The organism is Ensifer sesbaniae, from assembly GCF_013283665.1.
In the GTDB taxonomy this organism is placed as follows: Bacteria; Pseudomonadota; Alphaproteobacteria; order Rhizobiales; family Rhizobiaceae; genus Ensifer; species Ensifer sesbaniae.
Genome location: NZ_JABEKU010000003.1, coordinates 6029 through 62281, shown reverse-complemented (window position 1 = coordinate 62281; position 56253 = coordinate 6029). Strand labels below are relative to the sequence as shown.

At 63.2% G+C, this 56253-nt stretch carries 50 protein-coding genes (1 of these 50 running past the window's edge); 24 read left to right on the top strand and 26 right to left on the bottom strand.

Annotation, left to right across the window (positions count from 1 at the left end; translation table 11 throughout):
- The 4 genes in view from BHMPCIPO_RS28915 to mnhG are tightly spaced (at most 6 nt apart) and all read left to right on the top strand, a layout consistent with a single transcriptional unit that may run on beyond the window.
- Window positions 1–870, top strand: partial view of a monovalent cation/H+ antiporter subunit D gene (locus BHMPCIPO_RS28915; protein ID WP_173520277.1) — the 3' portion only. It extends 744 nt beyond the left edge of the window; 870 of the gene's 1614 nt are visible here — the last part of the coding sequence; the start codon falls outside the window, past its left edge; it ends in the stop codon at window positions 868–870.
- A 6-nt stretch (window positions 871–876) separates the two neighbouring features.
- Window positions 877–1362 (top strand): Na+/H+ antiporter subunit E, encoded by a 486-nt coding sequence (locus tag BHMPCIPO_RS28910; RefSeq protein ID WP_173520276.1) that lies wholly within the window; start codon window positions 877–879, stop codon window positions 1360–1362.
- Window positions 1359–1640 (top strand): K+/H+ antiporter subunit F, encoded by a 282-nt coding sequence (locus BHMPCIPO_RS28905; protein WP_173520275.1) that lies wholly within the window; start codon window positions 1359–1361, stop codon window positions 1638–1640. The genes BHMPCIPO_RS28910 and BHMPCIPO_RS28905 overlap by 4 nt, the downstream gene beginning before the upstream one ends.
- Window positions 1637–2008 carry a monovalent cation/H(+) antiporter subunit G gene (mnhG, locus tag BHMPCIPO_RS28900; protein WP_173520274.1) on the top strand — a complete coding sequence of 124 codons (372 nt, stop codon included), beginning with the start codon at window positions 1637–1639 and terminating at the stop codon, window positions 2006–2008. The genes BHMPCIPO_RS28905 and mnhG overlap by 4 nt, the downstream gene beginning before the upstream one ends.
- A 45-nt stretch (window positions 2009–2053) precedes the next feature.
- Here mnhG and cobM read toward each other — a convergent pair whose 3' ends face one another.
- Window positions 2054–2815 carry a precorrin-4 C(11)-methyltransferase gene (gene cobM, locus BHMPCIPO_RS28895; protein WP_173520273.1) on the bottom strand — a complete coding sequence of 254 codons (762 nt, stop codon included), beginning with the start codon at window positions 2813–2815 and terminating at the stop codon, window positions 2054–2056.
- 125 nt (window positions 2816–2940) lie between these two features.
- Complete coding sequence (gene cbiE, locus BHMPCIPO_RS28890) at window positions 2941–4182, bottom strand: precorrin-6y C5,15-methyltransferase (decarboxylating) subunit CbiE (RefSeq protein ID WP_246304725.1); 1242 nt, start codon at window positions 4180–4182, stop codon at window positions 2941–2943.
- Here cbiE and BHMPCIPO_RS28885 point away from each other — a divergent pair.
- Window positions 4181–4936 (top strand): cobalt-precorrin-6A reductase, encoded by a 756-nt coding sequence (locus BHMPCIPO_RS28885; RefSeq protein ID WP_173520271.1) that lies wholly within the window; start codon window positions 4181–4183, stop codon window positions 4934–4936. The genes cbiE and BHMPCIPO_RS28885 overlap by 2 nt on opposite strands.
- Here the strand turns inward: BHMPCIPO_RS28885 and BHMPCIPO_RS28880 are convergent.
- The 6 genes from BHMPCIPO_RS28880 to ung form a co-directional block, all read right to left on the bottom strand.
- Window positions 4915–5679 carry a precorrin-3B C(17)-methyltransferase gene (locus BHMPCIPO_RS28880; protein ID WP_173520270.1) on the bottom strand — a complete coding sequence of 255 codons (765 nt, stop codon included), beginning with the start codon at window positions 5677–5679 and terminating at the stop codon, window positions 4915–4917. The genes BHMPCIPO_RS28885 and BHMPCIPO_RS28880 overlap by 22 nt on opposite strands.
- Entirely contained in the window at window positions 5676–6413 is a 738-nt protein-coding gene (locus BHMPCIPO_RS28875) for a precorrin-2 C(20)-methyltransferase (RefSeq protein WP_173520269.1), read from the bottom strand. The genes BHMPCIPO_RS28880 and BHMPCIPO_RS28875 overlap by 4 nt, the downstream gene beginning before the upstream one ends.
- Window positions 6410–7042: a precorrin-8X methylmutase gene (locus BHMPCIPO_RS28870; RefSeq protein ID WP_173520268.1), complete on the bottom strand. Its 633-nt coding sequence runs from the start codon at window positions 7040–7042 to the stop codon at window positions 6410–6412. The genes BHMPCIPO_RS28875 and BHMPCIPO_RS28870 overlap by 4 nt, the downstream gene beginning before the upstream one ends.
- Before the next feature lie 2 nt (window positions 7043–7044).
- Entirely contained in the window at window positions 7045–8412 is a 1368-nt protein-coding gene (gene cobG / locus BHMPCIPO_RS28865) for a precorrin-3B synthase (RefSeq protein WP_173520656.1), read from the bottom strand.
- A gap of 110 nt (window positions 8413–8522) precedes the next feature.
- Window positions 8523–9293: a precorrin-6A synthase (deacetylating) gene (gene cobF, locus BHMPCIPO_RS28860; protein ID WP_173520267.1), complete on the bottom strand. Its 771-nt coding sequence runs from the start codon at window positions 9291–9293 to the stop codon at window positions 8523–8525.
- A gap of 107 nt (window positions 9294–9400) precedes the next feature.
- Window positions 9401–10108 carry a uracil-DNA glycosylase gene (gene ung / locus BHMPCIPO_RS28855; protein ID WP_173520266.1) on the bottom strand — a complete coding sequence of 236 codons (708 nt, stop codon included), beginning with the start codon at window positions 10106–10108 and terminating at the stop codon, window positions 9401–9403.
- Between the two features lie 239 nt (window positions 10109–10347).
- On the opposite strand from ung, the gene modA reads away from it, so the two are divergent.
- The 3 genes from modA to modC all read left to right on the top strand — a co-directional run bounded on the left by modA (window position 10348) and on the right by modC (window position 13075).
- Window positions 10348–11139, top strand: a complete 792-nt coding sequence (modA, locus tag BHMPCIPO_RS28850) for a molybdate ABC transporter substrate-binding protein (RefSeq protein WP_173520265.1) — start codon at window positions 10348–10350, stop codon at window positions 11137–11139.
- A gap of 209 nt (window positions 11140–11348) precedes the next feature.
- The gene (gene modB, locus BHMPCIPO_RS28845; RefSeq protein ID WP_376741737.1) at window positions 11349–12008 is read left to right on the top strand and encodes a molybdate ABC transporter permease subunit; all 660 of its coding nucleotides are present in this window, start codon (window positions 11349–11351) and stop codon (window positions 12006–12008) included.
- Window positions 12005–13075, top strand: coding sequence for a molybdenum ABC transporter ATP-binding protein (modC, locus tag BHMPCIPO_RS28840; RefSeq protein ID WP_173520263.1), 1071 nt, complete (start codon window positions 12005–12007; stop codon window positions 13073–13075). The genes modB and modC overlap by 4 nt, the downstream gene beginning before the upstream one ends.
- Before the next feature lie 2 nt (window positions 13076–13077).
- On the opposite strand, the gene BHMPCIPO_RS28835 is transcribed toward modC, so the two are convergent.
- Window positions 13078–13470, bottom strand: coding sequence for a winged helix-turn-helix domain-containing protein (locus BHMPCIPO_RS28835; RefSeq protein WP_173520262.1), 393 nt, complete (start codon window positions 13468–13470; stop codon window positions 13078–13080).
- Window positions 13471–13657: 187 nt separating this feature from the next.
- Between BHMPCIPO_RS28835 and BHMPCIPO_RS28830 the strand changes: the two genes are divergently transcribed.
- From BHMPCIPO_RS28830 to BHMPCIPO_RS28805, 6 genes are all read left to right on the top strand, one after another.
- Window positions 13658–14989, top strand: a complete 1332-nt coding sequence (locus BHMPCIPO_RS28830) for an NAD(P)/FAD-dependent oxidoreductase (protein WP_173520261.1) — start codon at window positions 13658–13660, stop codon at window positions 14987–14989.
- A 421-nt stretch (window positions 14990–15410) separates the two neighbouring features.
- Window positions 15411–16643, top strand: coding sequence for a 3-methyl-2-oxobutanoate dehydrogenase (2-methylpropanoyl-transferring) subunit alpha (locus tag BHMPCIPO_RS28825; RefSeq protein WP_173520260.1), 1233 nt, complete (start codon window positions 15411–15413; stop codon window positions 16641–16643).
- Window position 16644: 1 nt separating this feature from the next.
- Window positions 16645–17658, top strand: a complete 1014-nt coding sequence (locus tag BHMPCIPO_RS28820; protein WP_173520259.1) for an alpha-ketoacid dehydrogenase subunit beta — start codon at window positions 16645–16647, stop codon at window positions 17656–17658.
- Window position 17659: 1 nt separating this feature from the next.
- Window positions 17660–18943, top strand: a complete 1284-nt coding sequence (locus BHMPCIPO_RS28815; protein WP_173520258.1) for a dihydrolipoamide acetyltransferase family protein — start codon at window positions 17660–17662, stop codon at window positions 18941–18943.
- A 7-nt stretch (window positions 18944–18950) separates the two neighbouring features.
- Window positions 18951–20345, top strand: coding sequence for a dihydrolipoyl dehydrogenase (lpdA, locus tag BHMPCIPO_RS28810; RefSeq protein WP_173520257.1), 1395 nt, complete (start codon window positions 18951–18953; stop codon window positions 20343–20345).
- 123 nt (window positions 20346–20468) lie between these two features.
- Window positions 20469–21650, top strand: coding sequence for an acetyl-CoA C-acyltransferase (locus BHMPCIPO_RS28805; protein WP_173520256.1), 1182 nt, complete (start codon window positions 20469–20471; stop codon window positions 21648–21650).
- Window positions 21651–21813: 163 nt separating this feature from the next.
- Here the strand turns inward: BHMPCIPO_RS28805 and purU are convergent, their stop codons facing one another.
- The 5 genes from purU to hmgA form a co-directional block, all read right to left on the bottom strand.
- Window positions 21814–22698 carry a formyltetrahydrofolate deformylase gene (purU, locus tag BHMPCIPO_RS28800; protein WP_173520255.1) on the bottom strand — a complete coding sequence of 295 codons (885 nt, stop codon included), beginning with the start codon at window positions 22696–22698 and terminating at the stop codon, window positions 21814–21816.
- Window positions 22699–22896: 198 nt separating this feature from the next.
- Complete coding sequence (gene maiA / locus BHMPCIPO_RS28795) at window positions 22897–23535, bottom strand: maleylacetoacetate isomerase (protein WP_173520254.1); 639 nt, start codon at window positions 23533–23535, stop codon at window positions 22897–22899.
- 29 nt (window positions 23536–23564) lie between these two features.
- Window positions 23565–24581, bottom strand: a complete 1017-nt coding sequence (locus BHMPCIPO_RS28790) for a fumarylacetoacetate hydrolase family protein (protein ID WP_173520253.1) — start codon at window positions 24579–24581, stop codon at window positions 23565–23567.
- A 58-nt stretch (window positions 24582–24639) separates the two neighbouring features.
- A complete protein-coding gene (locus BHMPCIPO_RS28785; RefSeq protein WP_173520252.1) occupies window positions 24640–25509 on the bottom strand; it encodes an MBL fold metallo-hydrolase in 870 nt (289 codons plus the stop codon).
- Window positions 25506–26873, bottom strand: a complete 1368-nt coding sequence (gene hmgA, locus BHMPCIPO_RS28780) for a homogentisate 1,2-dioxygenase (RefSeq protein ID WP_173520251.1) — start codon at window positions 26871–26873, stop codon at window positions 25506–25508. Before hmgA ends, BHMPCIPO_RS28785 begins: the two co-directional genes overlap by 4 nt.
- Window positions 26874–27048: 175 nt before the next feature.
- Here hmgA and BHMPCIPO_RS28775 point away from each other — a divergent pair, with 175 nt between their 5' ends.
- Window positions 27049–27519 (top strand): MarR family winged helix-turn-helix transcriptional regulator, encoded by a 471-nt coding sequence (locus tag BHMPCIPO_RS28775; RefSeq protein ID WP_173520250.1) that lies wholly within the window; start codon window positions 27049–27051, stop codon window positions 27517–27519.
- Between the two features lie 4 nt (window positions 27520–27523).
- Here the strand turns inward: BHMPCIPO_RS28775 and BHMPCIPO_RS28770 are convergent, their stop codons facing one another.
- Window positions 27524–28003, bottom strand: coding sequence for an Lrp/AsnC family transcriptional regulator (locus BHMPCIPO_RS28770; RefSeq protein WP_065375464.1), 480 nt, complete (start codon window positions 28001–28003; stop codon window positions 27524–27526).
- A 131-nt stretch (window positions 28004–28134) separates the two neighbouring features.
- On the opposite strand from BHMPCIPO_RS28770, the gene hppD reads away from it, so the two are divergent.
- The gene (hppD, locus tag BHMPCIPO_RS28765) at window positions 28135–29247 is read left to right on the top strand and encodes a 4-hydroxyphenylpyruvate dioxygenase (RefSeq protein ID WP_173520249.1); all 1113 of its coding nucleotides are present in this window, start codon (window positions 28135–28137) and stop codon (window positions 29245–29247) included.
- A 156-nt stretch (window positions 29248–29403) separates the two neighbouring features.
- On the opposite strand, the gene BHMPCIPO_RS28760 is transcribed toward hppD, so the two are convergent.
- The 7 genes from BHMPCIPO_RS28760 to BHMPCIPO_RS28730 all read right to left on the bottom strand — a co-directional run bounded on the left by BHMPCIPO_RS28760 (window position 29404) and on the right by BHMPCIPO_RS28730 (window position 38305).
- Window positions 29404–30363: a glycoside hydrolase family 26 protein gene (locus tag BHMPCIPO_RS28760; RefSeq protein WP_173520248.1), complete on the bottom strand. Its 960-nt coding sequence runs from the start codon at window positions 30361–30363 to the stop codon at window positions 29404–29406.
- Between the two features lie 18 nt (window positions 30364–30381).
- Complete coding sequence (locus BHMPCIPO_RS28755) at window positions 30382–30897, bottom strand: DUF995 domain-containing protein (protein WP_173520247.1); 516 nt, start codon at window positions 30895–30897, stop codon at window positions 30382–30384.
- A 49-nt stretch (window positions 30898–30946) separates the two neighbouring features.
- The gene (locus BHMPCIPO_RS28750; RefSeq protein WP_246304724.1) at window positions 30947–32941 is read right to left on the bottom strand and encodes a glycosyltransferase; all 1995 of its coding nucleotides are present in this window, start codon (window positions 32939–32941) and stop codon (window positions 30947–30949) included.
- Complete coding sequence (galE, locus tag BHMPCIPO_RS28745) at window positions 32941–33921, bottom strand: UDP-glucose 4-epimerase GalE (protein WP_173520246.1); 981 nt, start codon at window positions 33919–33921, stop codon at window positions 32941–32943. The genes BHMPCIPO_RS28750 and galE overlap by 1 nt, the downstream gene beginning before the upstream one ends.
- Window position 33922: 1 nt before the next feature.
- On the bottom strand, window positions 33923–34963 hold the full coding sequence (locus BHMPCIPO_RS28740; RefSeq protein WP_173520245.1) for a UDP-glucuronic acid decarboxylase family protein: 1041 nt from the start codon (window positions 34961–34963) through the stop codon (window positions 33923–33925).
- Window positions 34964–35510: 547 nt separating this feature from the next.
- On the bottom strand, window positions 35511–36305 hold the full coding sequence (locus BHMPCIPO_RS28735) for a helix-turn-helix transcriptional regulator (protein ID WP_173520244.1): 795 nt from the start codon (window positions 36303–36305) through the stop codon (window positions 35511–35513).
- Between the two features lie 1070 nt (window positions 36306–37375).
- Window positions 37376–38305 carry a siderophore ABC transporter substrate-binding protein gene (locus tag BHMPCIPO_RS28730; RefSeq protein WP_173520243.1) on the bottom strand — a complete coding sequence of 310 codons (930 nt, stop codon included), beginning with the start codon at window positions 38303–38305 and terminating at the stop codon, window positions 37376–37378.
- Window positions 38306–38554: 249 nt separating this feature from the next.
- Here BHMPCIPO_RS28730 and BHMPCIPO_RS28725 point away from each other — a divergent pair, with 249 nt between their 5' ends.
- The 3 genes from BHMPCIPO_RS28725 to BHMPCIPO_RS28715 are packed head-to-tail and all read left to right on the top strand — an operon-like array spanning window position 38555 to window position 41212.
- On the top strand, window positions 38555–39499 hold the full coding sequence (locus BHMPCIPO_RS28725; RefSeq protein WP_173520242.1) for an ABC transporter permease: 945 nt from the start codon (window positions 38555–38557) through the stop codon (window positions 39497–39499).
- Window positions 39489–40457, top strand: a complete 969-nt coding sequence (locus BHMPCIPO_RS28720) for an iron chelate uptake ABC transporter family permease subunit (RefSeq protein WP_173520241.1) — start codon at window positions 39489–39491, stop codon at window positions 40455–40457. Before BHMPCIPO_RS28725 ends, BHMPCIPO_RS28720 begins: the two co-directional genes overlap by 11 nt.
- Window positions 40454–41212 (top strand): iron ABC transporter ATP-binding protein, encoded by a 759-nt coding sequence (locus BHMPCIPO_RS28715; protein WP_173520240.1) that lies wholly within the window; start codon window positions 40454–40456, stop codon window positions 41210–41212. Before BHMPCIPO_RS28720 ends, BHMPCIPO_RS28715 begins: the two co-directional genes overlap by 4 nt.
- 78 nt (window positions 41213–41290) lie before the next feature.
- Here BHMPCIPO_RS28715 and BHMPCIPO_RS28710 read toward each other — a convergent pair whose 3' ends face one another.
- Together BHMPCIPO_RS28710 and BHMPCIPO_RS28705 are read right to left on the bottom strand one after the other, a co-directional pair.
- Window positions 41291–44386, bottom strand: a complete 3096-nt coding sequence (locus BHMPCIPO_RS28710) for an efflux RND transporter permease subunit (RefSeq protein WP_173520239.1) — start codon at window positions 44384–44386, stop codon at window positions 41291–41293.
- On the bottom strand, window positions 44383–45546 hold the full coding sequence (locus BHMPCIPO_RS28705) for an efflux RND transporter periplasmic adaptor subunit (RefSeq protein ID WP_173520238.1): 1164 nt from the start codon (window positions 45544–45546) through the stop codon (window positions 44383–44385). Before BHMPCIPO_RS28705 ends, BHMPCIPO_RS28710 begins: the two co-directional genes overlap by 4 nt.
- Before the next feature lie 275 nt (window positions 45547–45821).
- Here BHMPCIPO_RS28705 and BHMPCIPO_RS28700 point away from each other — a divergent pair, with 275 nt between their 5' ends.
- Window positions 45822–46421 carry a TetR/AcrR family transcriptional regulator gene (locus tag BHMPCIPO_RS28700; protein ID WP_173520237.1) on the top strand — a complete coding sequence of 200 codons (600 nt, stop codon included), beginning with the start codon at window positions 45822–45824 and terminating at the stop codon, window positions 46419–46421.
- A gap of 101 nt (window positions 46422–46522) precedes the next feature.
- On the opposite strand, the gene BHMPCIPO_RS28695 is transcribed toward BHMPCIPO_RS28700, so the two are convergent.
- Window positions 46523–47566 carry a class I SAM-dependent methyltransferase gene (locus BHMPCIPO_RS28695; RefSeq protein WP_173520236.1) on the bottom strand — a complete coding sequence of 348 codons (1044 nt, stop codon included), beginning with the start codon at window positions 47564–47566 and terminating at the stop codon, window positions 46523–46525.
- Between the two features lie 312 nt (window positions 47567–47878).
- On the opposite strand from BHMPCIPO_RS28695, the gene BHMPCIPO_RS28690 reads away from it, so the two are divergent.
- Window positions 47879–49876, top strand: coding sequence for a putative bifunctional diguanylate cyclase/phosphodiesterase (locus BHMPCIPO_RS28690; RefSeq protein WP_173520235.1), 1998 nt, complete (start codon window positions 47879–47881; stop codon window positions 49874–49876).
- A gap of 164 nt (window positions 49877–50040) precedes the next feature.
- Entirely contained in the window at window positions 50041–51807 is a 1767-nt protein-coding gene (locus BHMPCIPO_RS28685) for a hypothetical protein (RefSeq protein WP_246304723.1), read from the top strand.
- Window positions 51808–51818: 11 nt separating this feature from the next.
- Here BHMPCIPO_RS28685 and BHMPCIPO_RS28680 read toward each other — a convergent pair whose 3' ends face one another.
- Window positions 51819–52952: an AI-2E family transporter gene (locus BHMPCIPO_RS28680; RefSeq protein ID WP_173520234.1), complete on the bottom strand. Its 1134-nt coding sequence runs from the start codon at window positions 52950–52952 to the stop codon at window positions 51819–51821.
- A gap of 371 nt (window positions 52953–53323) precedes the next feature.
- Between BHMPCIPO_RS28680 and BHMPCIPO_RS28675 the strand changes: the two genes are divergently transcribed.
- Together BHMPCIPO_RS28675 and BHMPCIPO_RS28670 are read left to right on the top strand one after the other, a co-directional pair.
- Window positions 53324–54691, top strand: a complete 1368-nt coding sequence (locus BHMPCIPO_RS28675) for a DUF3300 domain-containing protein (RefSeq protein WP_173520233.1) — start codon at window positions 53324–53326, stop codon at window positions 54689–54691.
- Between the two features lie 21 nt (window positions 54692–54712).
- Window positions 54713–55687, top strand: a complete 975-nt coding sequence (locus BHMPCIPO_RS28670; protein WP_173520232.1) for a DUF2950 domain-containing protein — start codon at window positions 54713–54715, stop codon at window positions 55685–55687.
- Window positions 55688–56253: the final 566 nt, after the last annotated feature.

Genomic DNA, 56253 nt, shown 5'->3' with positions numbered 1-56253 from the left:
GTCGCCGCCGTCTTTGCGATCCTGACCAAGGTCGGCATCTACGTCATTCTCAGGCTTTCGCTGCTGGTCTTCGGCGCGAGTGCCGGGGCTTCCGCGGGATTCGGCCAGCCGATCCTGCTTGCGGGCGGGCTGCTGACGATCGCCTTCGGCGCCATCGGCGTGCTCGCTTCGCAGGCCATGGGCCGGCTTGCCGCTTATTCGGTGCTCGTTTCCTCCGGCACCTTGCTCGCTGCGATCGGCCTCGGCCATCCCGGCATGATCGCAGGCGCACTCTTCTATCTCGTCAGTTCGACGCTCACCATCGCCGCCTTCTTCCTCTTGATCGAGCTGGTCGAGCGCGGCCGCGACGCCGGCGCCGACGTTCTCGCCGTGACGATGGAAGCCTATGGCGACGCCGACGAGGACGAGGAGGAAGAAGTGGTCGGCGCGGCGATCCCCGGAACCATGGCGATCCTCGGCCTCTGCTTCTGCCTCTGCGCCCTGTTGCTTTCCGGCCTGCCACCGCTCTCGGGCTTCGTTGCCAAATTCGCGATCCTCGGCGGTCTCTTCGGCCTCTCGGGGACCGAAGCCGCCCGGGCGATCTCCACGGCCGACTGGACCTATGTCACGCTGCTGATCATCTCCGGTCTAGCAGCGATGATCGCCATGAATCGCGTCGGCATCCGCACCTTCTGGGCGTCGATCGAAAACACCGTGCCGCGCGTCGTCGTCATCGAGATCACACCCGTCATCGTGTTGCTCGCCACCTGCATATTCCTCAGCGTACAGGCCGGTCCGGCGATGCGCTACATGCAGGCGACGGCGGATTCGCTGTTCGATCCGACGAGCTACACCGAGCGGGTGCTCATGGCACCCCGGGCGGGAGGCTAGTCAACGATGCGCACCTGGTTCCCCTATCCGCTGCTGTCGATTGCGCTGCTCCTCATCTGGTTGCTGCTCAATCAATCGGTGGCCCCCGGCACTTTCGTCATGGGCACGATCCTGGCGACCGGCCTCGGCTGGGTGACGCTGAAACTCAGCCCCGTCCGTTCCCATCCGCGCCGGATCCTCCTGACGCTACGCTTCGGCTTTGCCGTTGCACTCGACATCATCCGCTCCAACCTTGCCGTCATCGCCGTCATTTTGCGCGGCCGACGCCGACCGCCGAGTTCAGGATTCCTCACGGTCGATCTCGATATCGATGACGAAAACGCCCTGGCGCTGCTTGCCTGTATCTTGACCGCGACGCCCGGAACGGCCTGGCTCGAATACGACCGCCGCCGGAAATCGCTGCTCTTCCATGTGCTCGACATGGAGAACGAGCGCGTTTGGATCGATACGGTCAAACGCTACGAGGCTGCCTTGAAGGAGATATTCGGATGATGGAACTTTCGATCATCTGGTCGATCCTGATCGCCCAGATCATGCTCGGTCTGGCGATGGCCTTCGCCTTCTTCCGCATGGTGAGGGGCCCGCGCGCCCAGGACCGCATCCTTGGCCTCGACACGCTCTATATCAACGCCATGCTGATGCTGCTCACCTTCGGCATCCGCACCGCCAACACGCTCTATTTCGAATCGGCGCTGATCGTCGCACTGATCGGCTTCGTGTCGTCGATCGCCTTCGGCAAATTCCTGATGCGCGGAGAGATCATCGAATGAGCCACCTCACCGACCTTCCCGTCTGGGCCGCCATCCTCGTCTGCGGGCTGACGCTTCTGGGCGCCGCAATCACCCTGATCGGCTCGGTCGGCCTTCTACGGTTTACCAGCTTCTACGAGCGCCTGCATGCGCCGACGCTGGCAACGAGCGGCGGCGTGATCCTGATCTGCGCCGCCTCCATTATCTGCTTCGCGGTGCTGCAGAGCCGCTGGGTGTTCCACGAGATCCTGATCATCGTCTTCGTTCTCGTCACCACGCCGGTGACGCTGATGCTGCTCGGCCAGGCCGCGCTCTACCGCGATCGGGTCAAGGAAAAACGCGGCGTCCCGCTCAAGCAGCGGCCGCCGAGAGAAGAACCGACAGAGTAGTTTCAGCCGCGCGGAAAGCCGCTGACAGCGCTTGAATTATCTGGCCTATTCGCCACGCCCCCGAAAGCGCCGCTGGTAGGCTGGGTCGTAGAGCGAACTCTCGCGGAAATCGGAAGCTTCGAGCCCGGGGCCAACGAAGATCAGCGCCGTGCGCTCGATCGGCTCTTCCGCAACCTTGGCGGCTATATCGCGGAGCGTGCCGCGCACCACCCGCTCGTCCGGCCAGGAAGCCTTGACCACGATCGCGACGGGGCAATCGGCGCCATAAAGCGGCGTCAGTTCCTCGACCACCTGTTGAAGGGCATGGATGGCGAGATGGATCGCCAGCGTCGCGCCGGTAGCGCCGAAAGCGGAAAGCGTTTCGCTGTTCGGCATGGGCGAGGCACGGCCGGAGACGCGGGTCAGCACCAGGCTCTGGGCCACCGCAGGAATGGTCAACTCGCGCCCGAGCGCTGCTGCCGCAGCGGCGAAGGACGGAACGCCCGGCGTCATCGTATAGGCGATGCCATGCTTCTCCAGCCGGCGGATCTGTTCGGCGACCGCACTCCACACCGAAAGATCGCCGGAATGCAGCCGTGCCACATCCAGGCCGTCGGCTGCCGCCTTCACATACTCGGCCTCGATCTCGTCGAGCGACATCGGCGCCGTATCGACGATGCGGGCACCGGGCGGGCAATATTGCAGGAGTTCCGGCGAGACAATCGAACCGGCATAGAGGCAGACCGGGCAACGCCCGATCAGGTCGCGCCCACGCACCGTGATCAGATCCGCAGCCCCCGGGCCGGCGCCGATGAAATGTACCGTCATGTGTCGCTCTTTCTCTATTTCCCGCAATCCCGGACGCAAACCGCTTCGCACTTGTGCTGGTATTGCTCTCTTGTTCTTACGCAATCCCGGACGCAAAACCGCTTCGCACTTTTGCTGGTATTGCTCTAGCTCTTGATCCACGACCATTGGGTCACCGGCATGGCCGGGCGCCAGCCGGTCATCGCGCCGACGGGGCCGGCTCTGGCGATATCGATGCGGATCAGAGAGCCGCCAAGCCGCGCGTGATGATCGAGCAGAACCGCCTCCATATCCGTCGTCACCGCATTGGCAACCAGCCGTCCGCCGGGGCCAAGTGCTGCGATCGCCGCCGCCATCACGCCGCCGTCGCTGCCACCACCGCCGATGAAGATCGCATCCGGCTGCGGCAGGCCGGCAAGCGCGGCCGGCGCCTCGCCTTCGACCACCGTCAACCCGGGCACGCCGAACATCATGGCGTTGCGGCCGATGCGAGCGGCCCGCTCCGGCGACACTTCGATGGAGATCGCCTGCATGGTCGGGTCGGCCAGCATCCATTCGATGCCGATCGAGCCTGAGCCACCGCCGATGTCCCAGAGCAATTCGCCCTTGCGCGGCGCGAGAGCCGAGAGCGTCAGCGCCCTCACCTCCCGCTTGGTGATCTGCCCGTCATGTTCGAACAGTGCATCGTCGCGACCGGCCGCGAGCGGCAGGATGCGCGCGCCCTCGTCGGCGCTCACCTCGATGGCGCAGACATTGAGAGGATGGACGAGGCCGAGCATGAAACGCGAGGCGATCTGCGTCGTCACCCGTTCGCCAGCGCCGCCGAGCGCTTCCAGAACGGTCAGCCGCGACTGACCGAAGCCGCTGGCGACCAGAAGCTCGGCAAGGTCCCTGGGGCCTGCTCCGTCCGACGTCAGCGTCAGGACGCGTGCGCCCGGATGCAGGTGCGGCCGCACGAGATCGAGCGGGCGTCCGTGCACCGAGACGAGCGTCGCCTCCTGCAGCGCCCAGCCGAGGCGCGAGGCCGCAAGGCTGATCGACGAGGGTGCCGGCAGCGTACGGATTTCCGCCGAGGCAATCCGGCGCGCCAGCGTCACGCCGACACCGTAGAAGAACGGGTCGCCTGAGGCGAGCACGACGACGGGCGTGCCGCGGCGCTCAACGATCTCCACGACCGAGCGTTCGAGCGGGCTTTGCCAATTGTGCGCCTCGCCCTTGATCAACGGCGCGGCGAGCTCCAGATGGCGATTGCCGCCATAGACGACAGGGGCCTCGGCAATCAGCCGCTTGGCCTCGTCGCCGAGACCCGCTACACCATCTTCACCGATACCGATGACGGTCAGCCAGGGGGAGACGATGCCGGGATCGCCGTTCGACACGTCAGCCATGGAAAAACCTCGCATCCTGATTTTGGGTGGCACCACCGAGGCGCGCGAGCTCGCGCATCGGTTGGCCGAAGACGTCCGCTACGACACCGCAATCTCGCTGGCCGGTCGCACCGCCGACCCGAAGCCGCAGCCGGTGAAGACGCGCATAGGCGGCTTCGGCGGCGCCGACGGGCTGGCGCATTTCCTGCGTGACGAGAACATCGCGCTGCTCGTCGATGCGACGCACCCCTTTGCCGCGCGCATTTCGCACAATGCCGCTGAGGCGGCGCAAAGAACCGGAGTTCCGCTCCTGGCCCTCCGGCGACCGGAATGGCAGTCCTTGCCCGGCGACCGCTGGAATTCGGTCGGCAGCGTCGTCGAAGCGGTAAGCGCGCTGGGCCCTCGCCCGCGCCGTGTCTTCCTCGCCATCGGCCGGCAGGAGGCCTTCCACTTTGAAGCCGCGCCGCAGCACAGCTATGTCATCCGCAGCGTCGATCCGGTGACCCCGCCGTTGAACCTGCCGGACCAGGAGGCGATCCTGGCGACCGGCCCCTTCGCAGAGGGTGACGAGGCCACGCTGCTCAAAAGCCGGCAGATCGACGTGATCGTCGCCAAGAACAGTGGTGGCAGCGCCACCTATGGCAAGATCGCCGCGGCGCGCCGGCTCGGCATCGAGGTGATCATGGTCGAGCGGCGCAAGCCCGCGGACGTGCCGACGGCGGGCAGTTGCGACGAGGCGCTCGACCGCATCGCTCACTGGCTCGCTCCGGCATAGAAACGCGGCGTGTAGACGAGATCCGGCTGGCCTTCACGCTCGATGATACGTGTTTCCGGCGAACCGATGATGACGCAGGTCGCCATGTCGGCGCGGTTGGCATCGGCGTCGCCAAGCGGCATTACCGTCATGCGCTCGTCCGGCCGTCCCGCGGCGCGCCCGAAGATCACCGGAACGGTTGCGGGCAGAACGCCGCGCAGGATTTCGAAGGCTTCGCCGAGCTGCCACGGGCGCGCCTTGCTGATCGGATTGTAGAGCGCGATCACGAGCCCTGCCTCCGCCGCCAGCTTGAGCCGCCGGGTGATGACCTCCCAGGGCTTCAGGTTGTCGGAAAGCGAGATCGCGCAGAAATCGTGGCCGAGCGGCGCGCCGATGCGGGCGGCAACGGCGAGCATGGCGGTCACGCCGGGTGTGATCACCAGTTCGACCGACTTCCATTCCGCTGGCCCCTTGTCGATCGCCTCGCAGACGGCGGCCGCCATGGCAAAGACGCCCGGATCACCGCCGGAGACCATGCAGACCTTCACCCCGGCAGCGGCCCGCGTCAGCGCCACCTGCGCCCGATCGAGCTCCTCGCGATTGTCGGAGGCGACGCGCACCTGGTCGGGGCGCAGGTTCAGCCGGTCGAGATAGGGAAAGTAGCCGTAGAATTCTTCAGCCGCCGCAACCGCCTCGGCCGTTTCCGGCGTCATCTGCTTCGGGCTGCCCGGTCCGGTGCCGACCACATAGAGCGTACCGGTCATGGCCTGTCCTTCCAGCCGGGAACGAGCACCAGCGAGAAATAGGGCGCCTCGTCGTCGGCCTTTTCCGCAAGCGCCGTCATCGCCGCGTTCTTCATGGTGCCGCGCTCGACATAGACGGCCTGGTCGAGACGGCCGGAGACGGAAAGCGCCCGGCGGATCTTCGGCAGGTTGCGCCCGACCTTCATGATCACGGCGGCTTCGGTATCCTTGAGCCGCCGGCCAAGCTCGGCTTCGGCCATCGTGCCTGGAAGCACGGAGAGCACGTCGTCGCCCTGCACCAGCGGCAGCCCGGCAAGCGACCAGCAGCCGGACATGGCGGTAATGCCGGGGATCACCTCGACCGGAAAACGGTTGGCGAGCCGCACATGCAGATGCATGTAGGATCCGTAGAACAGCGGATCGCCTTCGCTGAGCACGGCGACCGTACGTCCGGCGGCAAGATGCGCCGCCACGGTTTCGGCGGAGGCGTTGTAGAAATCGGTGATCTGGCTCTTGTAGGCGCCGTCGTCCTTGTCGATCTCGGTCGTCACCGGATAGTAGAGCGGCAGCTCGACGAGATCGGGCTTCAGCAGGCCCTCGACGACCGCGCGGCCGTTGCCGCTACGCCCGGCCTTGGCAAAATAGGCGAGCACATCGGCTTCGCCGAGCGCCTTCACCGCCTTGACGGTCAAAAGCTCCGGATCGCCCGGGCCGGTTCCAACGCCGATCAGGCGCCCCACGCCGGCGCCGCTCACAGGCCCGGCCTCGCGAGCGAATTCAGCGCCGCCGCCGTCATCGCGCTGCCGCCGAGGCGGCCGCGGACGATCGCGAAGGGAACGCCATAGGAATTTTCGGCCAGCGCATCCTTCGATTCCGCCGCACCGACGAAACCGACGGGCATGCCGAGGATCGCCGCCGGCTTCGGCGCGCCGTCGCGCAGCATTTCGAGCAGGAAGAACAGGGCCGTCGGAGCGTTGCCGATCGCCACGACCGAACCGGCCAGGCGCTCGCTCCAGAGTTTCAGCGCCGCCGCGGACCGCGTGTTGCCGATCTCCGCAGCAATCTCAGGCGTACGCGGATCGCGCAGCGTGCAGATCACCTCGTTGCCGGCCGGCAGTCGCGCCCGGGTGACACCGTGAGCGACCATCTCGGCATCGCAGAGGATCGGCGCACCGGCCTTCAGAGCCGCGCGGGCCGAGGTCACGAAATCGGGAGAGAAGACGAACTGCTTGGTCGCTTCGACGGAGCCGCAGGCATGCACCATCCGTACCGCAAGATCCGCTTCCTCGTCGGAGAAGCCCGAGAGATCGGCCTCGGCGCGGATGATGGCGAAGGAACGCTCGTAGATGGCATTGCCATCGCGAATGTAATCATACTCAGGCATGTCTATCCCTGTTCGAACACTGCCGAGATGTGTGCAGCTCCGAGCCGTGTAAGACAGGACTGCGCCGATTCGCCAGCGTCTTTGTTTTGCCGCACCAGCCGGCCGAGCCGGGCAAGCGCGGATTTCACTCCATTCTCATCGGTGTAGGCGCTTGGCAAGCCGTTGGCAGCCCCATTTACGACAAGCCCGTATCCTGATGGCGCACCGACCAGCGTCAATTCCGATGGTTTCGGCCGGGCACACCCCTTGGCGCAGCCGGAAAGATGGACGGTGAGCGAGCCGTCGAGCAACGCGGGCGCCGCCTCGACGAGACCCTGCGCCATCGCCTTGGTTTCCATCCGCGCGGAGGCGCAGCCCTTGCTGCCGGCGCAGGTCGCGATCGCGTTGCGCGGGTCCGCGGCAGCGATGCGAAAGCCGAGTGCCGCTGCCAGGCCCAGGGCCGCAGCTGCCGCTTCGCGTGCCAGACCGAGCACGAAGAAGGCATGCCCCGGCGCCAGTCGGATCGCAGTGGCGCCGAGCGCCTTGACCTGGTGAAGGAAGGAGATGAGCACTGATGCCTCGACCTGCGCAAATGCGAGGCCGAGCCCAAGAACTGCTTCGGAGTGCCCCAACTCGTGAATGCCGGGTATCGCGACCGGGCCTTGGGCGGCCGGACGCTCGGAATGCACCTCGCAACGACAAAGGGCGCGAACTTCGGCGGGATCGAGGTCGCGCCCGCGCGCGCTCGTGCCAAGGCCCGAAAGCTTCTCCAGAATGGCGATCAGCGCCGGGACTACCGCGTCGCCTTTCAGCACGCCGACGATGCCTCCGCTCGCAGCGGTCCCGCCAAGCGACAGCAGCCAAACGACGCCATCCGGCGTCGAAAGCGCCTGAAGGCGAATATCGGCAACGACGGCATTGAGCCCGAAGCGGTCGCCACCGTCGATAACGACGGACAATTTGGGTGCGAGTTTCAAGGACGGCCGCTGTTTCTGCAGGGCCATGCGAAGGGCCGCCGCGATCGGACGGGGATCGGCAATCTCTGCCGGGTCGATACCGGCAAGCGGCGGAACCTCGATCGCCAGTCCCTCGGCGATCGCGATCTCCGCATCGCCGACCGCCTGTGCCAGCGCCGGCACCGTCGCATCGCTCAGGCCGCGCAGCTGCAGGTTTCCGCGCGCGGTGATCTCGATGATGCCGTTGCCGAAGGTTTCAGCCGCTGCTGCAAGCGCCAGGACCTTTGGAATGGTCAGACTGTCGTCATCGGGCCTGAGCCGCACGAGCAGGCCATCGCCGGTCTGCATCGGTGCTGCGAGCGACGGGCAGGCGCCGCGCCGCATCGAAGCGGCGGCACCGATTTCTCCGGTCGATGGAACGGCACAACTGATCATCAAATCCGTCATAGCTTGAGGCTCTCCTCCCTGAAGACGCCTCTACAGACGCTATAACACAGCCGCAAACCTTGAGTGAGATCAAACGCGACGCGGATCTGCCCGCCCCGTCATTCCTCGAAGTCGGCGCCCTTGCGAAGCAGGTAGATATCCATGATCCATCCCATCTTCTCACGCGCCGCCGCGCGGGTTTCGAGGATCCGGTCTTTCACCTCGGCAAGGCGACCTGAAATGACGATCTCATCCGGCGTGCCGAGATAGGCACCCCAATAGATCTCCGCATCCGGATCGTCGATCCGCTGGAACGCCTGCTCGCCGTCGAGCATGACGGCGGAGGTCTGGCTCCTCCCGGGAAAGCTCTCGTGCAGCCGGCGCCCGGTGGTGATTTCCACCGGCTTGCCGACGAGGTTCAGTGGAATCCTGTGGCTGGCGCAGAGCGCCTGCAGGCTGGTGATCCCCGGGATGACGTCATAATCGAAGGCAACCTGCCCGCGCGCCTTGACCCGCTCGACGATGCGGATGGTGCTGTCGTAGAGCATCGGATCGCCCCAGACGAGGAAGGCACCGGTTCCCTCCTCGCCCAACTCGTCGGCAAGCAGCCTTTCGTAGATCGCTGCGATCTGTTGATGCCAGTCGTCGACGCTGCCGTCGTAGCTCACACCCTCGGTGCGGCGTACCGGCACGGCGAATTCGACGGTGCGGCTGTCGTTGCGCGTCACGTATCGGGCGCAGATGTCGCGGCGCACTTCGGCAAGCTCGGTCTTCTTCGCCCCTTTGGTCGGGATGAAGAGCACGTCGGCTTGGTTGAGCGCATTGATCGCCTGCACCGTCATGTGCTCCGGATTGCCGGAACCGATGCCGATGATCAGAATTTTGCGCATGCCCGCCTCCACCATTCCTGTCCTGGCGTCTTAGGCGCATCGTCGCCGTCGGCGCAAGGCCTCAGCGCGACAGCGAGACCGCCATCCGCGTCGGGCCGAGACCGACCTCAATTGATCTCGGCTGCGACCGGATTGTCCGGCAGCCGCCAGTCGATCGGATCGTAACCCTTGGACACGAGGAACGCATTGGCCTGGGAGAAATGCCGGCAACCGAGAAATCCGGAGTGAGCCGACAATGGCGAGGGATGCGGCGCCCTGAGCACCAGATGGCGCGAGCGATCGACGAAAGCTGCCTTCTTTTGCGCATAGGAGCCCCAGAGCATGAAGACGACGGGATGGTCGGCCTCATTAACGGCGCGGATGATCGCGTCGGTGAACCGCTCCCAACCCCGTCCCCGATGCGAGGCCGCAAGCCCGCGCTCCACCGTCAGCACGCTATTCAGCAACAGTACGCCCTGCTTTGCCCAGCTTTCGAGAAAGCCGTGCCGCGCCGGCGGAATGCCGAGATCGCTGTTCAGTTCCTTGTAGATGTTGACGAGCGAGGGTGGCGTTCTGACGCCGGGGCGGACACTGAAGCACAGCCCGTGCGCCTGGCCGTCGCCATGGTAGGGGTCCTGCCCGAGGATGACGACGCGCACCTTGTAGAGCGGGGTCAGGTCGAGGGCGCGAAAATACTCGGCTCCCCGCGGAAAGATCTGCCGTCCCTCGTTCTTTTGAGCGAGCAGGAACTGCTTGAGGCCGGCCATGTAAGGGCTGGCGAATTCCTGCGCCAGCACCGCTTTCCAGCTCTCTTCGAGCTTCACCGCCGTCTCCATCACATCTCCGGTCCATCTCTTTGGTTCGAGGCCAGCAATTTAGGCCGCCCGACCGTCATCGCAAGGACTATCGCCCGCGTCCGTCGGATGTTGCACGGGTTTTGCCCGATTTATCGGCGCGCCTTCCGTGCGGATCACTAACCTCGCTCAAGAGCATTGTATTTCAAAGAATACAACGATAATCAGAAGGCGAAACCGTTGTATCCTGAAAGATATCACGCTTCGTTGGAGGGAATTTGATGATCAAGAGAAGAGACTGGCTGAGGAGCCTAGTGCTGACACTCGGCCTCGCCTGGGCCGGCAGCACCATGATGCCGGCAGCCGCGCAGGCTGAAGAGAAGGTGACGGTCTTTGCCGCCGCGAGCCTGAAGAATGCGCTCGATGCGATCAATGCCGAGTGGCAGAAGCAAAGCGGCAAGCAAACGACCGTCTCCTACGCTGCAAGCTCCGCGCTCGCCAAGCAGGTGGAACAGGGCGCCCCGGCCGATGTCTTCATTTCTGCCGATCTTGCCTGGATGGACTATCTCGCCGACAAGAAGCTGATCAAGGATGATACCCGCTCGAACCTGCTCGGCAACCGCATCGTGCTCGTCTCCGGCAAGCAGGACGCGGCGCCGGTCGAGATCAAGCAGGGCTTCGATCTCGCAGGTATCCTCGGCGACGGCCGCCTCGCCATGGGCGCTGTCGATTCCGTTCCTGCCGGTAAATACGGCAAGGCCGCGCTCGAAAAGCTCGACGCCTGGAAGGCTGTCGAACCCAAGGTCGCCGGCGCCGAAAGCGTTCGCGCCGCCCTGCTCCTCGTCTCCCGCGGCGAAGCGCCCTACGGCATCGTCTATCAGACCGACGCCGCGGCCGATCCAGGCGTGAAGGTCGTCGGTACCTTCCCCGAAGGCAGCCATCCGCCGATCGTCTATCCGATCGCGATCACCGCCGAAAGCAAGAGCCCGGATGCCGCCGCCTATGTCGACTTCGTCAAATCGGACAAGGCAGCCGCCCTCTTCGAAAAGCAGGGCTTCACGGTTCTCAGGTAATCGGCCTGAAACGACGTTGGATCTCGGCTGTCCAGAGGCAGGCGAAGCATCTATCGTCACGCGTCGCCCGCGCCCAAACGCGGGCGACGCAATCATGTGCCAGGGGCAACGGCGGACGCAGGCGGAAGCCACGTCCCACCGGCCGCGTATCGGGGGAGCGACATCCATTGGACTGGTTTGCAGTGAGCGATGCGGAATGGACGGCGATCATGCTGAGCCTGCGCGTCGCAACCGTCGCAATGATTTGTAGTCTCCCCTTCGCGCTTGCTGTCGCCATGCTGCTCGCCCGCGGCCGCTTCTGGGGCAAGACGCTGCTGAACGGTCTCGTTCACCTGCCGCTGATCCTGCCGCCCGTCGTCACCGGCTTCCTCCTTCTCTTGCTCTTCGGCCGCCGCGGACCGCTCGGCGCCTTCTTCGCCGACTATTTCGGCCTGGTCTTTTCCTTCCGTTGGACGGGCGCGGCACTCGCCTCCGCCGTCATGGCCTTTCCGCTGATGGTGCGCAGCATCCGCCTGTCGATCGAGGCGGTCGACCGCAAGCTGGAAGACGCGGCGACCACGCTTGGCGCCAGCCCGCCCTGGGTATTCGTCACGATTACACTGCCGCTGATCATCCCCGGCATCATCGCCGGTATGATCATCGCCTTCGCCAAGGCAATGGGCGAATTCGGCGCGACGATCACCTTCGTCTCCAATATTCCCGGCGAGACGCAGACCATATCCTCGGCGATCTACACCTTCACCCAGGTGCCGGGCGGCGATGCCGGCGCCATGCGGCTGACGATCATTTCGATCATCATCTCCATGGCCGCCCTGACCTTTTCGGAACTGCTGGCGGCCCTCGCCGCCAGACGGGTGACGGCCCCATGAGCCTCACCGTCGAAGCCCGCCACCAGCTCGGCAATTTCGCGCTCGATGCCGCCTTTACGTCCGACGGCGGTGTGACCGCACTGTTCGGCCGTTCCGGCTCCGGCAAGACCTCGCTCATCAACATCATCGCCGGGCTGCTGAAGCCGCAAAGCGGCCGCGTCGTGCTCGACGGCGATGTCATCGCCGACAGCGAGCGCCGGATCTTTACCCCGGTGCATCGCCGCCGCTTCGGCTACGTCTTCCAGGAGGCGCGGCTCTTTCCGCATCTCAGCGTAGGCCACAACCTTGCCTATGGCCGCTGGTTCGCCGGCAAGAGTGTCGGCAGCGATTTCACACGTATCGTCGACATGCTCGGCATTGGCCACCTGCTCGATCGCAACCCGTCAGCCCTGTCCGGCGGTGAACGGCAGCGCGTCGCGATCGGTCGCGCCCTGCTGGCGGCACCGCGCCTGCTGCTGATGGACGAACCGCTTGCCGCCCTCGACGAGGCACGCAAGGCGGAGATCCTGCCCTATCTCGAACGGCTGCGTGACGATGCCGGCATTCCGATCGTCTATGTGAGCCACTCCGTCAGCGAAGTCGCCCGGCTGGCGCGGCGCGTCGTGGTGCTCGAAAATGGTCGGGTCACGGCATCGGGCGCGGCCGCTGAGGTGTTGAGCGCCCCTGCCGCCACGCTCGCCACCGGCCGGCGCGAAGCCGGCGTGCTGCTGGAGGGCGAGGTAGAGGGAACCGACCCGTCCAACGAGTTGACGACCGTCCGGGTCGGGCGGGAACGGCTGCGCATTGCGGGCGTCAGTGCCACAGCCGGCAGCAGGCTTCGCCTGCACATTGCCGCGCGCGACGTCATGCTGGCGACATCAAGACCGGTGGAGATCAGTGCGCTGAACGTGCTCGAAGGGCGAATCCTTGCGATCGCGACCGAGGAAGACGGCAGCATCGATGTCAGGGTGAATTGCGGCGATGCGACGGTTGCCGCCCGCATTACCCGCTTTTCACGCGACGCACTGCGGCTCGTTCCTGGCAAGACGGTCTACGCCATCATCAAGTCCGTGGCGATTGATCACTAGGCCTACTTGGAAACAGCGTCGGCAGTATCGGACGATCCATCGCTGCGGCGGACGGACTCGAGCCAGGCGAGATCCTCGGCAATCGCGGCTTGCGCCCTTTCCTCCATCTGCCGGTAGCGTCGGATCAGCTCTTCGCCGAACGGCGTCACCAGTGCTCCGCCGCCCTGCTTGCCACCGCGCTGCGTATCGACCGATGGCTCGCCGAACATCCGGTTCAAGGCATCCACCAGCAGCCAGGCGCGGCGATAGGACATGTCCATCGCCCGCCCGGCAGCGGAGATGGAACCGGTCTCGCGGATCAGTTCGAGCAGCATGATCTTGCCGCGACCGAGCCGATCGGCGGGCGGAAAATCGATGCGCAGGACGGTGCGAAGATCGGGGCGTTTGTCACTCATGCGGGCGAGCATAGAAGCTCGCCGAACAAACCGGAAGTCCGCCCGGTGACGAGGCGGACCGGGTTTCCCAAGCAAAGTGAGCCGGCAAACCCAAGCTTTCGAGCAATGGCCAAATAGCGGGTCTTGATCTCGCGCCTTCGACATGCACCGATGCTACCGACAAGTCCTGCCCGAAAGTACCTTCTCCATGCCCGGTCCGACGCTCGATCCCATCGCAACCGATACCACCTTGCCCGCCAAGACCGACGTCGTCATCGTCGGCGGCGGCATTATTGGCGTCAGCACCGCTCTGTTCCTCGCCGAACGCGGCGTTGACGTCGTTCTCTGCGAGAAGGGCACGCCCGGAGCGGAGCAGTCGAGCCGCAACTGGGGTTGGGTAAGGGTCATGGGTCGCGACGAGCGCGAGATCCCGCTGGCGATCGAGGCGCTGAAGATCTGGGATACGCTCGACGCCCGCATTGGCGGCGAGACCGGCTTTCGCCGCAGCGGCATTCTCTACATTTCCGAGAACGAGCGCGACGTCGCCAACCGCGAGGCCTGGCTCGCCATGGCCAGACCCTATGGCGTCGATAGTGAACAACTCGGCCCCGACGCCACCGGGGTCGCGATGCCTGGTACCGCAATCCGTTATGAAGGCGCGCTCTTCACGCCGAGCGATGGTCGGGCCGAACCGCAGAAGGCAGTGCCGGCGCTGGTTGCCGGCGCCCGCCGCGCCGGTGCCCGCATCTTGACCGGCTGCGCCGTACGCGGCGTCGAGAAGGCCGCCGGGCGGATCTCCGCGGTTGTGACCGAGAAGGGTCGCATCGAAACGTCGACGGTGGTCGTCGCCGGCGGCGCCTGGTCTCGGCTGTTTCTCAAAGGCCTTGGCATCCGCCTGCCGCAACTGAAAGTTCGCAATACGGTGCTGAGAACCGGGGCCGTGTCCGGTGGCCCCGAGGGGGCCGGCGCAACGGCGACCTATGCCTATCGCAAGCGGCTCGACGGCGGCTACACGATTGCCGACGGTGCCGCCAACCTGCATGCGATCGTGCCCGACAGCTTCGCCTTCTTCCGCGATTTCCAGCCGGCGCGAAAGGCCGAGGGCGAGGCTGTCCAGGTGGGGATCAGCGCCCAGAGCTGGAACGAACTGTTCGAGATCGGTTCCGTGCCGCTCGACCGGCCCGGCGCGTTCGAGCGGCACCGCGTGCTCGATCCCAACCCGGATTCGCGCCGGGCGCTGAAGGCACTGGAGGCCGCCGGCAAAGCCTTCCCGTTCCTGCGCGAAACCAAGGTGCAGCAGATCTGGGCGGGCCTGATCGACGTGACGCCCGACGCCGTGCCCGTCATCTCGCCCGCCGACGCCGTTCCGGGCCTCATCATCGCGACGGGATTTTCGGGTCACGGTTTCGGCATCGGCCCCGGTGCCGGCCATCTCGTCGCCGATCTCGTCACCGGCAAGACACCGATCGTCGATCCGACGCCATTCCGGCTCTCGCGCTTCTTCGATGGAACGCCGATCACGCTTGCTCCTCCGGTTTGACCGTCGTCGCCGGAGTCCGGCCGCGAAAGAAAATTACAAGCAGTGACCGGCAGCAATATGCGCAACACAACGCGTGGGCGCGCTCCCGGCAGGATTCTATCTTTCTTCGCCTGCCCCTGCCCCACACGACGGAAAGACCTTCATAAGCCCCGGAACTCGTGGCAGTCTGTGAGTATTCCCGTCGGGAGAACGGGGGCTTTTAGGAGGAGTCTGTGCAGACCTCGGGCGGAGGAGCCTTGCGGGTCACATTGCACGTCCTCGTACACCTCAGGCCTACGGTTCTTCCGAAGCAAAAGCATTTCCGGCAAACGTGCTGAGCGGTTTTGCGTCCGGAAATGCGTGAGAACAGAGATGGAGAGCGGTTCGGCTGGAACCGCTCTTGAATTGGTGCGCTGCGCACTCCGGAGGAGGCCGGAACCGCATGAGCGATCTCGATCGACTTAGCCTGCATGTCCCCGAACCGGCGGTTCGGCCCGGTGGTGAACCGGATTTCTCCAACGTCAAGATTCCGAAGGCCGGCTCGGTGCCGCGCCCGGAGGTGGATGTCGCGCCCGAGGAGATCCGCGACCTCGCCTATTCGATCATCCGTGTGCTTAACCGCGATGGCGAGGCGGTCGGCCCCTGGGCCGGGCTGCTCTCGGACGACGAACTTCTCGCCGGTCTCCGCCACATGATGACTCTGCGCGCCTTCGATGCGCGCATGCTGATGGCCCAGCGCCAGGGCAAGACCTCCTTCTACATGCAGCATCTGGGTGAAGAAGCTGTCAGCTGCGCTTTCCGCAAGGCGCTGAACAAAGGCGACATGAACTTCCCGACCTATCGCCAGGCGGGTCTACTGATCGCCGACGGCTACCCGATGGTCGAGATGATGAACCAGATCTTCTCGAATGAAAGCGATCCGCTGCGCGGTCGGCAATTGCCGATCATGTATTCCTCCAAGGAGCACGGCTTCTTCACCATCTCCGGCAATCTCGCTACCCAGTATGTGCAGGCGGTCGGCTGGGCGATGGCCTCGGCCATCAAGCGCGACACCAAGATCGCCGCCGCCTGGATCGGCGATGGTTCGACGGCGGAATCGGACTTCCACTCGGCACTCGTCTTCGCCTCCACCTACAAGGCGCCGGTCATCCTCAACATCGTCAACAATCAGTGGGCGATCTCGACCTTCCAGGGCATTGCCCGCGGTGGTTCCGGCACCTTCGCCGCCCGCGGCCTCGGCTTCGGCATCCCGGCGCTCCGCGTCGACGGCAACGACTATCTCGCCGTCTACGCCGTCGCCAAATGGGCGGCCGAGCGCGCAAGACGCAACCTCGGCCCGACGCTGATCGAATACGTCACCTACCGCGTCGGCGCCCATTCGACCTCCGACGATCCGAGCGCCTATCGCCCCAAGACGGAATCGGAAGCCTGGCCGCTCGGCGACCCGGTCCTGCGGCTGAAGAAGCACCTGATCCTGCGCGGCGCCTGGTCGGAGGAACGCCACGCCCAGGCCGAGGCCGAGATCCTGGACGAGGTGATCCAGGCGCAGAAACAGGCCGAAGGCCACGGCACGCTGCATGCTGGCGGCAAACCCTCGGTGCGCGATATCTTCGAGGGCGTCTATGCCGAGATGCCGCCGCACATTCGCCGCCAGCGGCAGAAGGCAGGATACTGATATGGCCAGAATGACAATGATCGAAGCCGTGCGCAGCGCCATGGACGTCTCCATGGAGCGCGACGACAATGTGGTCGTCTTCGGTGAGGACGTCGGCTATTTCGGCGGCGTCTTCCGCTGCACGCAGGGGCTTCAGGCGAAATACGGCAAGACCCGCTGTTTCGACACGCCGATCAGCGAAAGCGGCATCGTCGGCACCGCAATCGGCATGGCGGCCTACGGATTGAAGCCCTGCGTCGAAATCCAGTTCGCCGACTACATGTATCCCGCCTACGACCAGATCACCCAGGAGGCGGCCCGCATCCGCTACCGCTCCAACGGCGATTTCACCTGCCCGATCGTGCTGCGCATGCCGACCGGCGGCGGCATCTTCGGCGGCCAGACGCACAGCCAGAGCCCCGAAGCGCTTTTCACCCATGTCTGCGGCCTCAAGGTCGTGGTACCCTCCAACCCCTATGACGCCAAGGGCTTGCTGATCGCCTCGATCGAAGATCCCGATCCGGTGATGTTCCTGGAGCCGAAGCGGCTCTATAACGGCCCCTTCGACGGCCATCACGACCGACCGGTCATCCCCTGGTCGAAGCACGATCTCGGCGAGGTGCCGGAAGGCCATTACACGATCCCGATCGGCAAGGCCGAAGTCCGCCGCCGGGGTTCCGCCGTCACCGTCGTCGCCTATGGCACCATGGTACATGTGGCGCTCGCTGCGGCCGAAGAAACCGGCATCGACGCCGAGGTGATCGACCTGCGCAGCCTCCTGCCGCTCGATCTCGACACGATCGTGAAATCCGTCGAGAAGACCGGCCGCTGTGTCGTCGTGCACGAGGCAACACTCACATCGGGCTTCGGCGGCGAAGTCGCCGCCCTCGTGCAGGAGCATTGCTTCTACCATCTCGAAGCGCCCGTCGTGCGCGTTGCCGGCTGGGACACGCCCTACCCGCACGCCCAGGAATGGGACTATTTCCCCGGCCCCGCGCGCGTCGGACGCGCGCTCGTCGAAGTGATGGAGGCCTGACATGGGCGAATTTGTAATCAAGATGCCCGATGTCGGCGAAGGCGTGGCCGAGGCGGAACTCGTCGAATGGCATGTGAAGCCCGGCGATCCCGTGCGCGAGGACATGGTGCTCGCCGCCGTCATGACCGACAAGGCGACCGTCGAAATCCCATCGCCCGTGACCGGCACCGTGCTCTGGCTCGGCGCCGAAGTGGGCGACACGGTCGCGGTGAAGTCGCCGCTGGTGCGCATCGAAATCGCCGGCGAAGGTGCGCCGGCCGCACCTCTCGACGAAAAGCCGGTCGCCAAGGCTGAAGAAAAGCCCGAAGTGAAAGTCGAGGCACCCGCGCCGGTAGCGAAAACCACTCAACCGGCAAAAGTCGAGGCGAAGGCACCGGCGGCCAACGGCATCCCGCCGGCGGCCGAACGGCAGGAAAAGGCGCTTGCCTCGCCGGCCGTGCGGCTGCGTGCCAAGGAAAGCGGCGTCGATCTCCGTCAGGTGACCGGCACCGGTCCAGCCGGCCGGATCACCCATGACGACCTCGACCAATTCATTGCCCGCGGCGCCCAGCCGGCGCTGGCGCCCGCCGGCCTCCAGCGCAAGACCGCCGTCGACGAAATCAAGGTGACGGGGCTGCGCCGCCGCATCGCCGAGAAGATGTCGCTTTCGACCTCGCGCATTCCCCACATCACCTATGTGGAGGAGGTCGACATGACGGCGCTCGAGGACCTGCGCGCCACGATGAACCGCGACCGCAAGGCGGACCAGCCGAAGCTGACGATCCTGCCCTATCTGATGCGGGCGCTCGTTCGCACCGTTGCCGAGCAGCCCGCCGTCAACGCGATCTTCGACGACGGCCCCGGCATCATCCATCGCCATCATGCCGTGCATATCGGCATCGCCACCCAGACGCCGGCGGGCCTCACCGTTCCGGTGGTGCGCCACGCCGAAGCGCGTGGCATCTGGGATTGCGCCAACGAGCTCAACCGTCTTGCCGAGGCAGCCCGCACCGGCACCGCCACCCGTGACGAGCTCACGGGATCGACGATCACCATCTCGTCCCTCGGCGCGCTCGGCGGCATCGTCTCCACCCCGGTCATCAACCACCCGGAAGTGGCGATCGTCGGCGTCAACAAGCTGGCGATCCGCCCCGTCTGGGACGGCACGCAGTTCGTGCCGCGCAAGATCATGAACCTGTCCTCGAGCTTCGATCACCGCGTCATCGACGGCTGGGATGCGGCCGTCTTCGTGCAGCGGCTGAAGACCCTGCTCGAAACGCCGGCGCTTATTTTCGTGGAGGCCTGAGGCGATTATGAAGGAAATTTCCTGCAAGCTGCTCGTCATCGGCGCCGGCCCCGGCGGCTACATCGCAGCCATCCGCGCTGGTCAACTGGGCATCGACACCGTGATCGTCGAAAAGGCCAAGGCCGGCGGCACCTGTCTCAATGTCGGCTGCATTCCCTCCAAGGCTTTAATCCATGCGGCCGAAGAGTTCCACAAGCTGCGCGCGGCGGCGTCCGGCCGCAGCCCGCTCGGCCTTTCACTTGCCAACCCCTCAATCGATCTTGCCCACACCGTCGCCTGGAAGGACGGCATCGTCGGCCGGCTGAACGGCGGGGTGATCGGGCTCTTGAAGAAGGCCGGCGTCAAGGCGGTGATCGGGTCGGCTCGCTTCGTCGATGGCAAGACCGTCGACGTCGAAACCGAAACCGGGCTGCAGCGCATCCGCGCCGAGGCGGTCGTGATCGCCACCGGCTCGGCACCGGTCGAGCTTCCGGACCTGCCCTTCGGCGGGCCGATCATTTCATCGACCGAAGCCCTGTCACTGAAGAGCGTGCCGAAGAGCCTCGCCGTCATCGGCGGCGGCTATATCGGCCTCGAACTCGGCACGGCCTTCGCCAAGCTCGGCAGCCATGTCACCGTCGTCGAGGCACTGACGCGCATCCTGCCGCAATATGATGCCGACCTGACGAAGCCGATCGGCAAGCGCCTCGGAGAACTCGGCATCGAGGTCTTCACCCAGACGGTCGCCAAGAGCTACTCCACTGAGACCAATAGCCTGCATGCCGAGCACAACGGCCGCGCCGTCGAGGTCGCCGCCGAAAAAGTGCTGGTCACCGTCGGCCGCCGACCGGTGACCGAAGGCTTCGGCCTGGAGGAGATCGACCTCGACCGCACCGGCCGCTTCATCCGTATCGACGACCAGTGCCGCACCTCGATGCGCGGCATCTACGCCATCGGCGACGTCACCGGCGAGCCGATGCTGGCACACCGCGCCATGGCGCAAGGGGAAATGGTGGCGGAGATCGTCGCCGGCCATAAGCGAAGCTGGGACAAGCGCTGCATCCCGGCCGTCTGCTTCACGGACCCCGAAATCGTCACCGCCGGGCTCTCGCCCGACGAGGCCCGCGCCAGCGGCATCGAGATCAAGATCGGCCAGTTCCCCTTCCAGGCGAATGGCCGCGCCATGACGACGCTGTCGGAAGACGGCTTCATCCGCGTCGTCGCCCGCGCCGACAACCACCTGGTGCTCGGCATCCAGGCGGTCGGTCACGGGGTCTCGGAACTCTCGGCAAGCTTCAGCCTTGCGATCGAAATGGGTGCACGTCTCGAAGACATCGCCGGGACGATCCATGCCCACCCAACGCAATCGGAAGCCTTCCAGGAATCCGCACTGAAGGCGCTGGGACACGCGCTGCATATCTGATCGACGCGTTGTAAAATGGCCCCTCATCCGGCCTGCCGGCCACCTTCTCCCCGCCACGCGGGCAGAAGGACACACGCGGCGCCCGCTCCAACCATTGTGCCTATTGTCGCACGGGAGAAAGACATGAGCAGAATTGATCCGATCGTCATCGTTTCGGCGGCACGCACTCCGATGGGCGCCTTTCAGGGTAGCCTCAAGGATCTGACCGCGCCGGAAATCGGCGCCATCGCGCTGAAGGCAGCGCTCGATCGCGCCGGCCTAGACGCTGTCGACGAGGTGCTGATGGGTAATGTGCTGCCGGCCGGCATCGGCCAGAACCCGGCACGCCAGGCAGTCCTTGGCGCCGGCCTCGGCAAGGAAACGCCGTCGACGACCGTCTCCAAGGTCTGCGGCTCCGGCATGAAGGCGCTGATGCTTGGCCACGATGCGTTGCTGTCCGGCAGCGCCACCGTGCTGGCCGTGGGCGGCATGGAATCGATGACCAACGCCCCCTATTTGCTGCCGAAGGCGCGCGGCGGCTTCCGCCTTGGTCATGGCGAGGTCAAGGACCACATGTTCCTCGACGGCCTCGAAGACGCCTACTCTGGCCGGCTGATGGGCACCTATGCCGAGGACACGGCCGAGTACTACCAGTTCTCGCGCACCGATCAGGACGCCTTCGCGCTTCGCTCGCTGGAACGTGCCAACCGGGCGGCTGAAGATGGTTCCTTTGCCGAGGAAACGGTAGTGGTCAGCGGCGCTGGAAAGCGGCAGACCGCCAACCTCGATCGCGACGAGCAGCCGACCAAATCGGATCCGGCAAAGATCCCGAAGCTCAAACCCGCCTTCCGCGACGGCGGCAGCGTGACCGCGGCCAATTCGTCGTCGATCTCCGACGGTGCAGCGGCGCTGATTTTGATGCGTGCAAGCGAGGCAGAAAAGCGGGGGCTGACGCCGCTTGCGATCGTCGCAGGCCACGCCGGCCACGCACAGGAACCGGCCTGGTTCACGACCGCGCCGATCGGCGCGATCGACAAGCTGATGGCCAAGCTCGCCTGGGAAAAGGGCAGCGTCGGCCTCTACGAAATCAACGAGGCCTTCGCCGTGGTGGCGATGGCGGCGATCCGTGATCTCGGGCTCTCAGACGAGATCGTCAACATCAACGGCGGCGCCTGCGCACTCGGCCATCCGATCGGCGCGTCCGGCGCCCGCATCATCGTGACGCTGCTTCACGCCATGCGCGCCAAGGGCGTCAAACGCGGAATTGCCTCTCTCTGCATCGGTGGCGGCGAGGCGACGGCGGTGGGGCTGGAGCTGTTGCAGTAGGTTACGAGCGGGATGAGGAAAAGTGCGCGCGGTTTTCCGCCCGCATCCCGCTCCAACTTATGAGAAGCGCCGCCGATCGAACGGGCGGCGCTTGTCGTTTTCAGCGGCGATTTGCCTTTCGCCCCTCTCCCATTGATGGCGAGAGGGTCAGATCGGCCGCTCTTTAGCCCATGCGCTCGGAAGCGTAGGAGCCCGGGCTCGGCGGGAAGACGACGACGCGGTTGCCGTTGATGAAGCAGCGGTGATGGATGTGCGCGTGCACCGCACGGGCCAGCACCTGGCTTTCGACGTCGCGACCGATCGAGACATAGTCTTCCGCGCTCTGGGCGTGGGTGATGCGAGCGATGTCCTGCTCGATGATCGGACCCTCGTCGAGGTCGGCGGTAACATAATGCGCCGTCGCGCCGATCAGCTTCACGCCACGCTCATAGGCCTGCTTGTAGGGGTTGGCCCCCTTGAACGACGGCAGGAAGGAGTGGTGGATGTTGATGATCCGGCCCGACATCTTCTTGCAGAGCGCATCCGACAGAACCTGCATGTAGCGGGCAAGCACGATCAGCTCGGCGCCGGTCTGCTCGACGATTTCCAGGAGCTGCGCTTCCGCCTTCGGCTTGTTCTCCTTCGTCACCTTGATGTGATGGAAGGGAATGTCGTGGTTGACGATCACCTTCTGATAATCGAAGTGGTTGGAGACGACGCCGACGATGTCGATCGGCAGCGCGCCGATCTTCCAGCGATAGAGCAGGTCGTTGAGGCAATGGCCGAAACGCGACACCATCAGGAGCACCTTCATGCGCTCTTCGCTGTCGCGGATTTCCGCCGTCATGTTGAAGCGCTTGACGACCGGCTCGAAGCCTTCCTTGAGCTCATCGAGCTTGACGCCTTCCTGGCTGATGAAGGTCAGCCGCATGAAGAACAGGCCGGTCTCGAGGTCGTCGAACTGCGAACTGTCTGAAATGTAACAGCCCTTTTCGGCGAGATAGCCGGTGATGGCGGCGACGATGCCGCGGGTGGTCTTGCAGCTGACGTTCAGCACATAGCTTTTCATCGGTAGGTCTCTCGCTCCAGAGGTTTTTCCGGCCCCCCCATATACGGCCAGTCACGCAAAAACTAGCGCGGCCTTTCCGCCGCCGTCGATCCATTCGCGACATTCGCTTGACGGAACCGGCCAGACGAGCCGGTCAGCACAATGGAGCTTCAGCCTGATGGTGCCTGGAGAGAGGATCGGGCAGAAAGTCGCACCGCCTCAGCGCGGCGTGCGATCCGGGTGCGCGCGAGCGAAAGCCTCGATCTCCGTACAATTCTGATCGATCGCGACAAGCCGCGGACAAGCGCCGAGATCCACCTCCCAGCGGCGGGCATTGTAGACCTGCGGCACGAGGCAGATATCCGCCATCGTCGGGGTGTCGCCATGGCAGAACCGGCCGGTTGCGGGATGGTCGAGCAGCCGTTCAAAGGCGGCGAGCCCTTCGCCGATGAACTTGCGCATCCAGTCGCGCCGCGCCGCTTCGCCATCCGCGGCATTGGCCATGACATGGGAGATCACGCCGAGATTGCACACCGGGTGGATGTCCATGGCGATCGCAAAGGACAGAGTACGCACCCGTTGGCGCCCGACGGCATCATCCGGCAGGAAGCCGCAATTGGCGCGTGTCTCGGCGAGATACTCGATGATGGCGAGCGATTGCGTGAAGCGCTCGCCATCGATGTCGAGCACAGGCACGAGCCCCTGCGGGTTGCGGGCCAGATGCTCAGGCTGCTTGTGGGCCTTGGCGAGCAGGTCGACCGGCACCGAACGATAGCTTTCGCCGAGGCTGTTGAGCGCAATCCGCACCCGGTAGCTCGCCGACGAACGCCAGTAATCGTAAAGGACGGTCTCGCTCATGCCTTTGCCCGTTCTGTCGCCCGGCCGTATCAGGCCTTGGTGTAGGCTTCGACGGTCTGCTCGATCGCGCCGAAGATCGAATGACCCGCCCTGTCCTTCATCTCGATGCGCACGACATCGCCGACCCTCAGGAAATGCGTCTTTGCTGCGCCGCCGACGATCGTCTCGATCATCCGCAGTTCTGCGATGCAGGAATAGCCGGCACCGCCCTCGGCGACCGGCTTGCCCGGGCCGCCGTCGAGCTTGTTGGAGACCGTGCCCGAACCGATGATCGTGCCTGCAGCGAGCGGCCGGGTCTTGGCGGCATGGGCAACCAGCTGGGCAAAGTCGAAGGTCATGTCGATGCCGGCGTTGGCGCGGCCGAAGGGCTTGCCGTTGAGGTCGACGCAGAGCGGCAGATGCAGCTTGCCGCCGTCCCAGGCGTCGCCTAATTCATCCGGAGAAACGGCGACCGGCGAGAAGGCGCAAGACGGCTTCGACTGGAAGAAGCCGAAGCCCTTCGCGAGCTCCGCCGGGATGAGGCCGCGCAGCGACACGTCGTTGACCAGCATGATAAGGCGGATGGCCGCCCGCGCCTCTTCGATCGTCGCCGCCATCGGCACGTCGTCGACGATGACGGCAACTTCGCCTTCCATGTCGACGCCCCAGCTTTCGTCGACAAGCGGGATCGGATCACGCGGCGCGATGAAACTGTCGGAGCCGCCTTGATACATCAGCGGATCGGTCCAGAAGCTCGACGGCATCTCGGCATTGCGGGCCTTGCGGACCAGTTCGACGTGATTGACGTAGGCGGAGCCATCGGCCCATTGGTAAGCGCGCGGCAACGGCGAAAGCGCGTCGTGTTCATGGAACCGGATCGTCGGCTGCGAGCCGGTCTCGATCCCGTCGGCCACACGTGCCAGCCGAGGGCCGGCATGCGCCCAATCATCGAGCGCGGCCTGCAGCGTGCGGGCGATGTGCCCGACCTCGGAGCAGCGCGTCAGATCGCGGGAGACGACCACGAGCTTTCCGTCGCGCGAACCGTCCTTGAGTGTCGCCAGTTTCATGCAGTCCTCCCTCTCGATCTTTTCTTTGTTTCTCGTATCACCAGGTCAGAAAACCGACCTAGTCGGACGAATCGTCCGTAAGCTTCACAACAAGGCCGTCGGCAGCGATCGTCAAGGCGCCCGCCCAGTTTTTGCGAGCGGCGGCAATCCACTGGTTTTCGGTTATCTCCGGATCATCGGCCGGGATCAGATGGTGCAGCACCAGCCGACCGACGCCGGCGACCATTGCGACCGCGGCCGCCTGCTCGGCGAATGTGTGGCTCGCCAGCAGATGCTCCTTCAGCCGCGCGCCATTGCCGGTGCGCGCTACCAGCCGGTCGACGCCTTCGGCGAGCATCGCCTCGTGCACGAGAATGTCGGCGCCTCTGGCGAAATCGGCAAGCGGCGGGAAATAGGCCGTGTCGGACGAGAATACGACCGAGCCCTCCGCATGGTCGAAGCGGAGCGCAAAACAGTCGGTGACCGGCGGATGGTCGACGCGCAGCGCCGACAACGTCAGGCCGTTCTCCGAGAAGATTTTGCCCTCGGAATATTCGATGACCTCGACCAGCGCACGCAGGTCCGGCCGCCCTTCGTCGACGATGCGGATGTCGATGTCGAAAGCCATCGCCTGAAGGAAGCCGTGCCAATAGGCGCGGGTCCCGACGGGACCGAAGACGCGCACGGGAGCAGCGAGCCCGGCAGTCCACGCGGTGTGGATCAGCGGCCCAAGTTCCAGCACGTGGTCCGAATGCAGGTGGGTGATGACGATGAGGTCGAGCGCCTTCAGCGGCACGTCGGCACTGGTCAGCCCGCGGGTGACGCCGAGGCCGCAATCGATGACGATCCTGCGACCGCCAATCTCGAGTAGCGACGAGGTCGGCCACGGGCCGCCCGGCCGGATCGCCGGACCGCCCTTGCTGCCGAGCAAAACGAGGCGTGAACTCAAGACCAATCGCCTTCCGGCGTCCCGTTGAACCGCTTCTTGAGATCGCTCCAGCAATCGATGTAGTTGTCCTGCAACGTCTCCAGTTCGGCGGCGAAGCGGGTCAGTTGCTGCGGGAAGCGGGTCTCGAACATGAAGGCCATCGTATTGTCGAGCTTCACCGGTTTCAACTCGCTGTTTGTCGCCTTGTCGTAGCCAGAGGCGTCAGGGCCGTGCGCCAGCATCATGTTGTGCAGGCTCATGCCGCCGGGCACGAAACCCTCTTCCTTCGCGTCATAACGGCCGTAGATCAGCCCCATGAACTCACTCATGATGTTGCGGTGGTACCAGGGCGGCCGGAAGGTGTGTTCGGCGACCATCCAGCGCGGCGGGAAGATGACGAAATCGACGTTCGCCGTCCCCTCTTCGCCGGAAGGTGCCGTCAGGACCGTGAAGATCGACGGATCCGGGTGATCGAAGAGAATCGCGCCAACGGGCGAGAAGGTCTTGAGGTCGTATTTATAGGGCGCGTAGTTGCCGTGCCAGGCAACCACGTCGAGCGGCGAATGGCCGATCTCGGTCACGTGGAAGCCGCCGCACCACTTCACATGCACGCGGCAGGGCGTCTCCTTCTCCTCGAAGGCGGCGACCGGCGTCTTGAAATCGCGCGGATTGGCGAGGCAGTTTGCGCCGATCGGGCCGCGATCCGGCAGCGTGAACTTGGCGCCGTAGTTTTCGCAGATGTAACCGCGCCAGACCTTCTCGTCGCCAAGCCGCGTGACCTTGAACATCGTGCCGCGCGGCACGAGGCAGATCTCGGAGGGTTCCACATCCATCTTGCCGAGTTCGGTGAAGACTTGGATCGCGCCGGTCTCCGGAACGATCAGGAGCTCGCCGTCGGCGTTGAAGAAATAGTCGTCCACCATGTCGGCGTTGAAGGCATAGGCATGCGCCGCCATCCCGGTCTGCGTCGGCGCATCGCCCGCCGTCGTCATCGTGCGGATGCCTTCAAGGAAATTGAGCTTTTCCGATGGCGTCGGCAGCGGGTTCCAGCGCAACTGGCCGAGTGCCAGCGAATGTTCGGCCATATGCGGCGCCGTCTTCCAGTGCGGATAGTCGATCCTGCTGAAGCGCCCGGTGTGGCGGACACTCGGGCGGATACGGTAGAGCCAGGAACGCTCGTTGGTGCCGCGCGGAGCGGTGAAGGGCGAGCCGGAAAGCTGCTCAGCATAAAGCCCGTAGGCGCATTTCTGCGGGCTGTTTTGCCCCTGCGGCAGAGCGCCGGGCAAGCTTTCGGTCTCGAAATCGTTGCCGAAGCCCGGCATGTAGCCGAGCGCCTCGGCTGCCTTGGCCTGTGCATCGGCCTGTTGTCCTGCCTTCTCGAGCATGGTTCGATCCTCCTCCTCCAAGCGCCTGGCTCCAGCAGAGGAGCGCCCCCTTTAAAAAGGGGCCGGCACACTTCTGGTGCCACGGCGACGGCTCATCCTCGTGGACGCGAGCGGCGCTTTCGGCATATTAGTTGCAATCGTAACTATCGATTTTGTAACTATCAAGGACACCGCGATGGCCACCGATGGCTTCGAACTCAACGCCTTTCTGCCCTATCGCTTGAACCGTGCAGCCGAATTCGTCGCCCTGCGCTTTGCCGCCCAATACAAGGCACGCTACCAGCTCACCCGCCCGGAATGGCGCACGCTCGCAGCCCTCGGCAGCACCGGCCGCCCGATGACGGCGACCGAGGTCGGCGCCCACTCGGCCATGCACAAGACCAAAGTCAGCCGCGCCGTCGCGGCCCTCGAAAAACGCCGCTGGCTGACGCGGCGCGAACATGAGGACGACCGCCGCGTCGAGCATCTGGCACTGACGAAGACAGGCATTCGGGCCTATGGCGAGTTGACCGAGCTTGCTGCCCGCTATCAGGCGGAATTGAATACGCTGATCGGCCCGACCGAGATGCAGGCGCTGGCTGCCGGCCTGGAAGCAGTGGAACGCGCCATCGTCAGGATCGAAAAACCCGACAACGCCCGCGGCTGAGAGCTCAGCCTTTCATCCGCTCCGGGATCGGCACGCCTTCGAAGCTTTTCAGCGTTTCGAGCACGATCGAGGTCTTCACATGCTGCACACTGTCATGGGGCAGCAGCACGTCGTTGACGAAGCGCGAAAGCCCGGCGAGATCCGGCGTCACCACCCTGAGGTGATAATCCATCTCGCCGGTCAGCGCATAGGCCTCCAGAACTTCGGGCAGGCTGGAGACGAGCTTGCCGAACCGCTTGGCATTGTCGCGATTGTGGGTGGCGAGCGTCACCGAGATCACCACCATCAGATCGAGGCCGAGCTTCTGCCGATCGATCTGTGCCTGATAGCCGGTGATATAGCCTTCCGCTTCGAGCCGGGTGCGCCGCCGAGAACATTGCGACGGCGAAAGCGCGATACGTTCGGACAGTTCGTTGTTGGTCAGATGCCCGTCGCGCTGCAATTCGCTGAGGATCTTGAGATCGAAGCCGTCAAGTTGCTCCATTCGTGCACCTTAATACAGTATTTCGCATGTTTCGTGCGCCATTCTGTCCAAACGGCGCAAGAATACAAGCATCATGCATGGGAATTGCGTCATACTCCAGCAAAGTTTGGAAGAATGAGAGGAGACTTCCGATGGGCCCCTTCCCGCATGACGCCCCGCCGGCAAAAATCACGGCCGAAAACCCCGCTGGCACGGATGGCTTCGAATTCGTCGAGTTCGCCCATCCGGAACCGGAGAAGCTTGCCGAACTCTTTACCCGCATGGGCTACAGCCCGGTCGCCAAGCACAAAACCAAGAACATCACCGTCTGGCGGCAGGGCGACATCAACTACATCCTGAATGCCGAGCCGGGTTCCCACGCCATGCGCTTCGTCGATCAGCATGGCCCCTGCGCGCCGTCCATGGCCTGGCGCGTCGTCGATGCCAAGCACGCCTTCGACCATGCGGTCTCGAAGGGCGCGATCCCCTACGAAGGCAACGACAAGTGTCTCGACGTTCCGGCCATCGTCGGCATCGGCGGTTCGCTGCTCTATTTCGTCGAGACCTACGGCGTCAAGGGATCGGCCTACGAGGCCGAGTTCGAATGGACCGGCGAGCGCAACCCGAAGCCAGAAGGCGTCGGCTTCTATTATCTCGACCACCTGACCCACAACGTCTATCGCGGCAACATGGACAAGTGGTGGGCCTTCTACCGTGAGCTTTTCAACTTCACGCAGATCCACTTCTTCGACATTGACGGCCGCATTACCGGCCTCGTCAGCCGCGCGATCACCTCGCCCTGCGGCAAGATCCGCATTCCCTTGAATGAATCCAAGGACGATACGAGCCAGATCGAGGAATATCTGCGCAAGTACAAGGGCGAAGGCATCCAGCACATCGCCGTCGGCACCGAAGCGATCTACGATGCCACCGACAAGCTCGCCGACAATGGCCTGAAGTTCATGCCCGGCCCGCCGGAAACCTATTACGAAATGTCACGCGAACGCGTGCACGGCCATGACGAGCCGATCGAGCGCATGAAGAAACACGGCATCCTGATCGACGGTGAAGGTGTGGTGAATGGCGGCATGACGAAGATCCTGCTGCAGATCTTCTCGAAGACCGTGATCGGCCCGATCTTCTTCGAGTTCATTCAGCGCAAGGGCGACGAAGGCTTTGGCGAGGGCAACTTCCGCGCCCTGTTCGAATCGATCGAAGCCGACCAGATCCGTCGCGGCGAACTTGGACCGCAGGCGGCCGAGTAACCGCAAACAGGCCTGGTCCCGAAAATCTTGGCCGGAAGCAAGCCGGCCTCCTGGAGCTCAAAAGCCTCTCGCCTCGAGCGAGGGGCTTTTCTATGGGAGCCTCACAACGCGATCGCGTCCGCGTGCCCAATCGAACAGGTAGCGCAGTCGTCGAACTCAGTTCGTGACATCATTGACGACGCGCCAGTTCGGGCGGCCGAGGTCATGCGGCCATTCGATCACGTCACGATCGTTGAAGTAGACGACTTCGGCCAGTTTCGGGAACTGCGGATCCGGCTGTGTCGCGGCGTTCATCCACGGCTGCATATAGGCCTGGCTGCCTTCCCATCCGAGTTCGGCCACCCAGATCGGCTTGTTGTACTTGGCCACCAGGTCGTAGCCGGGCTTCAGCGCCTCGGCGAATGTCTTCGGTCCGCCGTACTCGATCTTGTCGAAGGGCTCGAGCCCGAAGACGGACAGCCCGACGAGATCGACATAATCGTCACCCGGATAGTAGGCTTCGAGGTTCGGCAGCCCTTTCGGCGACCACATGATCTGCGCTTTCGGCGCCTTCTTGCGCACGATGTCCATGGCGTGCCTGTAGGCCTTGATCCAATCCTGAGGTTGCCACCCGGCCCAGGAGAAGCGGCCGGAGGTGTCTTCCATTTCCTGCCCCCAGCGCACGATGACCGGGCTTTTCAGCTCGGCAATCACGTCGGCGATCGCTTCCATGTTGGGGTCATATTCGCCCCTGAGCATCCGGTCGCGGAGCTGCGTCGGCGTCAGTTTCCAGTCGAGCGACCAGGACCAGGGCTCGATGGTGATCAGCAGATTGCGCTTGCGCTGAAGCGCATACTCGTCAGCGGTGCGCAAGGATGCGAGATCGACGTCTTCCCACGGCAGGAACAGGGCCTCGGTCGTCACGTCGCTCTGGGCGCCGAAGTCGCCATGCGGATCATAGGCGCCGAATTTCGTTCCGCCGGGGTGCATGATGGGACGTTTGTCGATCATCGTCTCGGTCTGTCCGGCATTGCCCGCAGGATTGGCTTGCTCCTGCGCCAGCGCGGACACCAGGCTGCCGAAGTCCAGCTGCAGGGCCAGGGCAGTGCTGAGCGCGAATGCCAATTTGCGTTTCATTTCATCCTCCTGCTGCCTCTATTTCTTGGCCAGGAACTGTTCCTTGAGATGCAATGCCTTTGCCGTGATGTCGTCCTGCGCGACGAGGCTGTAGTAAGCGTCATCGGGCTTGGGCTTTGCGTGCTTGAAGACATACCACTCGCCGTTTGGCACTTTCCGCTGATAGATCGTGTCGCCGATCTTGGCGTGGCCGAAACAGGTCCGAGCATCGCCCGCATCGACCGCAGTCGTCCATACGGCCTGCATGCACATCATGCCGAGGTCGCTGACATACCAGTTGCCTTCGGCGAAGGATCGGTCACCGTTGCCCTTGTCGACAAAGGCCACCAGCTTTCGGTCATGCGCGGTAAAGCGTGCGCCGCCGGTCGACCATTGCCAGGTCTTGTTGCGGTAGAGCAAATAGACTTCATAAGCGCTGAGCGGCGTCGGCTTGATCTCCATCTTCGCCTTGACCGGCTCGGCGCCCAAGTAGACCGCGGCAGCTGCAAACGGCAGCAACAGCGGCAGAATCATGACTTTTGTCGACCCTTTCATCGCCATTCTCCTCGTGTTGGAGATTTACACACTCGATTTCTCGCCGCTGTCATGACGGCACGAAGTATCGGCCGACCTTCCTTGTCGTCGTCGTTTCCCGGTATTCCGCTTCGCTGACACTCCGTCTTTCGACGCCCTTAGCGGTGGGCCGTGACCGGGCAGGTTCGAACCGTGCTCGGCTCTCAGCCGGCTGCGAAAAGCCTTTCCATTGCAGATGGAAGCGAACGATCCGGAGCTTCGTGCCGAGTCCGGCGCCGGCAACCGCGAATTTCGCCTCGGTGAACGTCACGAAGCCCAGGCCGTGCGACAGGGCCTCCGTGGCCTCGGCACCGTGACGCACGGCCGATTGGGCAGACAGGACCGAGACCAGCACCTGAGAGCTGGCCATCATCGCGGTCATCGTCGAACGCGGCACGAGAGGCAGCCCGTTCTCGCGCGCGTGCCGAACATGGATCACCACCACGAGCCCGGCATAGAGAAGAGCGTTGATCCCGGCGAAGACGTAGAAGCCGCGCGCCGTTCCCGCATCGGCGATCAACCAGACGGCGAGCGCCGACATCAGGGAAAGCAGGAGATAGGGCATCAGCACCCGAAGCGGCAGGGGACCTGCTGCGCCGCCGCCTTTTGGCGTGATGCGAAAATCGACGAACGAGCCGCTCAGATGATCGCGCACCGCCGCCAGGCAGCCGAGCAGCGACCAGGGCCACCGCGCGAACAGGAACAGGATCGTCTCCCAACTCAGCACCCGCGCGTCATGCGGGCGGAAGGTGCCGGTCGAACGCCAGAAATAGGCGAGCACGACCAGCACCAGCGACAAAGGCACGAAATGCAGCAGAAAATCGGGAAAGTCGACCGCGACGAAGATCCGCCCCATGAAAAGCGCCGCGATCGGCATCACGAACATCAGCGCCATGAAGCACGAGAACAGCGGGTACCAGAACTGCGAAAAGAGGAACTGGAACTGCAGCCGCGGCGACAGCTTCGGCACATATACAGGCGAATACTTCAACAGGATCGCCATGAGGCTGCGCGACCATTGGAATTCCTGAACCACGAGATCAGCAAAGTTCGCCGGCCCGTCGCCATGGGCAATGGCGTTCAGGGCATGCACGCCGCGCCAGCCATGGGCGTTCATCATCAGCGTCGTCGAATGATCTTCGGCGAGTTCCGGACCCAGCCCGCCGATCTGCTTCAGCGCCTTTGTCCGCACGGCGTAATGCGAACCGATGCATAACGGCGCCCAGCCGTTGTTGTAGCCGACCTGCAGGGAGCCATGCAGGCTTGCCTCCGCATAAAGCCGCCCGCGTGCCGCCCAGCTTGTGGTGGCATTCGCATCGCATATGCTCGGCGCCGAGACATAGCCGACCGACGGGTCGTTGAAGGGACGCATTACCTCGACGAGATAGGTGCTTTCGGGCACGTGATCGGCGTCGAACTGCGCCACGAAATCGTAGCGCTCATAGCCGTAGTGATCGTAGAAATAGGCAAGGTTTCCTTCCTTGCAGCGCGTGCGGCGTGGCCAGGCGGCGCGATGATATTCGGCGACACCCTTTCGCGTTGAGATGAAAACCCCGTGGGCCGCGCACCAGCAAAGCGTTTCCGGCGACGGGTCCTCATCCGCCAGCCAGACATCGAAATCGCAGCCGGTCTGGTCCAGCATCGCCTGCAGCGTCTTGCGCACGACGGCGAACGGCTCCGACGGCGCCTTGGTGACGACCATCGCGATACGTCCCCGGGGTACCGGACCGTTGCTCACGGTGGCCACCTTCGCGCCGGAAAAGATCATGATGAAGTAGACCGGCAGCAGAGTGATCCACCCGACGACGACGGTGATGAGGATGTAGGACGGCCAGTCCATGACATGGGCCGGATCAAGCCACCACCGCCAGAAATACACGAAGGCCGCGAACCACGCGGTAACGCCCAATATGTTCAGCATCTGCAGACGCCCGGAAAACAGTGCCGTCAGATGCGGATTGACATGCCCCGCATGCGCGAGATCGGCAGAGTGGCGAAAACCACCGAGTGCGGCCGCCCAGCTCATCACCGCACCTCCAGCCCGAAACCTGGCGCCGCCGTGCGGATGATGGTGTCGATGTCCGAGAGCGCCGGGCGGAAGCCCAGCCGCTGCCGCGCCCGGCTCGTGTCGGCATAGAGCACGGGCGGATCGCCGGGGCGACGCGGCAACATCTGCACGGGAACCTGTCGCCCTGTGACGCGATCGATGGCTTCGAGAACCTGCCGGATCGAGGTTCCGTGTCCGCAGCCGAGATTGGCGCGCAGCACCTCGCCGCCGTCACGCAGATAGTTGACGGCCGCGACATGCGCGTCGGCGAGGTCGGTCACGTGAATGTAGTCGCGAATGCAGGTTCCGTCCGGCGTGGGATAATCGTCGCCGAAGACGTCGAGCCTTTCGATCCCGCCGGCCGCCGCCATCAGGGCGCGCGGTATGAGATGCGTTTCCGGATCGTGCCGTTCCGTGAGCTGCCCTTCCGGATCGGCGCCCGCGGCGTTGAAGTAACGCAAGGCGACGGAACGAAAATCATAGGCGCGTGCGTAGTCGCCGAGCATCAGCTCGATCATCAGTTTCGTGCGCCCATAGGGGTTTATCGGAAGTTGCTCCGTGTCCTCGGTGATCGGAAGCCGCGGCGGCACGCCGTAGGTGGCGCAGGAGCTGGAAAATACGATGCGTGCAAGCCCGGTTGCACGGCAGGCTTCTAGCAGCGCGATGCTGCCTGCGACATTGTTGCGGTAGTATTTTCCCGGGTCTTCGACGGATTCCCCGACATAGGCGGAAGCCGCAAAATGGATCACGCATTCGGGCAGAAACGTCCGGATCACCGTCGCCAGCCGTTCCGTGTCCTCGAGCTCGCCTTCAACGAGGGGACCCCAGCCTACGTTGGTCCTGTGCCCCGTCGAAAGATTGTCATAGACGACGGGAACGAAATCCTGTTCGGCAAGGCGCTTGCAGGTGTGGCTTCCTATGAAACCGGCACCGCCGGTGACGAGTACGACGCGGGACATCTCATACCGCCTGTCCCGCCGTTGCGCGATCGCCTGCGCTGAGGCGGCCCTCGAAGTAAGCGATGGTGCGCTCGAGCCCGTCGCGCAGCATGACCTTCGGCTCCCAGGCGAGCTCCGTCAGCGCGTGCGATATATCCGGACGGCGCTGACGAGGATCGTCGACGACCGCTGCCTGGTGAACGATGCGCGAGCGTGAGCCGGTGAGCGACCGCACCATTTCCGCAAGCTCGAGGACCGTGAATTCGCCGGAATTGCCGAGGTTGATCGGGCCGATGCAATCACCAGCCGAGACTGAAAGCCGGAGAAAACCGTCGATCAGGTCGTCGACATAGCAGAAGGACCGGGTCTGCTGCCCGTCGCCATAGATCGTCAGGTCCTTGCCGAGCAGGGCCTGGACGACGAAATTGGAGATCACCCGGCCATCGTCCGCACGCATGCGCGGGCCGTAGGTATTGAAGATGCGCGCGACCTTGATCTTGACCCGATGGCATCGGTGGTAGTCGAAGAACAGGGTTTCGGCCGACCGTTTACCTTCATCGTAGCAGGCACGTGGGCCGATCGGATTGACGTTGCCGAAATAGACCTCGCGCTGCGGACTGAGGAGCGGATCACCATAGACTTCCGAGGTCGAGGACTGGATGACCGTGGCGCCGGTGGCGCGCGCGTTTTCGAGTGCATGCAGCGCGCCGAGGACGTTGGTCATGAGAGTGCCGACCGGATCGGCCTGATAGTCGGGCGGTGATGCCGGAGAAGCAAAATTGAAGATGACGTCAGCATCGATCAGATAGGGATTGCGAACGTCATGATCGATGATGTGGAAATGCGGGTTCTGCACCAAGTGAGAGAGATTTTCGCGCCGTCCCGTTGAAAAATTGTCGAGACAAATAACCGTATGACCTAGAGAAAGAAGTCTTTCGCAAATATGAGAACCAAGAAAACCACTTCCGCCTGTTACTAGAATTCTCCTTGGTATTCCTGCGATTTTCTTTAGAAACTCCCGTTGCCCGACGACTGACAACGGCCACGGAACGACCTTTCGCATGCGCACCTCCAATTATTGTAAACACCATTCTCATGGCGATTGGAGATCGGGCTGCCTATAGGAAATATAATAAGGAATTTGTTTCTTTATTAAAATTTCACGCACGACCCGACAGAACACGAATTCTACAACTCATCTCAATACCTACTTATCTTCAATTTCAATATTAGCTAGTTATCAAATAACTACTGACCAGTCAACTAAAACAATATCGATTGATATAATATAATCTGAAATAATAATAGAGTAATCCTAAAATACTTATGCGTAATTACGCTATAATCCAGAAAGAAATAGTCGCTTAATCCTTTGTTAACCATAATGTAATCACTACGGACTACCGGTCACTCTAGAAATCCTGCTTTTTCCGGGGGAGTAGCCGTCAAACGATATCGGGTCGCGTGTTCCGCCGTGGGACCATCCTTCGCCACAAGCGAGGTCACGGGAAGCTGGCATGAAGACCCTCACGGGCAGTCAAAACGCAATTAACTGCGCTCTCGATCGTGTCGAGGCACAGCAATGAAATGCTTGGCCGATGCTTCCGAGTTTAGTTCTTCCAGCGCGACGAAAGCGTGTCGCCACCGCGCTCGGCCGCTGCATCGTTGGTGAAGTAACGCGACGCCGCTTCCGTGCGGTTGCGAACGTTCATCTTCTTGTAGATGTTGCGGACATGAACCTTGACGGTATTCTCGGACAACCCAAGACGATCGGCGATGATCTTGTTTTGCGTTCCCTTGCAGATCAGATCGAGAATCTGAACTTCGCGGGTCGTCAATCCGTCGGGTCCGGCATCGCGCTTGCGCCGACCTGCGCCTGCACTCGCCCCGGACAGCTCTGACCGCCGGCCATAGAGGCTGCTCGCAGCGAAGGGCTCGGGCGAAAGCCGTCGCAACAAGGCGGCGGGGAAGTGCTCGCCCCCCTTCATCAGCAAATCGATGGCTGCAAGGCAGACGTCCAGGTTCAGGTTCAGCGGCAGAACGCCGTGGATCAACCGTTCCTCAACGAAGCCGGCGATCGACGGATCGAGTTCGTCGGCATTCTCCACCACCAGACCGATCGAGGTCTTGGGGTGAAACTCGTGAATGGTCCGTAAGATTGCTGGAAAGGACTTGGCCGGCATACGGTAGAGCATGATCAGCGTCACGTCGACGAGACTGCCGTCCAACAGATTGTCCGGATCGGAAAAGCAGACGATGTCGTGCCCCTGAAACCGCGAACCGACCGCCTGCATCAGGCACTCGGCAAACAGATCAATCTTGGCGAGCATGACAATCTTTTTCTTCTGCGACAATGCCTTGTTGTTTTCTTCAAAATCATCAACGCTGGAGCTTCCCGGATACATTACGCCCTCCTAGGATTTTTCCATTTGTTTTTATGGGTGCCGCGTTTTTCCCGCAGTGCACCACACTTTCAGAAAATTTATTCGGAACCACTATGCATCACGGCGACTTCCCGCCCCGGAGAAAATTCGCGATAGCTAATGTAACGTAAAGATCTTCATTACGAAACAACCCAAAAGGATTATTGGCGCCCCCTGAGTGTCCTTAAATCGTTATAAATCGAACCATCTTTGGGTTACACGGCGACTGGCTCACGCATTGGCGCGCGAAAAATGCCATCCCGATGGCAACGACCGCTCTTCCATCGGACACGGCGCCCCACCCATTTCCGCGAAAGGCAGCCCGTTCCGAGACGAAAAGATGGATTAGCTGCCCCAGGTATTCTCGGCGCTGCCGATCCATCCACTTCGGACGATATACCTAAAAATACTTCCTTCGAGCTAGTGAGTTGGCGGCGCAGGCGAAGCGGATCGAGCGATCGCGCGAAGATGCGTGAGAACTATCGCATGGTCGGCGTCGACGGCCACGTTGGCCTGCGCAAATTCAAACGCTATAACAACGGCTTGGAGGCTGCGGATTACGCCGAAAAGAGCCAATAATTACAACCCACTAACTAGAATGGGTATCTTCCGCGCGCCCGCATTTGGAGTCAGATTGGCATTTCGTTTTTGAGTATCCAGCTTGGGTTTCGGCGGAACGCTATTCCGCTCATTTCCATTCAACCCAGCGCGTGGCGTAAGCGTAGTCCCGAGTAAGCTTAGAGTATACATTAATCGATTGCGGATCTCGATCCGCTCCGTCATTTTAAAAAAGTATAAAGTCGAAATTTATTTCGATAAAGCAATACAAGTCGGATTAGAATACTGTTTCTTCCTCAAAACGGAGCCAACCCCGGCAAAAATACCGTAAGATTTAAGGGTATTTGGTGTTGGCTCCCATTTAATCGAAACACCGCCTCGGCGCCCTCGACCAGGGGGCCGGATCCCTGCTCCTCGAGCCAGCCTCGGTCTTTGCACTCGCTCCGGTCGAGCGCCTTCACGAAAGGCAAGGCGGATAATGGGTCTCGGTGAACCTACTTCTTCTCGAGCGCTTGTGTCAGCTGGTCGACGATATCCTGCTGCGACTTCAGGCCGGAGGCGGTCAGATAGAGCTTGGCGGAGTCGAGATAGACGACATGGCCATCCTTCCAGGCCTTCGTCTGGCGCACCAGTTCATTGTCGAGCAACGCCGCCGCCGGCTGCGCCTGCTGGCCGATGGCCGCATCGCGATCGACGACGAAGATCCAATCCGGATTGGTCTCGAGAATATACTCATAGGAAACCGCCTGGCCGTGGGTGGCCACCTGCAGATCCGGATCGGCCGGCTTGATGCCGAAGACGTCGTGCAACACACCGAAACGCGATCCCTTGCCGTAGGCGCTGATCTTGCCGCCTGTGGTGAGCAGGATGAGGCCGGTGCCCTTCTCCGCCGCGATGCCGCGGAGCTTTTCGATCGAGGCGTCGAGCTTGTCGACATTTGCCTTGATTTCCGCTTGCCTGCCGAAGATCTGGCCGAGGATCCCGGCGTTCTTCTTGACGCTGCCGATGAGGTCCTTGTCGTCGGAGGTGAGGTCGATCGTCGGCGCGATCTTGGCGACGTCGGCATATTTCGCCTGCGACCGGCCGCCAACGATCACCAGGTCCGCCTCCGCCGCATTGATGGCTTCGTAATCGGGCTCGAACAGCGTGCCGATCTTCGGATAGCTATCCGCCTTGTATTTTGCGAGCGCAGGCGGAATTGCCGAGCCGGGAACGCCGGCAACGGGAATGCCGAGCATGTTCAGCGTCTCCAGCATGCCGAAGTCATAAACCAGCACCGTCTTCGGGTTTTTCTCCACCTCGGTGACGCCGCTGCTGTGCTCGATCTTCAGCGTCTCGGCCATGACGGTCGGCGCGCCGACGACTGCCATTGTCGCCGCGACGGCGAGGCTGCGCAGACCATTAGAAAACGACGATATATTCATGACTATTTTCCTCATCTTTTCCGGTCGTCGTAGCGCGATTTTTCGATGAGGGCAATGCACAGCTTCCGATTGCCGAAGATGTCGCAGTAAACTTGACTGATTAGTTCATATATAAGACTAAGGCGAACCGTCCGGGGAGTGCCCCGACCCGACGGCAAACTTGAGCGCTCCGGAAGGAGCGTCGTTCACAACGGCAAGGGACATGCAGACGGTGGTCGAGACGAACAACAGGCGGGACGAGCCCGAACGATGAAGCCGGCCCTGATCGCCATCCCCGTCATCCTCCTGCTTGCCACCGTCAGCGTTTTCACGGGCGTCGGCAGCCTCGCCACAACTGACGACGGCCGCGGCTGGTTCCTGGTCGTCGAGAGCCGCCTGCCGCGCACGCTTGCGCTGATGCTCGCAGGCGCCGGTCTCGCGGTATCCGGCACCATCATGCAGATGCTGGCGCGCAACCGCTTCGTCGAACCGTCGACGGCGGGGACCGCCGAATCCGCCGCACTCGGAATGCTGCTCGCCATGCTCATCGCTCCCGATCTGCCGGTGGCCGGCAAGATGGTTTTCGCGGCGTTGACGGCGCTTGCCGGCACGGCCCTGTTCCTGCAGATCCTGCGGCGCATTCCCCTGCGCTCGGCGCTGATGGTGCCGCTCATCGGCCTCATGCTCGGCGGCGTCGTCAACGCCATCACCACCTTCATCGCCTATCGCTACGACCTGATGCAATCGTTGGGCGCCTGGATGTCCGGAGACTTCTCGGTGGTGCTGCGCGGCCGCTACGAGCTGTTGTGGATCGGCTTCGCGCTCACTCTCCTCGCCTATGCGACCGCCGCCCGCTTCACCGTGATCGGCATGGGTGAGGCGATCGCACGCAATGTCGGGCTCAACTACGATAAGGTCGTGACACTCGGGCTTGCCATCGTCTCGATGGTCACGGCGACGGTGGTCGCCACCGTCGGCATGATCCCGTTCCTCGGCCTCGTGGTCCCGAACATGGTCAGCCTGATCATGGGCGACAATCTCAGGCGCACGCTGCCCGTGGTCGCCGTCTCCGGCGCCGGCCTGGTGCTCGCCTGCGACATCGTCGGACGGCGGCTGATCGCTCCCTACGAAATTCCCGTGGGAACCGTCATGGGCGTCATCGGCAGCCTGGTCTTCCTGCATCTCCTGCTTTCGAGGCGATCCCATGCAGGCTGATGTCAAAAGGACCGCACTCTCCACCATCCTGCTTGCGTCCGCCGCGCTTGCATTCGTGTCGATGGTCGCCTTCATGACCATCGGTGCCAAGGGAAGCTGGTCCTTTCTCCTCTCCTTCCGCGGCACGAAACTGCTCGGCATGGTGCTCGTCGCCTATGCGATCGCCGTCTCCACCGTGCTGTTCCAGACGATTTCCGGCAACCGAATCCTGACGCCATCGATCATCGGCTTCGATGCCATGTATACTCTGCTGCAGACGATCATGGTGTTCTTCCTGGGTGCTGCGGGCGCCAGCAGCATCGATCCGCGGCTGCAGTTCCTCGTCGAAATGGCCGTCATGGTTGGCCTCTCGCTCCTGCTGTTTCGCGCCCTGTTTTCCGGCGCCAGCCGCAGCCTGCATCTTCTGATGCTCGTCGGCGTCATCCTGGGCGGCCTGTTCCGCAGCCTTTCGTCTTTCCTGCAGCGCATCCTCGATCCCAATGCGTTCGTCGTGCTCCAGGACCGGCTGTTTGCGAGCTTCAACAGCATCGATGCCAATCTGCTTGGCATTGCCGCTGTTGCCACATTTGCCGCGACCTTCGTTTTGTGGCGGCTTTCGCCGGCCTTCGACGTGCTCTCGCTCGGCCGAGAGACAGCGATCGGCCTCGGCGTCGATCACCAGCGCGTCGTCACCCTCCTCCTGGTGTTGATCGCGGTACTGGTGTCGGTTTCTACCGCGCTCGTCGGACCGGTCACCTTCTTCGGCCTGCTGGTCGCCGGTCTTGCCTGGCAACTGACACCCACCGCCAGCCACCGTTTCGTGCTGCCGGTCGCCGTCTCCATCGCGATCGCCACGCTCGTCGGTGGTCAGGTCATCCTCGAGCGGCTGTTTGCCTTCAACACGGCACTCAGCATCGTCATCGAATTCTTCGGTGGCCTTGTCTTCATCTTCCTGCTTGTCCGAGGTTCCGCCCGATGATCGAAATCCAGGGGGTGACGAAATCCTACGGCGGCAACACGGTCGTCGACCGGGTGTCGCTGACGCTGCCCGCCGGCGGCCTGACCTCGATCATCGGACCGAACGGCGCCGGCAAGTCGACGCTGCTGTCGATCGTCAGCCGGCTGATGCCGATGGATACGGGCAAGGTGCTGGTCGACGGTCTCGACGTCAGCCGCACGGCTGGCGACGTGCTGGCCCGGCGGCTCTCGATCATGCGCCAGGACAACCACGTCACCGCCCGCCTCAGCGTACTGGACCTCGTTGCTTTCGGCCGCTACCCCTATTCCAAGGGACGGCTGACGGCGGCCGACGCCGAGCATATCGACCGCTCGATTGCCTATCTCGGGCTCGAGCCCTATCGGAACCGTTTCCTCGACGAGCTCTCGGGCGGCCAGCGCCAACGCGCCTTCATCGCCATGGTGCTCTGCCAGGACACCGATTACATGCTGTTCGACGAGCCGCTCAACAATCTCGACATCAAGCATGCGGTCGAGACGATGAAGCTTTTGCGGCGACTGGCCGACGATTTCGCCAAGACCGTGGTCGTCGTCCTGCACGACATCAACTTCGCCTCCGCCTATTCCGACCGCATCGTCGCGATGCAGGGCGGTCGCCTCGCCTTCGAGGGACCGCCGGAGGAGATGATCGTGCCAGCCCGCCTGAGAGCGATCTTCGACGTCGATTGCCACGTTCACGCCGTCGGCGAAAAGCGGCTGGTCAACTACTTCGAATAGGCGGCTGCTCTAAGCGCGCCGCACGGAAATCCCGTGCAACGCGCCTTGATCGATAGGGCCGCGCTTGCGCGCTCTGCGCTACCCAGCGGCGCCCCGTGCGCCGTGGCCGATCCGGGCCGCATCCGTTGCCCTGTCCTCGTCCGTCACCGACGAGAACCGCTTCAGCCGGCGACCGAGCTTCGCATTGATGTCGTCCATCACGGTGAACATGACGGGAACGAAGACGAGGCTGAGCATCGTCGAGGTAATCAGGCCCCCGATCACGGCGATTGCCATCGGTGCCCGGAACGCGGCATCGGCGCCGATGCCGATCGCGGCGGGTACCATGCCCGCCACCATGGCGATGGTCGTCATGATGATCGGCCGCGCGCGGGTGACGCCCGCCGTCAGCAAGGCCGTCCGCCGATCGGCACCCCCGTTGCGGCACTCGATCGCATGGTCGACGAGCAGGATCGAGTTCTTGCAGACGATACCCATCAGCATGAGGATGCCGATCGTCGACGAGAGATCGAGCGAAGCGCCGAAGAGCAGCAAGGCGAGCGCCGCCCCGCCAATCGACAAAGGCAGGGCCACCAGGATGGTGATCGGCTGCAGGAAATCCTTGAACAACAGCACCAGAACCGCCGCGACCATCAGGATGCCGGCAAGCAACGCCAGCGCGAAGTTGCGGAACATCTCCGACATGTACTCCGCTTCGCCGTAGTTGGCCTGCGACACGCCCAAGGGCAGTTCGGTCATGGCCGGCAGCGCCGAGATCGCCTGGAACGCGGTCCCGAGCGTGATGCCGTTGAGGTTGGCCTCGACGGCGATCAGGCGCTTGCGATCCAGGCGTTCGACGCTGCTTTCCTCCGCGCCGAAAGAGATATCGGCGACCGATGTCAGCGGCACCACGGTGCCGGCATTCGTGCCGACCCTCAGATTGCGGAGCGTATCGACGTCACCCCTGGCCGACTGGTCGAGCATGACGCGGATGGGCACCTGGCGATTGCCGAGGTTGAAGCGTGCCGAATTGCTTTCGCTATCACCCATCGTGGCGATGCGGGCGACGGTACCGATCGAGGTCACCGAAACGCCGAGCCTTGCCGCCTCGTCGAAGCGCGGTTTGACCAGCAGCTCCGGCGAAAGCAGTGGCTCAGTGGACTGAACGTTGACCAGTCCGGGAAGTGCACGCATCTCCTTTTCGAGACGGCGCACCGAAGCCATCAGCGCCTCCGGATCGTCGCTCGTCAGATAGATCGACAGATCCTTGACCCCCTCGACGGACGAGAACGTTGCCTGGATATCAGGCGTTGCCGCCAACAGCGGGCGCAGCGACAACTCGAAGGACTTGCGATCGAGCCCGCGTTCCTCGCGCGGCTTGAGCTTGATGCGCAGAGACACCTCGTTGAGGTTTTCCGCCGTCGCCAGAACGCTGTCGACCTCAGGCTTTGCCTTGATCTGTGCGACCAGGTGGTCGGAGATGCGGGCCGTTTCCTCAAGCCGCGTGCCCGGCGGCAGGGTGATCTTGAGCTGCGACACGTTGCTGTCGCTCGTCGGCAGGAAGCCGGTCGGCAGCATCGTCAGCAGCCCGATCGAGCCGATGAAGATCAGGGCGACCAGCGACAAAGCCGTCTTGCGATGATCGAGCGTCCAGCCGAGCAAGCGGCGATAGCCGTCGGCAATGCGCGATGGCTTGCCGGAATGGCCATGGCCGCCCCTTGGCCGCAGCAGGTAGGCCGCCATCAGCGGTGTCAGCAGGCGAGCCACCGCCAGCGAAAACAGCACGGCGATCGCAACGGTCAGGCCGAACTGCTTGAAATACTGCCCGACTGCGCCGCCGATGAAGCTGACCGGTGCAAAGACCGCGACGATCGTCAGGGTCGTGGCGACGATGGCAAGACCGATCGCGTCGGCTGCGTCGATCGCTGCGATGAATGGGCGCTTGCCCATATCGACGTGGCGTTCGATGTTCTCGATCTCGACGATGGCGTCGTCGACGAGAATGCCGATGACGAGCGTCAGCGCCAGCAGGCTGATGCCGTTGAGGGTGAAGCCGAGCAGGTCCATCACCGCGAAGGTCGGCAGGATGGAGAGCGGCATGGCAAGCGCGGAGATCAGCGTCGCCCGCCAGTTGCGCAGGAAGGCGAAAACGACGACGACGGTCAGGATCGCGCCTTCGATCAGGGCCGTGACGGCCGCGTCGTAGCTTTCCTGCGTATATTCGACAAGCGAGATCAGCTCCGTGAATTCGACGCCCGGCATGCGCTGGCGGATTTCCTTCAGTCGCGCGGCAACGGCGTCGGCAACGACGGTATCGCTCGCCCCCTTGCTGCGCGAGACCGAGAAGCTGACGACCGGTTCGCCGTCGACTCGCGCGAAGTTGCGCGGTTCGGAGGACGTATCCTCGATCGTTGCGATATCGGAAAGCTGCACCCAGCGGCCCCCCGATAACGGGATCGACAGGCGCGACAATTCCTCGACCGAGGCGGCGCTGCCAACCGTGCGGATCGACTGCTCGCGGCCACCGATCTCACCGCGTCCGCTCGGGATGTTGGTGTTGATCTCACGCAGCGCCGTATTCACCTGGTCGGCCGTCACCCCGGCCGCCAGCAGACGCTCGGGATTGAGCGACACGCGGACCTCGCGATTGACGCCGCCGAGACGCTGTACCTTCTGCACGCCGGGCAGCGTCAGCAGTTCGCTGTTGATCGTATCGTCCACGAACCAGGAGAGTTCGACCGGCGACATGTCGGGGGCGCGCACCGCGTAATAGACGATGGCGCTGCCGTCGACATCGACGCGCGAGACGATCGGTTCCTGGATCGACTGCGGCAGGTCGGAGCGGATCTGCGCCACGGCCTCGCGCACGTCGTTGGCGGCGCGGTCGGGATCCGTGCCGATTTTGAACTCGACCGTGGTCGTCGACACGCCATTGGTGATGGTCGAGCGCATGTGGCTGACCCCGACAAGGCCTGCGGCCACGCCTTCGACGCGGCGCGTCACCTGCGTTTCCATTTCGGCCGGCTGGGCGCTCGGCTGCGTGATCACAACCGTCACGACCGGGAATGATACGCTCGGATTGGCATTGACCGGCAGCCGCAGGAACGAGGCGATGCCCATCAATGTGAAGACGACGAACAGAACGATCGTCGGAACGGGCTTTCGGATCGCCCAGGCAGAGATGTTGCTGGTCATTGCAGCTCGCCCGCCTGTGCCGGCTGGACATCTCTCGCCAGGACCGCCTCTCCCTCGCGCAGCGACACCCCGGCCTTGAGAACGACCCGGTCGCCGGGTGCGAGCCCGGAGACGATTTCGACCTTGCCACCCTGGCGCATTCCCGGCTGAACCGTCTTGCGGGTCACTTTGCCGGCATCGACGACAAAGACCGAAACCGTACCGTCGGGGGCCCCGTAAAGCAGCGCGGAATCGCCGACCATGATCGCCTTGCGCTCGGCCACGACGATCTCCGCCCGGCCGAAGGTGCCGGCAAAGGGCGGCGTGCCCGTTTTCAGCGTGACCTGAGCGGTGCCTAGCCGGGTTTCGCGATCGATCTTCGGATTGATCACCCGCACCGTCCCCTCGATCCAGTCACTGCGACCGGAGAGCCTGACCCTGACGATCTGGCCGACGGCGAGCAGCGGCAGTTCGGTTTCCGGGACCTCTGCGGCGAACTCGATCTCGCCGTCGCGGATCAGCTTGACGAGCGGATCCGAGCCCGCAAGCGCACCGGCGCGGGCAAGCCGCTCGGAGACGATTCCCGCGGCGGGAGCCAGGATGACGGCGCGTTCGAGCTTGCGGCGGGCCTCGGCCGCGAGCGCTTCCGCCTGCTCGTAGTCGGCCCGCGCCACCTTCACCGCCTGCTCGGCGATCGCGAGCGCCGAGACCCGTTCCTCGAGAATGGTTTCGGCTTGAAGGTGGCGCAATTGCCGGGCACGGGCGAGCTTCCTCTGCTCCTGCGTGACCGTTTCCGCCTCCCGCGCCATCGTAGCGCCGGCACGCGCCACCCGGCCCTCCGCCTCGCGCAGAAGGTTTTCCAGCATGTCGGTCTCCAATCGGGCAATCACCTGCCCGGCCGTAACCCGGTCGCCGATCTCTACCTCGACTTTGGCGATACGCTGATCGGTCAGGGTCGTGCCGACGGCAATCTCCTCGCGAGCGACGAAGATACCGGCAAAGGATCGTGTCCACTCTTGGGGACGGCTGTCGGCGACGAATGTCGACACGGTGCGGGCGATTGCGGCGCCGTCGACGGGAACGGAGGCTGCAGCCTCCCCGGAGGCGTGCGCCACACCATGTGTCATGGCGAGTGCGACGAGCGCAGCAAGGATGACGTTCAACTCAACTGTACGTCTCATTTCATTGGCTTTCCATTGGCAAGGCCGGTCGGATCGGAAATGGGCGGTCCGAGCTCTCGGCCTCGAGGTCGGGCAAAGTGCGCCGTATAATAATTAGATCAATCGATCTAATTATCTGATCCATCAAAAGCGACAATTGTAAGGCAGATCACACACCAGCATTGCGGGAAGATGGAGGAGTTCCTGTCAGCGGACGACCTTGACAGCGGCGCGCTACCCCACGAAATTAGAGTGTTCGGTCTAATAATGAGACCGGCCAGCAAGGAGAATTGGCGATGCGCAAGGTCGACCCCGAGAAACACGCCGCCAAACGCCGACTGATCCTCGATGCAGCAATCGCCTGTTTTGCGCGAAAGGGCTTTCACGGCACATCGACTGCCGAAATCTGTGCCGAGGCAGGCATGAGCCCGGGCAATCTTTTCCATTATTTTCCGACCAAGCACACCATTATCGCGGCGATCGTGGAGGAGGAGCGTCAAGAGACGGCGGAGATCTTCCGTAAATTGGGTGAAGCCGAAGACCTGTTCGCCGCGCTGCTCGGTTTCATGGATACTGTTCTCGAGCTCGCGGGCGACCCGACCTATTCGAGCCTGGCGCTTGAAATCGCCGCTGAAGCGATGCGCGACGAGCGGATCGGCACGCTCGCCGCCGCCAATGACGCCGAGCTTCAGGGAGCCCTTGCAGCGCTGCTTCGCGGCGCGGCCAGCAGAAATCAGATCGATCGGACTGTGGACGCCGCCGGTGCCGCCCGATGGATCGCCGCAATCATCGACGGCATCTTCAGCCGGGTCGCTGTCGACCCCGGCTTCAAGCCGAAGGATGAAGGCGCGATGCTGCGGCTCCTCCTGACCCGGTTTCTCCGCCCGCAAGGCTAATGCCTTGCGAACGGAATGGGCGAAGCAAGCATTCGCTTGCCGCGGTCATTGATTTCAGGCCCTCCGGCCTTCGCCGGAGGGCCCGTCAAGACGGAAGCAAATCAGGAATGCTTCTGGATGATGCCGTAGACGATGTTCCGGTTGGCGCCGAACTGGACGCGCGCGTCGACGGCGGCCTTGCCCGCACTCTTACGGATGATGTTCCACATGTCCGCCTCCGAACGCAGCAACAGCGCCCAGTTCATGAAGGTCTCCATGTAGCCGTCGACGCCGATATCCTGGGCGAAATTGGCAAACAGGAAAACACCGTTCGGCTTCAGCATCTGCAGGCAGCGATGGGTCAGCTTGATGGCCACCTTGTCGGCAAGATAGTCGTAGAGGCCGGCGGCATAGATGAAGTCGAACTTGCCGAGCTTCTGGTCGCGGCCAAGCAGGCTGCGGACGGAGCCATCCACGGCTTCGATGCAGGTGCCGCCGAAGTCGCGGCTGATCGAACCGACGCTGAGCGGATCCTGGTCGAGCGCCACCCAACGCTTGATGCGGCGCTCTTCGAGCGCCACCGAGCGGTTGGCTTCGCGCAGATGTCCGGCGGCTATCGTCAGAATTTCCGCCTGGGTACCGCGGCTGGCTGCGATCTCGTCGACGTGACGGGTCAGAAGGTCGCGACGCTCACGCACCGCGACCGAGGAAGACGCGTCCTTGGTGTAATCATAGAGCGCTCGTCCGATGGGTGATGCACGCTCGATCTCGTTGGCGACGCTCGCGTGGCCGTAGATGAAGTCGAGCAATTGTGCGTCGCCCGAGTAACCCCGGGGCTTTTCGAAGGACCACCGGGTGAACGGATCCTGAAGGAAGTACTCCGACACCGGGTGCGCCTGGGCAATCGGAATCAGTTCCTGCCAAACGTTCGGGTGGAACTTGGCCCGGGTTTCATGAAGAGCTGCGGCAAGCCGGTCGATAATCTTCGCCGGGTCCGTTCCCTGCAGGAACTGCTCCTGCGCAATCCTGAGAATCACTGCGAGCTCGGCCTTGCCGACCGTGAGCTGTTCGTCGTGTCGATCGCTCCTGGGCGAAATGAACTCATCGGCCATCGCCTTGGGAGTAATCAGGCTTTGACCGTCGAAAACCGTTTGAAATTGGCGCACGCGAGACCATCCGTTAATGCTTTGTTAACAATGGTCGCGAAGATGCGCGCATTACGGCTCGGTTTGCAAGTTTTTGTATATAATAAGGTAAATTCTCGTGCTTCCTCCCTTTGGGTTACACCTAATCCTGGGTGTTCCGGCCCTTTAATTTAACAAAACTTAATGGACACCTCCTATCATCCCACCCCGCACCACCCGCTTCTGTTGCAGGCTTGAAGCGGATGGCAAGCATGGAGTGTCCGAAACAACGTCCATTGATGGAAAAGCGACGACCGTTTCCGTTGACCGTGACGCAACGCGATGGATCAGTGCATGAAGCACACGTTGGCCGACGTAGTTGACATCGACCTGCACAAGCAGCCGCACAGGCCGCAATTGGCTGAGCTTCAGACACTCTATCGAATGGAGGGCGAGGCTGGCCGGCGTGCGGCAACTAGGCAGGGCCTGTGGGTCGCGGTTGCCGTCTACCTGTTGTTTTTCGCGATCGACATCCTGCTGGTCCCCGATGTCGCGTTCTATACGATCCTCGCACGCCTCGTCATCGGCATCAGCGCGCTCCTGTGTTTCGAGATCCTCTATCGCATCAAGGCGCGAACCAAGTGGCTCGACGGGACCTGCGCCGCGGCACTTGTTTTCGGTTATATCGGCTGGCTCGTCCCCGCGATGACGACGGCGGACTCGGCCAGCATGTCCTACTACATGATCTTCGGCGCGATCTTCATGATGGGCGCCAATCTCTTCTTCAGCTTCCGATTCCGCCTCTCGGTCGTCGCCTCCGGCATCGTGCTCACGACGTTCTTCGTCGCGCTGTCGTTCTTCTCCGAACACGATCCTGCCTATCTGATCGCCTTCGGGACCTTCTATGTCTCCTGTTTCATCTTCACCTCCTATGTAAACTGGAAGCTCAACCGCGAGCGCTATAAGGTTTTCCTGAACGCCTTCGAGGCGAAGATCCAGCAGAACGAGGCGTCGGAACGCGGCATGGCGCTCTTGCGGCTATCCAACACCGACCCCCTGACCGGCCTGGACAACCGCCGCGCCATCGACCAGCAGCTGCGCGATTATTGGAACGATTGGCAGAAGCTCGGAAAGAGCTTCGCCGCCATGCTGATCGACGTGGATTTCTTCAAGAAATACAATGACTGCTACGGCCATCAGGAGGGCGATCGCTGCCTGGTTCTGGTGGCCAATGCGCTCGGCGAGGCGATCAAGGACTATAACGGTTCGATCGGCCGCTACGGCGGCGAAGAATTCATCGTCCTTGCCCGCCTGGACACCCTGGAGCAGGCAGCCGAGCTGGCCGAGGTCATCTGCCGTACCGTCGAGAACATGCGGCTGGTGCATGAGCAGCGGCGCGACGGGGTCTCCATCGTGACCGTCAGCGTCGGCGCTGCCTTCACCCGCAACCAGACCGGCGCCAAGCTCGAGAAGATCATCCACGAGGCCGACCGTGCGCTCTATGCCGCCAAGGCGAGCGGCCGAAACTGCGCCAAGTTGTTCGACCCGAATGATCCGCAAAGCAGCGACGAAAGCGAGAACATTGCCGCGCTTCTGAAGATCGCGGTCGATCAGAATCTGGTATCGCTCGTCTACCAGCCGATCAGGAACGTGATGACCGGTGAGGTCGAAGCCGTCGAGGCGCTGATGCGCCTGACGATGCTGGACGGCACGTCGGTCCCGCCGAGCCTTTTCATTCCGGTTGCCGAGCGCACCGGCGCCATTCTCGACCTCGGCCGCTGGGCGATCAAGACCGTCTGCCACGAGCTCCTCGTCGACAACCACATTCCGCTGGTCAGCGTCAACGTCTCGCCGATTCAGCTGAAGACCCCGGGCTTTGCAACCTCGGTCGCCGCGATCCTCGGCGAGACCGGCGTGGCCGGCAGCCGCCTTGCCTTCGAAATCACCGAAGGACTGGAGATGGAGATGCACTCCGGCATCCTGCGCTGCATCAGCGACCTGGAGACTCTCGGCATCCGCATATGGCTGGATGACTTCGGCACGGGCTTTGCCGGCCTTTCCTGGCTGCGCCTGATCGATTTCGATACCGTGAAGGTCGACCGTTCGTTCCTGCATGATTGCAGTACACCCAAGGGTCGCGCCATGTTGCAGGACATCATCGGCCTGGTGAGGAACCGCGGCCACAAGATCCTGATCGAAGGTGTCGAGACCGACGAGCAACTGGCGCTGATGCGGCGCTTCCGGATCGACCAGGTCCAGGGTTTTCACGTCGGTCGCCCTGCGCCGGCAGAGACCTTCCGCACGCCGCCGGACAAGCCCCGCATCCCGCTACGAAACGGCGCGCGATCCTAGGGTAGGTGGTTGCGCCACTGTGCGCCCGTGCGCTGTATACAACCGAGGCACAACTTTAATACAGCGCGCCAATACATATTGCGCTTTGGCCGCGTGGAGACGTAGGATACAGGAACTTACGGTACCGCCGGATACAATCTCACATTGTGACCATGGGAGCGCGCATGGCCATGGAAAGTCGGCAGGACGGCCGGGTCGAGCCGGCAACTGCCCCAGCCACCGATGCGGAAATTCTGGCGCAACTTGATCGAATTCGCCGCAGCGCCGAGTTCGACGCACCGGAGCGTGACCGCAAATTCCTGACCTATGTCATCGAGGAAACGCTCGCGGGCCGGGGAGATCGCATAAAGGCCTATTCGATTGCAACCGAGGTCTTCGGCCGGGATTCCTCTTTCGACCCACAGACGGATCCGGCGGTGCGGATCGAAGCAGGCCGCATCCGCCGGGCGCTGGAACGCTACTATCTCGTCGCCGGGCGATCCGACCCGATCATCATCAGCATTCCCAAGGGCGCCTACGTACCGATCTTCGAACGACGCCTCGACGCGTCGCCCCCGTCCGACAGGAGCGCCAACGAAGGCGCTGGACAAGATCCTACCGCACCACTCGCCAGGCGAAGAGCCTGGCTCGCCGCAGCGGCCATGGTCTGCATCGGCGGTGGCCTGACAGCCGGTGCACTCCTCCTTCAGAAGGACAGCGATACCGCTACCAGCATGCCGCCGAAGATCCCGAGGCTCGTCGTCACGCCCTTTGAAGATCTCTCAGGCAGCCCTCAATCGGCGATGATGACCCGCGGGCTCATGGACGAGGTCGTCGGCAGCTTGGCCAAGTTCAAGGAAATCACCGTCGCGACCCGTGACGAGGCCGACGCCTCGCCACAAGGGGGGCCGGCCTTTGCCCTGGTGGGCGGGGTCCGCTTCGACGGCGAAAGACTTCGGCTTGTGGCGAGACTCCTCCATCGATCCGATGGATCGGTCGTGTGGGCGAATACCTACGATGAGCAGATGGAAGCCGGCAACGCCATAGACCTGCAGGCAAGGACCGCAGCGGCTGTAGCCGGTGCGGTGGCACAACCCTATGGCGCCATTTTCCAGGCGAGCGCCGCTGCATTCAAGCAGTCGGTTCCCGATGATTGGCAAGCCTATGCCTGCACCTTGAGCTACTACGACCACCGCGGCGACGTCAGTGCGCAAAGCCTGGCCGCCGTTCAGGGGTGCCTGCAACAGGCGACCCGGCAGGTCCCGACCTACGCGACGGCCTGGGCGCTGCTGTCGATGACCTATATCGACGCTTTCGAGGGACGCCTCTATCGTTCCTCATCGGCGACGCTGGAGCGGGCAACCGAAGCGGCAGTCCGCGCCATGGATTTGGATCCCCAGGACGTGCGTGCCCTTGAGGCGCGGATGCTTACGCTGTTCTTCCGTGGTGACGTCGATGCTGCCTTGGCCGTTGGCGTGCGCGCACTTGCGATCAATCCCAACGACGCTGAACTCGCTGGCGAATACGGGTTCCGGCTGGCGTTGTCGGGCCAATGGGATTCCGGCTGCAAGCTTCTGTCGGAAACCGTCGCCCGCAACTCCGGTCCCGCCGGCTATTTCGAAGCCGCACTCTCGGTCTGCGCCTACTTCGGGGGCGACTATGTCGCTGCCGAGCGATGGGCGCGCATGGCGGATCTTCGCACCCATCCATTCTCCCGCGTCATGCTTCTGGCCACTCTGGGCAAGCTTGGCAAAGGCGCCGAGGCCCAGGAAGAACGGAAATGGATCGAAACCAACCTGCCGGGCCTGCTTGAGGCTGTCCCCCAGGAGACCGCCCTGAGGCTGCGCCGTCCGCAGGACCGGCAACAGCTTCTTGACGGTTTGCGCAAGGCGGGCGTACCGATTCCCGAATCCGAATTCGAGCAGGCGCGCAGCGACAGTTCCATTCACTGACCGACCTGTGATCAGACCGGCCGCGGCGATTGCGATGCATCGGGTTGAGGCTTTTCCCGCACCGTCTCCCCCTGCATCCAGACCATGAGCAGATCGTGGACGACACTGAGGACGATCGGCCCCAGGAAGAGGCCGATCAATCCGTAGGAAAGCGTCCCGCCGAGTACCCCCAGCAGAATCACGAGCGTCGGCGTCGAAAGCCCGCGGGCCACCAGGATCGGCTTCATCACATTGTCGATGACGAAGAGCGGGACCAGCAGGATTGTCATAAGCAGCGCCGGACCGAAATCCATTGTCACCCAGGCCCAGATGATCACAGGCAGCAGAACCAGCGCCGGGCCGATCTGGATGATGCAGAGAACAAGCACGACGAAGGCGATCGCACCGGGCGCCGGAACCTGAAACAGCCCGAGCACCAAGGCACAGAGAAACGCCTGCAGCAACGCGACGCCGATGACGCCCCGCGCGACGTTTCGGATCGTCGCAGCCGCCAGACGCAGGAAGCCGATACCCCTGTCGCCACCGATCCTGCCGGAGAAGCGTTGTGCTATCTCCGCCAGCCGTTCGCCGGAGCCGAAAAGAAAGCCAGCCACCAGGACGGACACCACGAAGCTCAGCACCTCGGCGCCGACGCTCGCAATCTTGCCAAGCGCCTTGCTGCCGGCCTGCATCAGCGAAGGTTCGAGCTTGCGCAGGAGGGCTTCGAGATTATCCGATGCCATGCTCCAGACCGCATGAACCCGTTCGCCGACGATCGGCCAGTCGCGAACGTAATCCGGCGGTACCGGTACGGTGAAAGAACCGTCGGCAAGTTTTGCAAGCAGCGCCTGGAGCCCTTCGGCAAAGCTGACCGCAATCGCGGTCAATGGTGCGACGATGACGGCCAGACAGGCCAGAGTGATGAGAAATGATGCCAGTCGCGGCGAACCGAGAAGGCGGCCAAGCCGGGCGTAAGCAGGATAGAGCGCGACGGCGAGGATTGTCGCCCATATGAGAATGATAGCGAATGGCGCGATCAGCGTCAGCGACCAATAGGCAAAAAGCCCGACGATGCCGATCCTGGCGATATCCGTAATTTTCGCCTCGAAGGAGGGACCGGTCGGCCCATCGCGAACCACGCCCGTTCGGGAGGAATCTTCCGCCATTCTTATCTCTCACTCCTTCATGCGGCTGTTCGCCGCTTCGCTGCGGCTTCTCGACGGCCACACGTCCTGCAGAAACCAATAGGCCTGGGGCTGCCCCTGCAACCCAGGCGGCCAGCATAGCTCCCCTCGTGCAACAGTCATGCGGATCCGATGCCGGCGAGTGCCAATCGGCAGTAACATACAGTAGCATACGTCATTTGGGCTTCCTCATCGGCAAGCCTCCTCTAGAGATACCAGTGACGGACGGCAGAAGGAACGCAAGCTGCGACACGATCAAGTTCTGGTTGCAGCAGAAACAGCGCCGACAGGGGCTGTCACGCGCGCTTGTTCAAGCGCTCGCGCGCCTCAGCCAACAAAGGGAGGCTGGATAGATGATCCGGAAAACGATCATCGCGCTCGGTAGCGCAGTGACGATACTGGTTTCAATGCCCATTACGGCTGTTTTGGCACAGCAGACGGCGAGCGCGCCGGCCGCCGAACAGCAGACAGCGCCGGAACCGCTCAGCGACGACGAGCTCGAGATTTTGGTCGCGCGCATCGCGCTTTATCCGGACGAACTGGTGGCGCTCATTTCCGCTGCCGCGCTCTACCCGCTGCAGATCGTCGAGGCGGAGCGGTTCCTGGAGGCTCGCCAGAAGAAGCCCGACATGAAGCCAAAGGACGATTGGGACGGCAGCGTCATTTCGCTGCTCAACTATCCCCAGATCGTCAAGATGATGAGCGAAGACCTCGAATGGACGCAGTCCTTCGGCGAGGCGATTGCCAATCAGCAGAAAGACGTGCTGATCGCCATACAGCAGTTGCGCGACGAGGCCGTCGCCAAGAACATCATCAAGAGCGACGACAAGGTGAAGGTGGTCCAGGAAGGCGACAACGTCGTCATCCAGGCAGCCAACCCTGAAACGATCTACGTGCCGCAGTATCCGCCGGAGATGCTGTATGAGCCCAACTATGCGCCAGCGCCGATCGGCTACTATGAAGAACCCTATCCCGCCTACTGGTATCCGGGAGCGGCTTTCTTCGCCGGCGCAGTGACAGGTGCTGCCTTCGCGGCGATCGTCGACTGGGACGATTGGGGCGTCTGGGGCGGCCGCTGGAACGGCGACATCGATGTCGACTGCAACAACTGCTTCAACAACATCAACGGCAAGGTGAAGTGGAACGACATCGACTGGAAGAATGTCGATCGCAGCAAGATCAACTTCGATCGCGACCAGCTTCAGCATTTCGACCGAAACAGCATCAAGAACGACATCAAGGCGAACGGCAACAACAATCTGCGCAATCGCGCCGCCGAGATCAATCGCGATCGGCCGAACGCGCGTCCGGGCGGCGGTGGCGGCGGCCAGATCAGGGACGTGCGCAAGAGCACGCTCGAAGGGCTGAAGGCGCAACAGAGGCCGGCGGCCCGGCCCGGAGGCGGGCAGGCAGCGGCAAAAGCGCGGCCCGGCGACGGCAAGCCGAGCCTCAACCGTCCTGGCGGCAGCAAGCCCTCCCAGGTGAACCGTCAGGGCGGCAAGAAGAAGATGGCCGCCAAGGCGCAGAACCGACCGAACAAGCCGTCGGGCCTCGGCAACGTCAACCCCGGGCGACGCGAAATCAACTCGTCACGCCGCGGCGGTCAGAGCATGGGCGGCGGCCATCGCGGCGGCGGGCGGCCACAGATGAGCCGCGGCGGCGGCAGGCCGCCGATGCACCGCGGCGGTGGCGGCGGGCGCGGCGGCGGCCGCAGGCGTTGACGGGATCACAGGAGATCGACCATGACCAAGCTCTTCAATCCGCTTCTCCTGGCATCGGTTCTGGCGTTGGCCGCCATGCCAATCGACGCGTCCTTCGCGCAGACACAGACGCCTGCGGAACAGGCGCCAACCGATCAAATGGCCGCGGGCCTCGATGCCTATGCGGCGGACGAGGATCCACCGGTCTTCGATGATCCCGCCAAGGCGGTCGACGAATTCAAGGCGAAGCTCGCCGCCAACGACTTCGCCGGTCTGGCGAAGCTACTGGGGCTCAATGCGGAGAAGCTGAAGGCGGGTGAAGGGGCGATGGATACTTTCGCGCTCATCCGCGAAGGTGCCGCCCGCAATGTCACTGTCCGCGACCTCGAAGGGCGCAAGATCATCCAGATCGGTGATCGGCTCTGGCCCCTGCCTTTCCCGCTCACCAAGGGCGAGGACGGCAAATGGGCTTTCGACACCTATGTCGGGCTCGAGGAGATCCTCAATCGCCGCGTCGGCGAGAACGAGCTCGAGGCGATCGATACGGTACAGGCCTATGTCGATGCCCAGCAGGTATATGCCTCGCGGGATCGCGACGCCGACGGCGTCCTCGAATATGCGCAGAAACTGATCAGCACGCCAGGCCAGACCGACGGGCTCTATTGGCCGGCCGGCCAGGGCGATGGCGAAAGCCCGGTCGGCGACGCGATCAGCGAAGCGGCGCTGGAAAAGGCGAAGGCGGGCCAAGGCTATTTCGGCTACCGTTTCCGCATTCTGACATCGCAGGGCGACAATATTGCCGGCGGCCGCTATGACTATGTCATCAACGGCAACATGATCGGCGGTTTCGCCTTGATTGCCTGGCCGGTCAGCTATGCCGAAACCGGCGTCAAGACCTTCGTCGTCAACCAGCAGGGCATCGTCTACGAACGCGATCTCGGGCCCAGCACCGCGGAGATCGTGCCCTTCATCGATCGTTTCGATCCCGACGACAAATGGGACGTCGTACCCGATTGAGCGGCGGCCCGGCTGGACGCCGGACCTCCCTCAACGCTCGCAGCGCGGCGACTGCCGCGCCGATCGCATTGGTGTACGTGCGTCTGTTGCCGGAGACGCTACGGCTGCCCACGCTTCGGCTTGTCCGATTCTGAGGGGCATCTGCAGGGATACGCGATAGCGCGTCGGCCCTCCTCGCTCTACCACTCCAGCGAGACGCGATTGCTTCGCCCACTCCCCTGGAGTGAGCGGAGTGTGGCGGTCATGGGCCGCTGCTTTTGTGGTATCTGCCTACAGCGCCGCGCGTCTTATGGGACGCGCAAAGGTCGCCGTAGCGCTTTGATTTTGCTGCATGTCTCACTAAATCGACCTCGATTTAAGGACGAAGACATGCAGCAGAGAGCGTGGCAACTGCCGAGGCAACGGGGGCGGGGCGGGCTCGGGGGCTGGCGTTTGCGTTGGGCGCTTATGTCCCAGAGACGGCAAAAGGGGCTCTGAGTTTCCCCGGAGCGCTTTGATGGATTTGGGAGACTTTGGTTGCGGGGGCAGGATTTGAACCTGCGGCCTTCAGGTTATGAGCCTGACGA

Excerpts from the sequence above, each read along its gene's own strand:
- BHMPCIPO_RS28910 (WP_173520276.1), top strand. The coding sequence starts at position 877 with ATGCGCACCTGGTTCCCCTATCCGCTGCTGTCGATTGCGCTGCTCCTC.
- BHMPCIPO_RS28905 (WP_173520275.1), top strand. The coding sequence starts at position 1,359 with ATGATGGAACTTTCGATCATCTGGTCGATCCTGATCGCCCAGATCATG.
- mnhG (WP_173520274.1), top strand. The coding sequence starts at position 1,637 with ATGAGCCACCTCACCGACCTTCCCGTCTGGGCCGCCATCCTCGTCTGC.
- cobM (WP_173520273.1), bottom strand. The coding sequence starts at position 2,815 with ATGACGGTACATTTCATCGGCGCCGGCCCGGGGGCTGCGGATCTGATC.
- BHMPCIPO_RS28885 (WP_173520271.1), top strand. The coding sequence starts at position 4,181 with ATGGAAAAACCTCGCATCCTGATTTTGGGTGGCACCACCGAGGCGCGC.
- cbiE (WP_246304725.1), bottom strand. The coding sequence starts at position 4,182 with ATGGCTGACGTGTCGAACGGCGATCCCGGCATCGTCTCCCCCTGGCTG.
- BHMPCIPO_RS28880 (WP_173520270.1), bottom strand. The coding sequence starts at position 5,679 with ATGACCGGTACGCTCTATGTGGTCGGCACCGGACCGGGCAGCCCGAAG.
- BHMPCIPO_RS28870 (WP_173520268.1), bottom strand. The coding sequence starts at position 7,042 with ATGCCTGAGTATGATTACATTCGCGATGGCAATGCCATCTACGAGCGT.
- cobG (WP_173520656.1), bottom strand. The coding sequence starts at position 8,412 with ATGATCAGTTGTGCCGTTCCATCGACCGGAGAAATCGGTGCCGCCGCT.
- cobF (WP_173520267.1), bottom strand. The coding sequence starts at position 9,293 with ATGCGCAAAATTCTGATCATCGGCATCGGTTCCGGCAATCCGGAGCAC.
- ung (WP_173520266.1), bottom strand. The coding sequence starts at position 10,108 with ATGGAGACGGCGGTGAAGCTCGAAGAGAGCTGGAAAGCGGTGCTGGCG.
- modA (WP_173520265.1), top strand. The coding sequence starts at position 10,348 with ATGATCAAGAGAAGAGACTGGCTGAGGAGCCTAGTGCTGACACTCGGC.
- modB (WP_376741737.1), top strand. The coding sequence starts at position 11,349 with ATGCTGAGCCTGCGCGTCGCAACCGTCGCAATGATTTGTAGTCTCCCC.
- modC (WP_173520263.1), top strand. The coding sequence starts at position 12,005 with ATGAGCCTCACCGTCGAAGCCCGCCACCAGCTCGGCAATTTCGCGCTC.
- BHMPCIPO_RS28835 (WP_173520262.1), bottom strand. The coding sequence starts at position 13,470 with ATGAGTGACAAACGCCCCGATCTTCGCACCGTCCTGCGCATCGATTTT.
- BHMPCIPO_RS28830 (WP_173520261.1), top strand. The coding sequence starts at position 13,658 with ATGCCCGGTCCGACGCTCGATCCCATCGCAACCGATACCACCTTGCCC.
- BHMPCIPO_RS28825 (WP_173520260.1), top strand. The coding sequence starts at position 15,411 with ATGAGCGATCTCGATCGACTTAGCCTGCATGTCCCCGAACCGGCGGTT.
- BHMPCIPO_RS28820 (WP_173520259.1), top strand. The coding sequence starts at position 16,645 with ATGGCCAGAATGACAATGATCGAAGCCGTGCGCAGCGCCATGGACGTC.
- BHMPCIPO_RS28815 (WP_173520258.1), top strand. The coding sequence starts at position 17,660 with ATGGGCGAATTTGTAATCAAGATGCCCGATGTCGGCGAAGGCGTGGCC.
- lpdA (WP_173520257.1), top strand. The coding sequence starts at position 18,951 with ATGAAGGAAATTTCCTGCAAGCTGCTCGTCATCGGCGCCGGCCCCGGC.
- BHMPCIPO_RS28805 (WP_173520256.1), top strand. The coding sequence starts at position 20,469 with ATGAGCAGAATTGATCCGATCGTCATCGTTTCGGCGGCACGCACTCCG.
- purU (WP_173520255.1), bottom strand. The coding sequence starts at position 22,698 with ATGAAAAGCTATGTGCTGAACGTCAGCTGCAAGACCACCCGCGGCATC.
- maiA (WP_173520254.1), bottom strand. The coding sequence starts at position 23,535 with ATGAGCGAGACCGTCCTTTACGATTACTGGCGTTCGTCGGCGAGCTAC.
- BHMPCIPO_RS28790 (WP_173520253.1), bottom strand. The coding sequence starts at position 24,581 with ATGAAACTGGCGACACTCAAGGACGGTTCGCGCGACGGAAAGCTCGTG.
- hmgA (WP_173520251.1), bottom strand. The coding sequence starts at position 26,873 with ATGCTCGAGAAGGCAGGACAACAGGCCGATGCACAGGCCAAGGCAGCC.
- BHMPCIPO_RS28775 (WP_173520250.1), top strand. The coding sequence starts at position 27,049 with ATGGCCACCGATGGCTTCGAACTCAACGCCTTTCTGCCCTATCGCTTG.
- BHMPCIPO_RS28770 (WP_065375464.1), bottom strand. The coding sequence starts at position 28,003 with ATGGAGCAACTTGACGGCTTCGATCTCAAGATCCTCAGCGAATTGCAG.
- hppD (WP_173520249.1), top strand. The coding sequence starts at position 28,135 with ATGGGCCCCTTCCCGCATGACGCCCCGCCGGCAAAAATCACGGCCGAA.
- BHMPCIPO_RS28760 (WP_173520248.1), bottom strand. The coding sequence starts at position 30,363 with ATGAAACGCAAATTGGCATTCGCGCTCAGCACTGCCCTGGCCCTGCAG.
- BHMPCIPO_RS28755 (WP_173520247.1), bottom strand. The coding sequence starts at position 30,897 with ATGAAAGGGTCGACAAAAGTCATGATTCTGCCGCTGTTGCTGCCGTTT.
- BHMPCIPO_RS28750 (WP_246304724.1), bottom strand. The coding sequence starts at position 32,941 with ATGAGCTGGGCGGCCGCACTCGGTGGTTTTCGCCACTCTGCCGATCTC.
- galE (WP_173520246.1), bottom strand. The coding sequence starts at position 33,921 with ATGTCCCGCGTCGTACTCGTCACCGGCGGTGCCGGTTTCATAGGAAGC.
- BHMPCIPO_RS28740 (WP_173520245.1), bottom strand. The coding sequence starts at position 34,963 with ATGCGAAAGGTCGTTCCGTGGCCGTTGTCAGTCGTCGGGCAACGGGAG.
- BHMPCIPO_RS28735 (WP_173520244.1), bottom strand. The coding sequence starts at position 36,305 with ATGTATCCGGGAAGCTCCAGCGTTGATGATTTTGAAGAAAACAACAAG.
- BHMPCIPO_RS28730 (WP_173520243.1), bottom strand. The coding sequence starts at position 38,305 with ATGAATATATCGTCGTTTTCTAATGGTCTGCGCAGCCTCGCCGTCGCG.
- BHMPCIPO_RS28725 (WP_173520242.1), top strand. The coding sequence starts at position 38,555 with ATGAAGCCGGCCCTGATCGCCATCCCCGTCATCCTCCTGCTTGCCACC.
- BHMPCIPO_RS28720 (WP_173520241.1), top strand. The coding sequence starts at position 39,489 with ATGCAGGCTGATGTCAAAAGGACCGCACTCTCCACCATCCTGCTTGCG.
- BHMPCIPO_RS28715 (WP_173520240.1), top strand. The coding sequence starts at position 40,454 with ATGATCGAAATCCAGGGGGTGACGAAATCCTACGGCGGCAACACGGTC.
- BHMPCIPO_RS28710 (WP_173520239.1), bottom strand. The coding sequence starts at position 44,386 with ATGACCAGCAACATCTCTGCCTGGGCGATCCGAAAGCCCGTTCCGACG.
- BHMPCIPO_RS28705 (WP_173520238.1), bottom strand. The coding sequence starts at position 45,546 with ATGAGACGTACAGTTGAGTTGAACGTCATCCTTGCTGCGCTCGTCGCA.
- BHMPCIPO_RS28700 (WP_173520237.1), top strand. The coding sequence starts at position 45,822 with ATGCGCAAGGTCGACCCCGAGAAACACGCCGCCAAACGCCGACTGATC.
- BHMPCIPO_RS28690 (WP_173520235.1), top strand. The coding sequence starts at position 47,879 with ATGAAGCACACGTTGGCCGACGTAGTTGACATCGACCTGCACAAGCAG.
- BHMPCIPO_RS28685 (WP_246304723.1), top strand. The coding sequence starts at position 50,041 with ATGGCCATGGAAAGTCGGCAGGACGGCCGGGTCGAGCCGGCAACTGCC.
- BHMPCIPO_RS28680 (WP_173520234.1), bottom strand. The coding sequence starts at position 52,952 with ATGGCGGAAGATTCCTCCCGAACGGGCGTGGTTCGCGATGGGCCGACC.
- BHMPCIPO_RS28675 (WP_173520233.1), top strand. The coding sequence starts at position 53,324 with ATGATCCGGAAAACGATCATCGCGCTCGGTAGCGCAGTGACGATACTG.
- BHMPCIPO_RS28670 (WP_173520232.1), top strand. The coding sequence starts at position 54,713 with ATGACCAAGCTCTTCAATCCGCTTCTCCTGGCATCGGTTCTGGCGTTG.